Source organism: Deinococcus terrestris, from assembly GCF_009377345.1.
Lineage (GTDB): Bacteria > Deinococcota > Deinococci > Deinococcales > Deinococcaceae > Deinococcus > Deinococcus terrestris.
The window spans coordinates 1-56,064 of sequence record NZ_WBSL01000011.1 but is presented as its reverse complement, the minus strand read 5'-3'; the positions used below and the strand labels follow the sequence as shown (position 1 = coordinate 56,064).

57 protein-coding genes and 1 pseudogene (1 of these 58 only partly in view) are annotated in these 56,064 nt (G+C 64.6%); 29 read left to right on the top strand and 29 right to left on the bottom strand.

What is annotated here, in order from left to right:
- From F8S09_RS14825 to F8S09_RS14770, 13 genes are all read right to left on the bottom strand, one after another.
- On the bottom strand, positions 1-669 hold the 5' portion of the coding sequence (locus F8S09_RS14825) for an ABC transporter ATP-binding protein (protein WP_104992325.1). 51 nt of this gene lie to the left of the window's left edge; 669 of the gene's 720 nt are visible here — the first part of the coding sequence; the start codon lies at positions 667-669; the stop codon falls past the left edge of the window.
- A gap of 61 nt (positions 670-730) precedes the next feature.
- Positions 731-1,228, bottom strand: coding sequence for an FtsX-like permease family protein (locus tag F8S09_RS14820; protein ID WP_194165374.1), 498 nt, complete (start codon positions 1,226-1,228; stop codon positions 731-733).
- A complete protein-coding gene (locus F8S09_RS17740; protein ID WP_158680008.1) occupies positions 1,225-1,371 on the bottom strand; it encodes a hypothetical protein in 147 nt (48 codons plus the stop codon). Before F8S09_RS17740 ends, F8S09_RS14820 begins: the two co-directional genes overlap by 4 nt.
- 116 nt (positions 1,372-1,487) lie before the next feature.
- Positions 1,488-1,706: a hypothetical protein gene (locus tag F8S09_RS14815; protein ID WP_104992324.1), complete on the bottom strand. Its 219-nt coding sequence runs from the start codon at positions 1,704-1,706 to the stop codon at positions 1,488-1,490.
- 36 nt (positions 1,707-1,742) lie between these two features.
- Positions 1,743-1,940, bottom strand: a complete 198-nt coding sequence (locus F8S09_RS14810; RefSeq protein WP_104992323.1) for a hypothetical protein — start codon at positions 1,938-1,940, stop codon at positions 1,743-1,745.
- A 67-nt stretch (positions 1,941-2,007) separates the two neighbouring features.
- The gene (locus F8S09_RS14805; RefSeq protein ID WP_104992398.1) at positions 2,008-2,289 is read right to left on the bottom strand and encodes a thioredoxin domain-containing protein; all 282 of its coding nucleotides are present in this window, start codon (positions 2,287-2,289) and stop codon (positions 2,008-2,010) included.
- The gene (locus F8S09_RS14800; protein ID WP_104992322.1) at positions 2,282-3,301 is read right to left on the bottom strand and encodes a ribonucleotide-diphosphate reductase subunit beta; all 1,020 of its coding nucleotides are present in this window, start codon (positions 3,299-3,301) and stop codon (positions 2,282-2,284) included. The genes F8S09_RS14805 and F8S09_RS14800 overlap by 8 nt, the downstream gene beginning before the upstream one ends.
- 23 nt (positions 3,302-3,324) lie before the next feature.
- Entirely contained in the window at positions 3,325-5,412 is a 2,088-nt protein-coding gene (gene nrdE / locus F8S09_RS14795; protein ID WP_152872241.1) for a class 1b ribonucleoside-diphosphate reductase subunit alpha, read from the bottom strand.
- On the bottom strand, positions 5,391-5,810 hold the full coding sequence (locus tag F8S09_RS14790) for a ribonucleotide reductase stimulatory protein (protein WP_322618861.1): 420 nt from the start codon (positions 5,808-5,810) through the stop codon (positions 5,391-5,393). The genes nrdE and F8S09_RS14790 overlap by 22 nt, the downstream gene beginning before the upstream one ends.
- A gap of 4 nt (positions 5,811-5,814) precedes the next feature.
- Positions 5,815-6,039, bottom strand: a complete 225-nt coding sequence (locus F8S09_RS14785; protein ID WP_152872240.1) for a hypothetical protein — start codon at positions 6,037-6,039, stop codon at positions 5,815-5,817.
- Positions 6,029-6,481, bottom strand: coding sequence for an acyl-CoA thioesterase (locus F8S09_RS14780; protein WP_152872239.1), 453 nt, complete (start codon positions 6,479-6,481; stop codon positions 6,029-6,031). Before F8S09_RS14780 ends, F8S09_RS14785 begins: the two co-directional genes overlap by 11 nt.
- A 605-nt stretch (positions 6,482-7,086) precedes the next feature.
- A complete protein-coding gene (locus tag F8S09_RS14775; RefSeq protein ID WP_152872238.1) occupies positions 7,087-7,767 on the bottom strand; it encodes a response regulator in 681 nt (226 codons plus the stop codon).
- The gene (locus tag F8S09_RS14770; protein WP_194165373.1) at positions 7,734-8,966 is read right to left on the bottom strand and encodes a sensor histidine kinase; all 1,233 of its coding nucleotides are present in this window, start codon (positions 8,964-8,966) and stop codon (positions 7,734-7,736) included. Before F8S09_RS14770 ends, F8S09_RS14775 begins: the two co-directional genes overlap by 34 nt.
- 156 nt (positions 8,967-9,122) lie before the next feature.
- Between F8S09_RS14770 and F8S09_RS14765 the strand changes: the two genes are divergently transcribed.
- The 7 genes from F8S09_RS14765 to F8S09_RS14735 all read left to right on the top strand — a co-directional run bounded on the left by F8S09_RS14765 (position 9,123) and on the right by F8S09_RS14735 (position 16,864).
- Complete coding sequence (locus F8S09_RS14765; protein WP_152872236.1) at positions 9,123-9,581, top strand: hypothetical protein; 459 nt, start codon at positions 9,123-9,125, stop codon at positions 9,579-9,581.
- A gap of 271 nt (positions 9,582-9,852) precedes the next feature.
- Entirely contained in the window at positions 9,853-10,035 is a 183-nt protein-coding gene (locus F8S09_RS17735; protein WP_194165372.1) for a cysteine peptidase family C39 domain-containing protein, read from the top strand.
- Positions 10,036-10,246: 211 nt separating this feature from the next.
- Positions 10,247-10,879 (top strand): C39 family peptidase, encoded by a 633-nt coding sequence (locus F8S09_RS14755; protein ID WP_152872235.1) that lies wholly within the window; start codon positions 10,247-10,249, stop codon positions 10,877-10,879.
- A 2-nt stretch (positions 10,880-10,881) separates the two neighbouring features.
- A complete protein-coding gene (locus tag F8S09_RS14750; RefSeq protein ID WP_152872234.1) occupies positions 10,882-11,634 on the top strand; it encodes an outer membrane beta-barrel protein in 753 nt (250 codons plus the stop codon).
- Between the two features lie 98 nt (positions 11,635-11,732).
- Positions 11,733-12,551: a hypothetical protein gene (locus F8S09_RS14745; RefSeq protein WP_152872233.1), complete on the top strand. Its 819-nt coding sequence runs from the start codon at positions 11,733-11,735 to the stop codon at positions 12,549-12,551.
- Positions 12,548-13,786, top strand: a complete 1,239-nt coding sequence (locus F8S09_RS18275; protein WP_152872232.1) for a S41 family peptidase — start codon at positions 12,548-12,550, stop codon at positions 13,784-13,786. The genes F8S09_RS14745 and F8S09_RS18275 overlap by 4 nt, the downstream gene beginning before the upstream one ends.
- Positions 13,787-13,903: 117 nt before the next feature.
- The gene (locus F8S09_RS14735; RefSeq protein ID WP_152872231.1) at positions 13,904-16,864 is read left to right on the top strand and encodes a Tn3 family transposase; all 2,961 of its coding nucleotides are present in this window, start codon (positions 13,904-13,906) and stop codon (positions 16,862-16,864) included.
- 25 nt (positions 16,865-16,889) lie between these two features.
- Here F8S09_RS14735 and F8S09_RS14730 read toward each other — a convergent pair whose 3' ends face one another.
- Positions 16,890-17,414 (bottom strand): HD-GYP domain-containing protein, encoded by a 525-nt coding sequence (locus F8S09_RS14730; RefSeq protein WP_152872230.1) that lies wholly within the window; start codon positions 17,412-17,414, stop codon positions 16,890-16,892.
- A 164-nt stretch (positions 17,415-17,578) separates the two neighbouring features.
- On the opposite strand from F8S09_RS14730, the gene F8S09_RS14725 reads away from it, so the two are divergent.
- On the top strand, positions 17,579-18,208 hold the full coding sequence (locus F8S09_RS14725; RefSeq protein WP_152872229.1) for a hypothetical protein: 630 nt from the start codon (positions 17,579-17,581) through the stop codon (positions 18,206-18,208).
- Positions 18,209-18,345: 137 nt separating this feature from the next.
- Here F8S09_RS14725 and F8S09_RS14720 read toward each other — a convergent pair whose 3' ends face one another.
- On the bottom strand, positions 18,346-18,597 hold the full coding sequence (locus F8S09_RS14720) for a hypothetical protein (protein ID WP_152872228.1): 252 nt from the start codon (positions 18,595-18,597) through the stop codon (positions 18,346-18,348).
- A 213-nt stretch (positions 18,598-18,810) separates the two neighbouring features.
- Here F8S09_RS14720 and F8S09_RS14715 point away from each other — a divergent pair, with 213 nt between their 5' ends.
- Together F8S09_RS14715 and F8S09_RS14710 are read left to right on the top strand one after the other, a co-directional pair.
- A complete protein-coding gene (locus tag F8S09_RS14715) occupies positions 18,811-19,683 on the top strand; it encodes a hypothetical protein (protein ID WP_152872227.1) in 873 nt (290 codons plus the stop codon).
- Positions 19,684-19,789: 106 nt separating this feature from the next.
- On the top strand, positions 19,790-20,203 hold the full coding sequence (locus tag F8S09_RS14710) for a hypothetical protein (protein WP_152872226.1): 414 nt from the start codon (positions 19,790-19,792) through the stop codon (positions 20,201-20,203).
- Between the two features lie 90 nt (positions 20,204-20,293).
- On the opposite strand, the gene F8S09_RS14705 is transcribed toward F8S09_RS14710, so the two are convergent.
- Together F8S09_RS14705 and F8S09_RS17730 are read right to left on the bottom strand one after the other, a co-directional pair.
- Positions 20,294-21,601 (bottom strand): replication initiator protein A, encoded by a 1,308-nt coding sequence (locus F8S09_RS14705; RefSeq protein ID WP_152872225.1) that lies wholly within the window; start codon positions 21,599-21,601, stop codon positions 20,294-20,296.
- A gap of 320 nt (positions 21,602-21,921) precedes the next feature.
- A complete protein-coding gene (locus F8S09_RS17730) occupies positions 21,922-22,209 on the bottom strand; it encodes a hypothetical protein (protein WP_194165370.1) in 288 nt (95 codons plus the stop codon).
- Positions 22,210-22,456: 247 nt separating this feature from the next.
- Here F8S09_RS17730 and F8S09_RS14695 point away from each other — a divergent pair, with 247 nt between their 5' ends.
- Entirely contained in the window at positions 22,457-23,989 is a 1,533-nt protein-coding gene (locus tag F8S09_RS14695) for a HEAT repeat domain-containing protein (RefSeq protein ID WP_152872224.1), read from the top strand.
- 190 nt (positions 23,990-24,179) lie between these two features.
- Here F8S09_RS14695 and F8S09_RS14690 read toward each other — a convergent pair whose 3' ends face one another.
- Complete coding sequence (locus F8S09_RS14690; protein WP_152872223.1) at positions 24,180-25,070, bottom strand: DUF2268 domain-containing protein; 891 nt, start codon at positions 25,068-25,070, stop codon at positions 24,180-24,182.
- A gap of 55 nt (positions 25,071-25,125) precedes the next feature.
- Here F8S09_RS14690 and F8S09_RS14685 point away from each other — a divergent pair, with 55 nt between their 5' ends.
- Positions 25,126-26,049 (top strand): MerR family transcriptional regulator, encoded by a 924-nt coding sequence (locus F8S09_RS14685; protein ID WP_152872222.1) that lies wholly within the window; start codon positions 25,126-25,128, stop codon positions 26,047-26,049.
- Between the two features lie 26 nt (positions 26,050-26,075).
- On the opposite strand, the gene F8S09_RS14680 is transcribed toward F8S09_RS14685, so the two are convergent.
- Positions 26,076-26,600 (bottom strand): DUF5946 family protein, encoded by a 525-nt coding sequence (locus F8S09_RS14680; RefSeq protein ID WP_194165369.1) that lies wholly within the window; start codon positions 26,598-26,600, stop codon positions 26,076-26,078.
- On the opposite strand from F8S09_RS14680, the gene F8S09_RS18360 reads away from it, so the two are divergent.
- Both F8S09_RS18360 and F8S09_RS14670 read left to right on the top strand, forming a co-directional pair.
- Entirely contained in the window at positions 26,559-26,978 is a 420-nt protein-coding gene (locus F8S09_RS18360) for a transposase (protein ID WP_227978724.1), read from the top strand. The two genes, F8S09_RS14680 and F8S09_RS18360, sit on opposite strands and share 42 nt — an antisense overlap.
- A gap of 229 nt (positions 26,979-27,207) precedes the next feature.
- Entirely contained in the window at positions 27,208-27,948 is a 741-nt protein-coding gene (locus F8S09_RS14670; RefSeq protein WP_322618860.1) for an integrase core domain-containing protein, read from the top strand.
- Positions 27,949-27,997: 49 nt separating this feature from the next.
- Here F8S09_RS14670 and F8S09_RS14665 read toward each other — a convergent pair whose 3' ends face one another.
- The 4 genes from F8S09_RS14665 to F8S09_RS14650 form a co-directional block, all read right to left on the bottom strand.
- Positions 27,998-28,279 (bottom strand): transposase, encoded by a 282-nt coding sequence (locus F8S09_RS14665; protein WP_194165368.1) that lies wholly within the window; start codon positions 28,277-28,279, stop codon positions 27,998-28,000.
- Positions 28,280-28,402: 123 nt separating this feature from the next.
- A complete protein-coding gene (locus tag F8S09_RS14660; protein ID WP_152872220.1) occupies positions 28,403-29,614 on the bottom strand; it encodes a M24 family metallopeptidase in 1,212 nt (403 codons plus the stop codon).
- Positions 29,611-30,399 carry an IclR family transcriptional regulator gene (locus F8S09_RS14655; protein WP_152872219.1) on the bottom strand — a complete coding sequence of 263 codons (789 nt, stop codon included), beginning with the start codon at positions 30,397-30,399 and terminating at the stop codon, positions 29,611-29,613. The genes F8S09_RS14660 and F8S09_RS14655 overlap by 4 nt, the downstream gene beginning before the upstream one ends.
- 17 nt (positions 30,400-30,416) lie before the next feature.
- Positions 30,417-31,613: a hypothetical protein gene (locus F8S09_RS14650; protein ID WP_227978722.1), complete on the bottom strand. Its 1,197-nt coding sequence runs from the start codon at positions 31,611-31,613 to the stop codon at positions 30,417-30,419.
- 196 nt (positions 31,614-31,809) lie between these two features.
- Between F8S09_RS14650 and F8S09_RS14645 the strand changes: the two genes are divergently transcribed.
- The 12 genes from F8S09_RS14645 to F8S09_RS14590 all read left to right on the top strand — a co-directional run bounded on the left by F8S09_RS14645 (position 31,810) and on the right by F8S09_RS14590 (position 44,714).
- Positions 31,810-33,429: a peptide ABC transporter substrate-binding protein gene (locus F8S09_RS14645; protein ID WP_227978721.1), complete on the top strand. Its 1,620-nt coding sequence runs from the start codon at positions 31,810-31,812 to the stop codon at positions 33,427-33,429.
- Positions 33,430-33,484: 55 nt separating this feature from the next.
- A complete protein-coding gene (locus F8S09_RS14640; RefSeq protein ID WP_322618859.1) occupies positions 33,485-34,438 on the top strand; it encodes an ABC transporter permease in 954 nt (317 codons plus the stop codon).
- A complete protein-coding gene (locus F8S09_RS14635; protein ID WP_152872218.1) occupies positions 34,431-35,324 on the top strand; it encodes an ABC transporter permease in 894 nt (297 codons plus the stop codon). The genes F8S09_RS14640 and F8S09_RS14635 overlap by 8 nt, the downstream gene beginning before the upstream one ends.
- Before the next feature lie 61 nt (positions 35,325-35,385).
- Complete coding sequence (locus F8S09_RS14630) at positions 35,386-36,465, top strand: ketopantoate reductase family protein (RefSeq protein WP_152872217.1); 1,080 nt, start codon at positions 35,386-35,388, stop codon at positions 36,463-36,465.
- Positions 36,462-37,598 (top strand): Gfo/Idh/MocA family protein, encoded by a 1,137-nt coding sequence (locus F8S09_RS14625; RefSeq protein ID WP_152872216.1) that lies wholly within the window; start codon positions 36,462-36,464, stop codon positions 37,596-37,598. The genes F8S09_RS14630 and F8S09_RS14625 overlap by 4 nt, the downstream gene beginning before the upstream one ends.
- Complete coding sequence (locus F8S09_RS14620) at positions 37,595-39,220, top strand: DUF885 family protein (protein ID WP_322618858.1); 1,626 nt, start codon at positions 37,595-37,597, stop codon at positions 39,218-39,220. The genes F8S09_RS14625 and F8S09_RS14620 overlap by 4 nt, the downstream gene beginning before the upstream one ends.
- Positions 39,217-39,900, top strand: coding sequence for an RraA family protein (locus F8S09_RS14615; RefSeq protein WP_152872214.1), 684 nt, complete (start codon positions 39,217-39,219; stop codon positions 39,898-39,900). The genes F8S09_RS14620 and F8S09_RS14615 overlap by 4 nt, the downstream gene beginning before the upstream one ends.
- A 3-nt stretch (positions 39,901-39,903) precedes the next feature.
- Positions 39,904-40,692, top strand: a complete 789-nt coding sequence (locus F8S09_RS14610) for an SDR family oxidoreductase (RefSeq protein WP_152872213.1) — start codon at positions 39,904-39,906, stop codon at positions 40,690-40,692.
- An 11-nt stretch (positions 40,693-40,703) separates the two neighbouring features.
- Positions 40,704-41,792, top strand: a complete 1,089-nt coding sequence (locus F8S09_RS14605) for an aminopeptidase (RefSeq protein ID WP_152872212.1) — start codon at positions 40,704-40,706, stop codon at positions 41,790-41,792.
- 112 nt (positions 41,793-41,904) lie between these two features.
- Positions 41,905-42,963 (top strand): IS4 family transposase, encoded by a 1,059-nt coding sequence (locus F8S09_RS14600; RefSeq protein ID WP_152872206.1) that lies wholly within the window; start codon positions 41,905-41,907, stop codon positions 42,961-42,963.
- A gap of 95 nt (positions 42,964-43,058) precedes the next feature.
- On the top strand, positions 43,059-43,421 hold the full coding sequence (locus F8S09_RS14595; RefSeq protein ID WP_194165367.1) for a hypothetical protein: 363 nt from the start codon (positions 43,059-43,061) through the stop codon (positions 43,419-43,421).
- 138 nt (positions 43,422-43,559) lie between these two features.
- Entirely contained in the window at positions 43,560-44,714 is a 1,155-nt protein-coding gene (locus F8S09_RS14590) for an AI-2E family transporter (RefSeq protein WP_152872211.1), read from the top strand.
- 18 nt (positions 44,715-44,732) lie between these two features.
- Here the strand turns inward: F8S09_RS14590 and F8S09_RS14585 are convergent, their stop codons facing one another.
- Entirely contained in the window at positions 44,733-45,623 is an 891-nt protein-coding gene (locus F8S09_RS14585; RefSeq protein WP_152872210.1) for a 3-hydroxyacyl-CoA dehydrogenase, read from the bottom strand.
- Between the two features lie 456 nt (positions 45,624-46,079).
- On the opposite strand from F8S09_RS14585, the gene mgtE reads away from it, so the two are divergent.
- Positions 46,080-47,429, top strand: a complete 1,350-nt coding sequence (mgtE, locus tag F8S09_RS14580; RefSeq protein WP_322618857.1) for a magnesium transporter — start codon at positions 46,080-46,082, stop codon at positions 47,427-47,429.
- Between the two features lie 232 nt (positions 47,430-47,661).
- Here mgtE and F8S09_RS14575 read toward each other — a convergent pair whose 3' ends face one another.
- From F8S09_RS14575 to F8S09_RS14560, 4 genes are all read right to left on the bottom strand, one after another.
- Complete coding sequence (locus tag F8S09_RS14575; RefSeq protein ID WP_152872209.1) at positions 47,662-48,027, bottom strand: hypothetical protein; 366 nt, start codon at positions 48,025-48,027, stop codon at positions 47,662-47,664.
- A gap of 370 nt (positions 48,028-48,397) precedes the next feature.
- Positions 48,398-49,642: a DUF790 family protein gene (locus F8S09_RS14570; RefSeq protein ID WP_152872208.1), complete on the bottom strand. Its 1,245-nt coding sequence runs from the start codon at positions 49,640-49,642 to the stop codon at positions 48,398-48,400.
- On the bottom strand, positions 49,629-51,026 hold the full coding sequence (locus tag F8S09_RS14565) for a DEAD/DEAH box helicase family protein (RefSeq protein ID WP_152872207.1): 1,398 nt from the start codon (positions 51,024-51,026) through the stop codon (positions 49,629-49,631). Before F8S09_RS14565 ends, F8S09_RS14570 begins: the two co-directional genes overlap by 14 nt.
- Positions 51,027-51,530: 504 nt before the next feature.
- Positions 51,531-52,661 (bottom strand): peptidase C39 family protein, encoded by a 1,131-nt coding sequence (locus F8S09_RS14560; protein WP_227978720.1) that lies wholly within the window; start codon positions 52,659-52,661, stop codon positions 51,531-51,533.
- 231 nt (positions 52,662-52,892) lie between these two features.
- Between F8S09_RS14560 and F8S09_RS14555 the strand changes: the two genes are divergently transcribed.
- Both F8S09_RS14555 and F8S09_RS14550 read left to right on the top strand, forming a co-directional pair.
- Positions 52,893-53,951, top strand: a complete 1,059-nt coding sequence (locus tag F8S09_RS14555) for an IS4 family transposase (RefSeq protein WP_152872206.1) — start codon at positions 52,893-52,895, stop codon at positions 53,949-53,951.
- Positions 53,941-54,327 (top strand): transposase family protein, encoded by a 387-nt coding sequence (locus F8S09_RS14550; RefSeq protein WP_227978719.1) that lies wholly within the window; start codon positions 53,941-53,943, stop codon positions 54,325-54,327. The genes F8S09_RS14555 and F8S09_RS14550 overlap by 11 nt, the downstream gene beginning before the upstream one ends.
- Here the strand turns inward: F8S09_RS14550 and F8S09_RS14545 are convergent.
- Positions 54,297-55,879 (bottom strand): annotated as a pseudogene (locus F8S09_RS14545) (ISNCY family transposase). The gene F8S09_RS14550 and the pseudogene F8S09_RS14545 sit on opposite strands and share 31 nt — an antisense overlap.
- Positions 55,880-56,064 lie beyond the last annotated feature (185 nt).

Here is a 56,064-nt window from a genome sequence, read left to right as displayed (position 1 = left end):
CAGCACCCGCTCGTCGTGCGTGACCATCACGGCGGCCTTGCCCCGCTGACGCACCTGCCCGGCGAGCAACTCGACGACCTCCCGGCCACGGGCGCTGTCCAGGCTGGCGGTGGGTTCGTCCGCGAGGATCAGGTGCGGGTCGTTCATCAGGGCGCGAGCGATGGCGACCCGCTGCCGCTGCCCGCCGCTCAGCGCGTCCGGGAGGTGACGGGCACGCCCGGAGAGGCCCAGCAGCCCCAGCAGGTCGTCCGCCCGCGCCTGAACGTCGCGGCCACGGAGCCCCGCGAGGTGCGGCACCAGGGTGAGTTGCTCGCGGACGTTCAGGTAGGGAATCAGGTTGCTGCTTTGCAGCACGAAGCCGAGGTGTTCCAGGCGGAAGGCGGACAGCGCCCCCTGAGGCAGCGCCGTCACCTCCTGCCCGGCGATCTTGACCTGCCCGGTGGTGGGGCGCAGCAGCGCACCTGCGATGGACAGGAAGGTGCTCTTGCCACTGCCGCTGGGGCCATTCACGGCGACCAGCTCGCCGGGGCGCACGTCCAGCGTGACGGGGTGCAGGGCGGTGATGGTGCCCTCGCCGTCGCCGTAGGTCTTGCTGACCTCGGAAAGAGACAAGACGGGCGTGGTAAGGGGCGCGGAGGTGATGCGGGGGCGCTGGGACGTGGCAGTCATGTCAGGCTCCTGAAATGCGGCGAGAGGATCAGACCGGGAGGGGGTCTCCCGGCCGGGGGGGTCAGGCGACGGTGCCGATGGCGATCAGGGGATCGACCCGGGCGATGCTGCGGAGGCTCAAGAGGCTGCTGAGGGCGGCGACACCGATCAGGAGGGCCGAGGCGGCGAGCAGGACGGAGGGCGTAAGGGCGAAGGGAATCCCCGCCGGAAGCAGCGTCACGAGGCCCAGGGTGATCAGCGCGGCCAGGGCGACGGCCAGGGTCGTGAGCAGCAGCATCTGCGCGACCAGGCTGCCCGCGAGGGTGCGGGTGCTGGCCCCGATGGCCCTCAACAGGCCGAACTGCGGCGTCTTTTGCAGGGTCAGGACGTAGAAGAACACGGCCATTACAAAGGCGGCGACGACCACCAGGAAGACCTGGATCATCGTCAGGCTGCCCTGCTCTTCCTTGTAGCCGGGCAGGACCTGGAGGGTCTGGGCGCGGGTCAGGACACCCAGCCCGTTCACCTGCGCGAGCCGGTCGGCCGTGGGCGCGTCCGTTTTCAGGGCGACGGCATTCACGGTGCTCCCCGTATGGAGCAGACGCTGATCTTCTTGGCACCGGTGCAGGTGTGGGAGAAGGTGCGGTCACTGATAGAGGTCGGGGCAGCGGCGCTGGCACTCCCCACGAAGGCGGCGGTCAGAAGCAGGAGCTTGGAGTTCACACCTTGAGCAGAAAGACTCCAGTGTCCGCTTCCCGTGGAGTCATGCCGCCTGCTTCATCGACCTTGAGACCGACGGGGTAGACCATGACGAGGATGAAATCTCCTTTCATGGACCTTCAGGGGTGCTCCAGCCGGGCGATCAGCTCGCGGCTTCGTTCGTCGGTTCGCAACTGGTCTAGCAGCTCGCCAAGCTCCCCCGCGCCACTGCCCTCCACCTCCCGCAGGGCCGTGAGGTAGATCCGTTGCGAGAGACCCGACAGCCCCAGAAACTTCCCCACCGGGTCAGTGCCCAGACGGGGCAGGTTGACCGGCCAACTTGAAAGCAGTTCGCTCATTCCATGCCTTTCATCGCGCTGTCACGGGAATGACCGTCAGTTCCTGAACGCCAGGCTGGCGAGCTGGGCCGAGTACCGGCCGGGAGCGGTCTCCTGTAAGGTCAGCACGCCGGTCAGCTCGTTCTTGTCCTGGTCCGCGAAACGCCAGAGGCTCGTGACGGTCTTGCCCGTCGTACTCCTGTTCAGCAGGGTCCAGCCGGTGGCTTTGAGCTGGACGCTTACGGGGTCCAGCAATTACACGGCTTTCAGGGGAGCCACACCGTGTGCGCCGCGCTGCGGTCAAGCAGGACAGTGAGGTCGCTCACGGGATGGGCTTCGTCCCCGCGTCGAGAAAGCGGCGCACTTCGCCCAGCCCGGCCGGGGCGGTCATCACTTCACGGCTGGGCCGATGAATTAGCGCGGGCGTGGTGCGCAGGCCGTGTGCCCGAGCGAGCGCCTCGAACTCCGCTGGGTGCTGCTGGCGGTGCACGACCTCGATCTGCCCTATGAACTGCCCTTTCAGGGGGCCAGCCAGCATCCGCTCCAGGCGCTCACAGGTGGGGCAGTGGTCCTGGGTCAGCAGGACGAAGGGCGGGTCAGTCATGCGACACCCGCCCACTGGCCGACTGGCCGGGGAAGCCGCCTCCCCACAGTTCCGCGATATCCCCGTCCGTCAGGGGTTCCACGCCGATCTTGGCGTAACTGCTGCCCTTAGCGCTGAAGAAGTCGTGCGTGGTCCCCTGCGCCCGGATGCCGTTCTGGACCACCGGATGAATCTCCTCGTCAGGAAAGGTGTGCTCTAGGCCGAGGTTGTCGGCCAGCACGTTGAAATTGTAACGGAGAAAGCGTTTCACCTCGTCCGTGAGGTTCACACGGGCGTACAGCACCTCGGTGTAGGCCAGCTCGTTCTGGTACAGCGTGTCCAGGGCCTGGCGGTACCAGGCTTTCGCGTAAGTCTGCTCAGCCCCGTTCATGGCGTCGAACTGCTCCTGGGCCAGCAGGGCCACATACACCCCGTGCAGCGCCTCGTCCAGGATAATCAGGTTGAAGATCTCGCCCGCTGACACCATGCGGCCCTGCCCGGCCAGGTACAGGGGGTAGAAAAAGCCGCTGTAAAAGAGCGCCGTTTCCAGCATGCATGACACCACCAGCTTCTTCCAGAGGCCCAGCCGGGACACGTCAGGATCGGCGAACACGTCCCCGATGAAGCCGATCTTGAATTGCAGGTGCGGCTGGGTCCGCACCCACCCAAACACCTCGCGCTCCTGGCTGGTCGTCAGGAAGGTCTTGTTCATCAGGCTGTAGCTGCGGGCGTGAATGTCCTCCATCATCCCTTGGAATTGCAGGGTGGCCTTGCGGATGTGGCCGCCTACCAGCCCGCGCAGCGTGGGCATTCCGACCTCGCCCTGGAGGGTGTCCAGCGCGTTCAGCCCCGCCGAGGCGTGAATGTAGGTCCAGCGCTCGTCGTCGCTCAGGCTCTGCCAGACCAGCGCGTCGTTCGTCAGGGGAATCTCGTCGGGGAACCAGAGCTGAGAGGTGTACTTCTCGTAGAAGGTCGCGGAAAAGTGGTCTTCGGGGTCGGACCAGTTGGTCGCGGAAAAGGGCATTTGGGACATGGGTTTCCTTGAAGTCGGGGAGGCTACACCACGCAGCTCAGGCAGTCCTGCACGCCCGTCTTGCGCAGACGGGTGTAGTACAGGGTCTTGAGGCCCAGGCGGTAGGCGTACAGGTAATAGCTTTGCAGCATTCGGGTGGTGACCGTGCTCGGCACGAAGAGCGTGCAACTGATGCCCTGGTCCACGTGCCGCTGCGCGGCGGCCACCGTGTCCAGCACCCGGCGTTGATCCATGTCGTAGGCCTCCTCGTAGTACCACTCGGTGGTTTCACTGAGGTGCGGCATGGGGTAGATGGTGCGGGCCTTGTTGCTGGTGCGGGTCTCGACCTTCTCGGTGATCGGCATCAGGCTGGCGCTGGCGTGCGACACGTAGCTGATGCTCCCAGTGGGGGCCACCGCCATCACGAAGGAGTGGGCGAGGCCGTGCTGCCGGATGTCCTGAACGAGCTGTCGCCACTCCTCACGGGTGGGCAACGTGTGGCCCCCGAACAGTGCAGTCACCTCCGGCGTTTGCGGCAGGAAATCGCGCTCCAGGTACTGCGCGAAGTGCTCGCCGCTCTGATAGCGGCTGCCCCCGAATCCCTCGAACACGAAGCCGGTGTCGCGGGCAATCTCCATACTCGCCTTGCGGGCATGGTAGTGGACGGCAGCGAAGAACACGTCCACGAACTCCAGCGCCTCGGGGCTGCCGTACACGATCTCGCTTTTCGCCAGGAAGGAGTGCAGGCCCATCGCCCCCAGGCCGACCGAGCGCATCTCGTCGTTGGCTTTTTTCACAGCGGGAACTTCATGCACGCTGGTCGAGCGTGCCACGTTGTCCAGCAGCCGCACCGCCGCGCGCACCACCCGCCCGAGGTCACGGCTGTCCATGGCCTGCTCGATCACCAGCGAGGCCAGGTTGCACGACACGTCCAGTCCGATCCGGTCCTCGTGCTCCTGACCGTAGGCATGAAAGGTGCTGGGCAGGGTGGGCTGGAGGATTTCCGAGCAGAGGTTGCTCATCTTGATGCTGCCCACGTTCGGAATGGGATTGGCGCGGTTGGCGTTGCCCTCGAACAGCAGGTAGGGGTAGCCGCTCTCCCCCTGGGTGAGGGCGATGTCCTCCAGCACCCGCCGGGCCGAGACGCGCTTCTTGCGGACGCGCGGGTTGTCCGCGAGCGCCTGATAGTCGCGCGTCCAGTCGATGTCCGTGAAGTCCTGTCCGGTCTCCTGCGCCAGCGAGTGGGGGTAGAACTGGTAGATGTCTTCGCCCGCACGAACCTTTTCCATGAAGACGTCGGGAATGGTGGCTCCGACGGAGAGGGTCTTGAGGCGGGCGTCCTCGTCGGTGGCGATCTTCTTGGCGTTCAGGGTGTCCAGAAAGTCGGCGTGCATGACGCTGAGGTAGATCGCCCCGGCCCCCGGCCGCTGCCCCGCCTGATCGGCGTACCGAAGCATGTTGTCGAGCATCTTCGCCACGCCCATCACGCCCTTGGTGACGTTCTGAATCCCGCGCAGGCTCTCGCCGCGGGCTCGCAGGTTGCTGAGGTCCACCCCGATGCCGCCGCCCCCCTTGCTGAGTTCCGCCACAAAGGACAGCGTCTTGGTGATGGAATTCAGGTTGTCGGTGCAGTCCTGAAGGAGAAAACAGCTCACCAGGCGGCCCGTGTTCGCCTTGCCGCTGTTCATCAGGGTGGGGGTGGCGGGAGTGAAAGTCTGGGTCACCAGATGGTGCACGAGTTCCAGCGCGTCCTCGACAGTCTCCGAGCGGGCCAGGGCCGTGACAGCCATGCGGTCCTCGTAGCGCTCCAGCCACCTCGTGCGGTCGGGGGTCATGCCAGCGTACTCGCTGTAGAACTTGTAGGCACCCATGAAGGCCCGGAAGCGGAACTTGTAGCTGTAGGCGCGGTCAAAGACCGCCTGCACCTCTTGCGGCGCGTACCGCTCGAAGACGCTGGCGTCCCAGATGCCATGCTCGGTGAGGTAGCGGATTTTCTCGTTCAGGTCGTGGAAGAAGACGGTATTCGGGTTGACCTTCTCCTGAAAGAAGACCTGCAAGGCGCCGAGGTCGTGCCGGGTGTCTATCTGGGTGCCAGCCAGCACCTTGTTGTTCAGTTCGGTCCAGGGGTCCATACGTTCTCCGTAAGCGTGAGTGGGGAGGGGGCGTGCTGGTGGGTCAGCACCCACCGGGCAATCTGGATCACGTCGGCATCGGTGCCGCTCTTGTTCACCTTCGCCACGACGGGCACGTGGTACTGCGTGGCAATCAGTTCCGCCGCGCGGGCGAAGTGCTCGCCCCAGTGGTATGAGCCGCTGGCCACCACGCCCAGTAGGTGTGGGTGATGCCGGGCGAGAAAGGCGCGGGTGGAGTCAGGCACCGCGCCCCGATGAAAGGTGTACGTCAGCAGCAGGAAGTGGCCTCTGGGCGCGTCCCGGCGGAGATCGAGCACCTCGACGCCGCCGACCTGCCGGGCCACCCGGTCCGCCAAGCGGCGCACATTCCCGGTCAGGGAATCGAAGACCAGTTGCACGGAGTCAACCTTTCAGGGGTGCCGGGGGCAATGCCGAAGCGGGGTGGCCGAGTTCCGCGTCGAAGGCCCGCATGTCGGCGGCGAGCGCATTCACCACCCGCCGCACGTCCTCCTCAGTCAGGAGGTCCCGTTCGTGCAGCACGGCCAGCAGTTCGAGCATCATCGCTGTGCCGCCCCGGCCACGGGCCACACCGGTCAGCAGCAGGGGCCAAGGGTGGTCAGCGGCCATCGGTCGCGCCCTCCAAGGGTGGAACGTCTGTGGGCTGTCCGTCGTCCCCCAGAGCCACCAGAACGAAGGTGCCGGTGCAGCCCAGCTCACGTGCGGGGCTGTCCATCTGCTCGATCAACAGGTCCACCCGCACAGTCATGCTGGTGCGCCCGGTGGCGACGACTCGGGCAATCAGTTCGACCAGGGTGCCCTGCGGAATGGGGCGGCGGAACTCCATCGCGCCCAGGTGCCGGGTCACCACCTTGCGGCGGCAGTGGCGCGTGGCCGCGATAAAGGCGGCGCTGTCCATGTAGGCCAGTGCCTCTCCGCCAAAGAGGGTGCCGTGGTGGTTGGTGGTGCCCGGAAATACGACGTGCGTGATCCGGGTCTCGCTCGGGGCGAAGTGGGACGGGTCCAGCGGGTGAATAGCAGTGGCATTCACGCTGCCAGGCAATTCGGTCATCAGGTCGGCTCCAGTGAAAGCGGCAAAAGGTGACGGCAGCACCGGCGGGTGGCCGGTGCCAAGAGATGCCAATAAAGAAGACGTACCCCGCCCAGGGCACGTGAGGTTCAAGGTCAACTTTGCAGCATGGATCCGCCTGACGCCCCTGACGCGGGGGCACGCGAGAAGACGTTCTCCGCGAGGCGAGCGTTCGGACTGTGACCGTAGCGCGACTGTGCCGGACTGAACCCCCATTTCACGGCTTGGGGGCGTGACCGGACTTCCCTCGGTTCCTGCGGAGGCTTTCAAGGTGAAAGCACTAGTGGATACTAGATGTTGTACCGCTCTGGATCAAGAGGTCCAGACCTTGACTTGGAAGAGAAGCATGACACCCGGAGGCCCCAATCAATGGCAAGGACCACTCGCAGGGGAGGTGCCCCTTTGGCGGATGAGGCCCAGCAGGGGACAGGCCCGGCGATCCTGTCTAACCCTCTTGCGCGTGGGCGGTGCTTCCCTGACACAACCCCATACAGCAGTCGGCTGAGAACACGGCCCCTGAGCAGCCGAGATCCTCTCCTGGCGAACGATCCATCCGTAGCCACCCCACGCTGCGGGTCTCAGTGGGTTCAGCCTCCGGTCTCATCCCCTAGCAGCCCCAGTTCCATCGCCCGCCGCACCGCCTCGGTGCGGTTGCCCGCGCCCAGCTTCGCCAGGATGTTGCTTACATGGACCTTCACGGTCCCCTCGCTGATCCCCATCTGCTGCCCGATGCGTTTGTTGGGCTGTCCGGCGGCCAGGGCGCGGATCACCTGCACCTCGCGCTCGGTCAGGGCACCGCTGGGTTCCAGGCGGGCGGGCACCCGCAACTGCTGCGCGAGCGCCTGGGCGACGCGGGGATGGATGACCTTCTCGCCCCGGTGGACGCGCCACAGCGCGTCCAGAATCTCGTCGATCTCCGCGCTCTTGAACAGGTAGCCCGCCGCCCCGGCATTCAGACCGCCCGTCATGTCTTCCACCTCCTCGAAGGTGGTCAGCAGCACCACCGGGGGACCATTCCTCCGGCGAAACTCTGCCGTCGCCTGGATACCATCCATCACCGGCATCCGCACGTCCATCAACACCACGTCGGGATGCAACTCACCTGCCAGGTGCAGGGCCTGCTGTCCGTTCTCGGCCTGGGCCAGCACCTGAACGTCGTCTTCCAGGTCGAGCAGTGAGGCCAGACCCTGCCGCACGAGCGGTTGGTCATCCACGATCAGGACCCGCAGGGGCGTCACGACTGGGCGGGGATAGGCAGGGTCAGACATACCTCGAAGACCTCCTTGTCTTGAGTCACCTGAACTGAACCGCCCAGCGCCTCGAAACGCGAACGCAGTCCGGCCAGGCCCGCGCCCCCGCGTCGGTGTTCGCTCCAGCCGTGCCGGGCGAGGTTCAGGGGATTGCGGACGGAGAGGGAGAGTTGCCGGTCGTCCCCGGACAGCCGGGCCGCGATGGGCTGCCCGGGCGCGTGCTTCTGGGCGTTGGTCAGGGCCTCCTGCAAACCCCGGTACAGGGCGAGTTTATGCGAGGACGGCAACTCGGGTTCCTCGCGCGCCAGGCTCAGGTTTACCTGGGTAGGCCAGGTCTGGACCAGATCACGTAAGGCTTGGTGCAGCGTGCCGTCGAGTTGCGGCACCTTCAGGGTGGACACCACCTCCTGAAGCTGTTCCAAGGCCTCACCACTGCGGGCCATCACGTTGTTCAGGGAAGTCGTGACCTGGGGATCGGTGCCGCCCGCCCTCTGCTGGAGCTTGCGGACGCGCTGAGCCTCCAGCCGCAGGGCGGTCAGTTGATGCCCCAGCGTGTCGTGCAGCTCCCGCGAGAGGTGGGCGCGTTCCTCCAGAGCCGCGTGCCGCAATTCCAGCGACCGGTAGGCCTGCAACTCACGGTAGGCTCGGCGCAGGGACACCTGTTTCTCCTCGTTCTGGAGCATGAACTCGAACGCCGCGTAGGTGAAGCCGCCCTGGGTCAACGTGACGACCACCAGCCCCAGCAGACCGAACCATTCCTGCGGGCTGGCGAGGGTCGGCAGCGGGGGAATCAGGGTGTAGATCAGCAGGCTGCCGACGAACAGGGCCGTGAACAGGCCGAGGGACTGGCGCAGGGTCAACCAGTAACGCGCCACGATGGGCGTGGCCATCAACACCGCCGCCGGGCGGTCCACCCAGACCGCCAGGATGGAGAACGCCAGCGTGCCCAGGATCAGCAGGGCTTGCTCTGCCCGCCCACGTTCACCGGGCCGGATGGCCCATAGAACCGCCGCGAACCACAGCACCGCCACCACCAGGCGCAGCAACACACTCCCGGCGTCCAACAGAGGCAGTGTGGCCGTTTCCGCTGGATTGAGGACCAGGCTGCGCAGGAAGGTGACCAGTATGCCCAGGCCCGCGAACAGCACGATGGGGGTTACCCGGGGACGTTGGAGAAACGCCTGGACCTCCGGGCGGTTCAGATACGCGCGCACCATCATGGTGATTCTGAGAGGTGGAAGGACGGCATGACAGGACAGTTTAAAGTCCAGGATGATGCCGCGCGTCTGCCGGGGGCGTACGTCGAAAGATATAGGCGGCCTATGTCTTCTGGGAGATGGCAGATGGGAGGACGCTGAGTAGATTGCTGACGTATGAAAACGAAAGCACTGCTTCTGTCGGCCCTGATCCTCGTCCCCTCCGCTGGCGCTGCCGCTGTGCAGGCTGCTCCCACGCAGGACTTCCGTGTGCAGACTGGTAAAGCTCTGGCGGCTCCTGCCCAGGACTTCCGCGTGAGCTACACCAGTACTGCGCTGAACACCACGCCCACCATCTTCGCCAAGTCCAACCTGCCCCAGGCGCTCAACGATGAGGAACTGGATGAGGTGACGGGTGAAGGCGGACCTGTCTCTATCTCGACTCTGGGTGCCGCCGGTGGAATCATTGGGGGCGTTGGCGCGGCTGTGAATGAGGGAGCGAAGGCCCTGTCAAATTATGTCAAGACAGGTGAGACTAAAACGACCTGGAGTGAAGTTGGGACAAATGTCGGGGCAGGCATCCTGGGAGGGATTGCTACGGGTGTTGTTGGCGGCCTGATCGCCCCCTTCTTCTAAGAACTGCTGTAATCCTCCACTGCCTGCGGATTCCAGAGCAGCTTGATCCGCAGGTAATACTTTTCCTAATACTCTGATGGCAAAGGAGATAATGTCGTGAGCAAGATACTACAGTTTCTCATTTTGCTGGTAGCTGCGATCTTCTTCATGTCAGTAGCTCAGTGGGCTTTATCGGGTAAGTACAGTGTATCTTCTATGTTAGTGCCTGCTATAATGACCTCATTTTTACTAACTTTTTTCATCAACTTTAGAAGGTAAGACCTGGCATGGAATGAATACTCCTCACCAGACAAACCAGTCCGTCGTCGGCCAGACCACCGACTTCACTTGTGGTCCAGCCGCCCTCGCCACCCTGCTGACCCACTACTACGGGCGGCCCGCATCCGAGGAAGCCTTTACCGAGCGTTCCATCACCGAAAGCAGAAACGCACCTCTTCAAGGGCGCACTCTTTGAAGAAGTCAAGATGGTCTTCGGAAAGTTTTGACTAACCTATGTCGTTGTATCAGTCGCATATCTCTTGATTGGATACGTTATAGACGGCAGAAGGGTAGGGTTTGAAGGATTCCTTGCTAGTGACCTGATAATTAAATCAATTATCCTCGGCATAGTGATCTTGGTAATAGTCTTCGCGGATTGGAATAGCAGGGTTTTTCAGAGGTGAATCATGCGTCTGGACCATAGATTGAGAAGCTTGCGGATTGCGACAGGTGTGTCTGTTCTGCTGCTTGCCTTTGGTACGAGCGCAACTGCACAAGGACAGGATTACCGCACCCTCCGCTACCAGTCCGTCATCGGCCAGACCTCGGACTTCACCTGTGGCCCTGCCGCTCTAGCCACCCTACTCACCCACTACTACGGGCGGCCGGTGTCCGAAAAAACCTTGACCGAGCGTTCCGTCGCGGACATGCAGGCACGCGGCAAGGAAGTGGTAGAAGGCATCACCCTGCTCTCGCTCAGGAACGCCCTGACCACCGAGAACGTCCCCTCGGCAGGGTACAAGCTCACGCTGGAGCAACTGCGCGGCGTGATGGAAGCGGGGCTGCCCGTCGTGGCGAACGTCGTCTACCCGAAGGGGCACTACTACTTGGTGCTGGCAGTGGACGACCAGAACGTGCTGCTGGCCGATCCCAGTTGGGGCGTGCGGTCGCAACCCATCGCCAACTTCCTCAACGCCTGGAACGGTGTTGTCTTGATGCCGCAGCCCTCCGAAGCGGAAGCCGCTCAGGCCCGCGCACAGGTGAGGCAGCAACTCAGCAAGTACCGCGAACGAATCGAACGTCTGAAAACAGGAGCCTGACCATGTTCAAGAACAACCTCTGGCGGGCGGGGCTGCTGGCCTCGCTCGTTTTTCTCAGCGTTGCTGGAGCGCAGACCCTTCAGCCCATCGACCCCCTCCAGCGGCCCCGGACGGGCGCGGGCAGCGCCAGTTTCAGCATCAGTGCCGGATACGCCCCCGACCTCCGGCAGACACCGGAGGGCCTGACTTCCAGCGTCTCGGGCGGGCTGGGCCTCAGCGCCAGCTACAACGTGACAGAACGCTTCGCGGTGACGGCCTCCACCGGTATCGGGGGAGCCAGAACCCGGACCTTGAATGGGGAGATGGTGGCTGCGGCGTCCGACGTGAACTGGAACGGCCTGGATGTAGGGGCGCAGTACACCTTCGGCGGGCGGTATGCCCCAGCGGTGGGCCTGGACGTGTCCCTGCCTCTGGCGGGGGGCGGCTGGGCTGTCACGGGCAGCACGTCCGCCTCGCTGCTGCGTGACCCGGTGATTCTGGACGGCACGCTGGCCGCAACCTGGCGTAGCGAGGGGGCGCCGTCCCTCAGCGCTGGGCTGGGCGTCGGCTTCGTGGTGAACGAGGCCGTGACGCTGCGGGCGGATGCCATTCAGAGTCTGACCTTTGGCACCCTGACCGTTCCCTCAACCACGCTGGGACTGGGCGGGGCGTACAAGCTCGACGAGCAGAACAGCCTTCAAGCCCGCACGACCCTGAACGTCACCGGGGGCCGCACGACCACCGGCCTGAGCGTGACCTACCTGTACCGCCCTTGAGGTCGGCCCATTTCCACTGCACCTGCATACGGCCTATGTCTTTCGATATAGGCCGTTGGTGCATAGGCAGGGTGTGCGCTGCCCGGTAGCGTCAGGGCATGAAGATGATCGCCCGTCACCTGCTGTCTGCCGCTACCCTCTCCGCGCTGCTGCTTTCCGGTTCCGTGCAGGCCGGGGGAGCTGGTGCGCCGCCCGTCGCCCGTCCCGCTGTCCCCGCCGTGCAACCCGCCCAGAATCAGTCTCAGGATGGCCGCGCCCTACTGGACAAGGCACTGAAGGCCAACGGGGGCGAGGCGCTCCGGGGACTCCGCACCACGCAGCAGCGGTCCGAGATGACCTTCGTGGATGCCCAGGGCCAGCCGGTGCTGGTGCTGCCCATCAGCAGCAGCGTGGACTACGCGAACGGCTGGGTGCGGGCCACCACCTCCCAGGGCGGGCAAGTCGTCAACGAGCAGTTCCTCACGCCCCAGGGCGCGTTCGTGTTCACGCCCCAGTCGGGCACGGTCCCGCTGCCTCGCCAGGAGGCCAAGAGCCTGACCGACTCCTTCTTCTATGGCGCCCCCGGCCTGCGGCTGGGCAACCAGGGCCGTGATTCAGTGAAGAACCTGGGTGAACAGACCTGGCTCAAGGTGGAGGGTCGGGACATCCGGGGAACTGTGCTGGAGGTGGTGACCAGGAGCGTCAAGGCAACATACCTGCTGAACTCTCAGGGATTGATCGTGGCCGAGCGGTACCCAATTGAGGGCCTGGGCGAGGTCATCTCGGTCTACGGCAACTTCCAGGAGATCGGCGGCGTGCAGGTGCCGGGGATGACGCTGGGCTTCGCGCCGAACGGCACCCTGCTGTACGTCATCAAGGACCTGGATACCCAGATCAACGTGACGCTGCCTGCCGACACGTTCAAGGTGCCGGAGTGAAGAAGGCAGCCCTGGTCCTGGCCCTCGCGCTGATCCCCAGCGTGCAGGCCGCTCCCGCCCCTGCCGCCACCGCCCAGGACCTGTTCGACGAGGTGATCTACCAACTCGCTTCCTTTTACAGCGGGCCGTCTGATGTGCGGGCGGGCGACCTGCGCCGCAAGTACCTGCCCGAGGTGCAGAAGCTCTGCGACGGCAAGCCCGAGTGTGCGGCGGAGCAAGCTTATGGGCTGATTGAGCAGATGCTGGGCGACCTGAAGGACGCGCACACCAACTTCTACACGCCGTCCCAGTTGGAGGAGGTGGGCAAGCTGCTGCTGGGCGAACAGGGGCAGCGCCGGACCTTCGGGGCCGTCACGGAGGCCCTGGGTACGGGTGGGCGCGTGGTGCTGGAGGTGCTGCCCGGGTCCGCCGCCGAGCGGACCGGGTGGAAGGCCGGGGACGTGCTGCGGCGGGTGAACGGCGTGGCGCTGGACGGTCAGGCCGGACAGGCCGCCCTGGGCCGGGCGTCGGCCCGGGGCACACCCGCCCGCTTCGAGGGGACGCGGCAGGGGAAGACGATGAACACGGCGCTCACGGCGGCTCCCCTCCAGGTTACACCGGTCAGCCTGAGCCTGCGGGCTGATGGTCTGGCGGTGCTGCGTCTGAGGCATTTCAACACGCCGGGCGTGGGGCAGCAGGTCCACGATGCCCTGCGGAAAGTGCAGGCGGCGGGAACCAAGGGGGTCATCCTGGACCTGCGCTGGAACAGTGGTGGACGCGTCGAGGAGTTCCTGCTGAGCGCCGGGGCGTTCACCGACCCCGCGCCGCTGTTCCTGAAGACCCGCGTCGATACGGCGAAGATCGGATACGGCGCGGGCCGGTATCTGGTGAACGGCAAGGCGCAGGAACAGCCCAGGATCAAGACTCCGGCCCGGTACACGGGACCGCTGGTGGTGCTGGTGGACGAAGGCACGGCCAGTTCCGCCGAGTTCCTCACCCGGACCCTGCTGGGACGCCCCTCGACCCAGGTGATCGGGGAGACCACCGCCGGAGTGGGCGACACCGCGACCCGCTTCGTGCCTCTGACTGATGGCTCGGGGTTGCAACTGACCTTCGCCCGGATGCTGGACGCCCGCGAGCAGCCGCTGGGGACCCGCATCACGCCGCAGGTGGGGGCCAGCGTGGACCTGGCCGGACTCACCCGCACTGGCCGGGACAGCGTGGTGGAGCAGGCCGCCACGCTGCTGAGCAGATAGCACCTCACTGGGCGGGCCTGACCACCATCCCAGTGAGGGCCACATGGGGTTCCGCGTGTCCAGCGGCGGCGGTCTGCCACGGGTGGGCACTTCTCTGACGCCGGACCTGAAGGCGGGATGACGGCCCACCCTTCTCCTCTGTTCACGGCGGCTCAGCGCGGCCAGTTCACCCGTTTCCCGCAGACGGATGAACGTATTCTCTCCCGGTACTACCTGCTCGACGCCGCCGATCTGCGGCTCGTGCGAGAGCGGCGGCGAGATTTCAACGAGCTGGGCTTCGCTGTGCAGCTCACTGTGCTGCGGCACCTGGGGCGCGCCCTGCGCCCCGGTGAGACACCGCCCGGGGAAGTGCTTGCGTTCCTCGCTGAGCAACTGCGGGTAGACCCGGCCTGTTACACCCAGTACGCGGCCCGCGACCCCACCAGGCGCGAGCACTTCGCGGCCCTGTGCCAGCGGCTAGGATATCGCGAGCTCTCCAGGCACCAGGGTGCGGAGCTGCGCGACTGGCTGGTGACGGTCGCCGTCGTCACTGACCAGCCCTTCGCCCTGATGAGTGCCTTGATGGACGAGGTGCGGCGGCGGCACCTCTTGGTGCCGCGTTTCAGCGTCCTCGAACGCTTGGTTCGTTCCGCCCGTGTCCGCGCCGATCAGCACACCTACGGCGTGCTCAATCCGCCCTTGGGGGGCGACCTCGCCGACCAGGTGGACGCCCTGTTGTCGCCCCAGGGCGATGAACCAGTCTCGCGCTTCGCGTGGCTGGCGCGGCCTGTGGGCGCACCCAAGCCCAAACACATCCTGACCCTGCTGGACAAGCTGGTCTTCGTGCGGACCTTCCCCGTGCAGGACAACCTGCGCTCTTTCCTGCCGCAGAGCCGCCTGGAGCATCTGGCGGAGGAAGCCCGGCGGCTGAGTGCTTCGCATCTCGCGGACTTTGAACCCCGGCGGCGCCGGGCCACGCTGATGGCCCGGCTGTTCGATCTCTCCGAGACCTTGACCGATGCCGTCCTCGATATGCACGACCGCGTGATGGTGTCGCTGCTGCGGGAAGGCGAGCGGGCCGCGGCGGAGATCTTCGGGCAGCAGGGACCACCGCTCGTCAAGCAGTTCGGCACCTTCAAGTCGGTGTGCGCGGCGGTGATCGCCGCGCGGGAGCAGGGGGCCGACCCCTATCAGGCCATTGAGGCGGTCGTGAACTGGCAACAGCTCGTGGAGACGGTGCGGGAGAAGGAGGTGATAAGTACCGAACAACTCGACCCCTTGCACCATGCCATGAAGGGCTATGCGAAGGTGCGAAGCTATGCCCCCCGGCTGCTGGCAGCCTTCACCTTCCAAGCGGAGGGCAAGGCGGTGCCCGTGGTCGAGGCGCTGAACCTCCTCCAAGAGATGTACGCGGCGAACAAGCGCACCTTACCTGAACACGTCCCCATCGGCTTTGTCCGGCAGAAGTGGGCCGGGCAGGTGTTCCGGGACGGGGAAATAGACCGCCGGGCCTATGAGCTGTGCGTGCTGGACGAGTTGCGGCTCGCGCTGCGAGCCGGAGACGTGTGGGTCACCGGGAGCCGGAAGTACAAGGACCTCGACGCCTACCTCCTGCCACAGGGCACCTGGCAGAAACGCCTCTCCGAGCTGTCCCTGGACCTGCCGGAGACGTTTGACGCCTTCTGGGCGGCCACGGAACCCAGGCTCACAGAGCAATTGCGTGAGGTGGCAGACCTGCTCGCCAGGGGCGAGCTGTCTTCCGTGTCAGTCCAACGCGGCAGGCTCAGGATCGGGAAGGTCACGCGGGCTGTACCCGACGAGGTGGAGCCTCTGAGGCGCAGGCTGAGCGCGCGACTCCCACGCGTGAAGATCACCGACCTGCTGCTAGAGGTCAACGCCTGGACCCGCTTCACGGGGGCCTTCCTGAATCTGCACAGTGGGAAGGAGGTGGACCGTCATGACCACCTGCTGACTGCCATCCTGGCGGACGGCCTAAATCTGGGATTGACCAAGATGGCGGAGGCCTTCCCGGACCCCGGCATGACTGCACGCCGCTTGATGTACCTCGCGGACTGGTTCCTCCGCCCTGACTCCTACGCGGCGGGTTTCGCCGAGCTGGTGAACTTCCAGTCCAAGCTGCCCCTAGCCTCTCTATGGGGAGACGGCACGACGAGCAGTTCCGACGGGCAACGCTTCCCGACAGGTGGGCGCGGGAAGACCTTCGGACACCTGAATGCGAAGTATGGCCGGGAACCGGGCATCCTGTTCTACACCCATGTCAGCGACCAGTACGCGCCCTTCCACACCAAGGTCATTACCGCCAATGTGCGTGACGCGCTGCATGTGCTTGACGGGCTGCTTTACCACCTGTCAGAGCTGAAGATCGAAGAGCACTACACCGACACGGCGGGGTACACCGAGCAGGTCTTCGCTCTCTGCCACCTTCTGGGCTTCCGCTTTGCGCCCAGAATTCGGGACCTGGGGGAGACCCGGCTGTACACGCCCGAGGTCGGCTCGGCCTATGGTCTGCTGGAGCCTCTGGTGGCCCAGCGGCTCAACCTACGCCTGATCCGCGAGCACTGGGACGAGTTGCGGCGGCTCACCGCCTCAATCAAGGCAGGCACGGTGACGGCTTCGTTGATGCTCTCCAAGCTCGCCTCGTATCCGCGCCAGAATGGCCTGGCGCTGGCCCTGCGCGAGCTGGGCCGCGTCCAGCGTACGCTCTTCACGCTGGAGTGGCTGCGTGACCCGGAGTTGCGCCGCCGGGTGCTGGCAGGACTGAACAAAGGGGAGGCGCTGCACGCCCTCAAACGGGCGGTGGCCTTCCACCGCAGCGGGGAGATTCGGGATCAGTCATTCGAGGCGCAGAGCAACCGCGCCAGCGGCCTGAATCTCGTGACGACGGCTATCGCGGTCTGGAACACGGTGTATTTGGAGCGCGCGGTGGAGGCCCTGCGCGGCGAGGGCATGGACGTGCCCGACGAGCTGCTGGCGCACGTATCGCCTTTGGGGTGGGAGCACATTGGGCTGACCGGCGACTACGTATGGCACCCCGAAGGGGTGCCCGCTAAAGGAGCCTATCGAGCGTTACGCGAGTAAAGTGCGTTGCAGACGGGCTTTTTCCTTAGCGTACTAAAATTTCCGGATCTTGTCCTATCCCCTGGACGGTGGTGATGGGGAGGCGTTCTTGTTCGAGGAGCGCCTGAGCTTCGGTGGGGGGGATGGCGGGGCGGTAGGGGCGTTCGCTGGTGAGGGCGTCCCAGACGTCGCAGGCGGCGATCAGGGCGGTGAGGGGGGGAAGATCGGAGAGGCCGTGGGGGTAGCCGCCGCCGTGTTCGCGTTCGTGGTGGTAGGCGATGGCGTGGAGGACGCAGGGGGGGCAGTCGGGCCAGAGGCGGGCGGTCATCTGGGCACCGAGGCGGGGGTGGCGGCGGACGTGGGCGAGTTCGTGGGGGGTCAGGCGCCTGGGGGCCTCCAGCAGACCGGGGGGGAGGCCGAGTTTGCCGAGGTCGTGGAGGAGTCCGGCGACAAAGGCGTGGTGGGGGTTGAGGCGGAGGTGGGGGGCGGTGAGGCAGGCGAGGTGGGCGACGCGCTGGGCGTGGTGGGGGTCGGGTTGCTCGCGGAGGAGGGTGTCGAGGTCCGGCGGCATATCTGGATGGTGGGGGCAGAGCGGGTTGGTCGCGATGTATATGGGACTAGGTTTGAGGAAATGCTGCAACAACACTCCAGTCACCGGACCCGCACATTCCACTGACGCGGCGCAGTTCAGCGGTGATCCATTACGCTCCAAGCGTAATCCGGTAGACTGTCTTCATGACGGCGCCTCCCGCCCCAACGTCCATCCCTTCAGCCTCACTCACGGTAGAAGCTCTCGCCGTGGCAGACGCCTACCGTCAGCGCACGAGCCGTCAGAACCTGCCAGCCCGTGAGAAAGATTTTCACCAGTGTGTCGAGTACCTCAGCAGCGTTCCCGGCTTCACCCTGGCAAGAGCAGAGGCCGGAGCGGAATTCCTGAAAGCCGAACTGGCACAGCAGCAAACCTTGTGGGTGCGCTTTGGCACCAACGGAGGCAATTACATTGCTGTGGCGCTGCCTTTTCTGACGCTGGCGGCTCTCTCGAATGCTCAGGTGCTCACGACGATCACGGCAATCATCAGCACCATCCTGCTGGGCATGGTTTTCGTCCTGGGTGCCAGGTTTGACGTCGTTCAGGATACTTACCGGATTGCTGAATCCCTGCTAAAGAGTGCGGCGAAATACCCCAAGAAGCACGATCAGGAGAAGGGTCAGGATGACGATCCCAACGCCCGTATCGTCGTCGCAAAGACTCAGGATGTGCTGGCGACTCTCAAGCGGGCGCAAACCATGATGATCAGGACAGTAATTATCGGCCTTGCTTCAGCTGCTGTTGCCGTCCTGATCATCAGAGTGATGAGCGGATGAATTGATAACACGCATGTGTCATGCCGTGCTGCTTACGCTCATGCGTGGGCAGCACTGTCTTTTCGGGTGCATCAGGAGGTTCGTGCCCCCAAATGCTTCATCACATGCTTCCGCATCACGCACCGAGCGCTAGGGCTTTAAGGGCCAAGCAGATCCGCATGCAGGGCCATCAGGGCGCTCTCCAGCGCCGGGGGCCAGGGGACTTCGCTCAAGATCATGGCCGCTTCCTCGGGTTCCCCGTGGACGTCCAGCGCTTGATCGGCGGTGCGCAGCGTCCGGCGTAAGTCGTGTAGGCGCTGTGCGGGCCACTGCCCTTCCAGAGCGTCCACCTGAGCGAGCAGGGCGGTGATCAACGCCCATTGGCGGTCTTCTGTGCGTTCCGGGGTCATGCGGGCATTCTCGCTCGGGTGTAGAGCGTCCCAGGCAGCAGGTTCCATCGGAAGGTCCTGCACAGGCTCTGGCCGGTGCTGAAGCGTGCGGGGGAAGGTGGGTGGGAGAGAGCGGCCGGAGGAAAGGCGGGAGCCAGGGCCAGGGCTGGGAAAAGGGCAGGGAGGTGGGGGGAATGGTGGCGATACTCAAACCCAGTCCCATATACTCCAGGCATGACCGACTGGCACATCCCCACCCAGAACGTCGAAGTCCTCACCCGCGCCTTCTCCCAGTACGAGGTCGAACGCATCGTCCCCATGCTCTGGGGCTCCCTCACCAACCACCGCCGCCACCAGTACATCACCAACCTCAAACCCATCTTCGAGCAAGCGAACGCCGACGGCATAGGCCTCCTCTCCCCTCCCCCAGACTTCCACGCCTGGCTCGACGCGCCTCTACGAACCACCCTCCGAGGCCCGAACACCGCCAAAGCCAACACCATCAGCACCCGATACTACACGTTGCGGACCATGTACGAGCACCTCATCCGTGAGGACGTCATCACCCGCAACCCCGCCCTCGGGTACAACGTTCCTCCCGGCGAGCGCAGCAGCACCCCACTCCCGACAAGTCAGGAGATCGAGAAGCTCCTCGCGTACCTCCAAAAGCACGATCCCCTTCTCTTCGCCGCCGCCACCCTCATCCACGAGCACGCCCTGCAATACACCGAACTCGAACGCCTCACCTGGAGTGCCTTCGACTTCAGCCAGGGGTTGTTGCTCCGCAACCGCACCGCCACCCGCCTCAGTGACCGGGCGATTGCCGCCGTCCAACCCCTTCTCTCCCAGGCAGGCGGTCCCCTGCACACCGAGGACGACTCCCGGAAAATCTTCGGGTTCGAAAACCGCGATGCCTTCCGGCTTCCCCTCTGGAAGGCCTGCAAGAACGCGGGGGTCGGCAACATCAGTCACCGGGAACTGAGGCTATGCGGGCTACGCGATCACCCGCAGCACCCCCAGGACCTCGGCTTCGTCAATGGGCAGGCGTGGGAGCGGGCCAGGCGGCACGCGGCCGGACTCGCCCAGCGGCTCACGGGGGAGGAATGACCCAGTGGGGAGGGCACGCGCGTGGCCTTTACCGGGAGCAGGCCAGCCCGCATCATGGACGCCACAGGCCCGCACGCTCCCGCTTCTCCTTCCCTGGTGCCCTCCTATGACGATCTCCACGGTCCCCTCTCCGGCCCACGACCACAACCAGCAAACCTTCGAGACGTGCATTGCGCTCGCGCTCCAGCTCGTCGCGAGTATCGAACTCGCCCCCGCCGTCGGGGACCCGGTTCCGACCTCGGAACACCTGCTGGATTTCGCGCGGCAGCTTGACCGGCACGCGGACGACCTCGCGCGGCTCGCCGGGCAACCGCACGCGAACATCGCCGGGCAGGGCTGGGCGCAGTATCAGCAGGTGCGGGGAGGCGGGACGACGCCGTTGCAGACCGCGTACTACGGGCTGCACACGGCGGCGTACCTGGGGTTGGGTGGGGGGCTGGCGACGGCGGTCATGCTGTCCGTCGTCGCGTGCGGCGTGCGGGAACTGGCCTTGACGGGACCTGAGCGCACGTATCACTGAGAGGAGCGCGGGCCGGTTCGCGGGAGCCTGGTGCAGGGTACAGCGCCTGTGCCCCTTTGCCGGGTGGTCCGAACACACGCTGGCGCCTGTTCAGAGGGGTTCGTGGAGCACGGCCGTGGTAAACGCCAACGCTTGTGCGGTCGGCTGTGACGTCAGCGCCTGGCGCAGCGTGGCGAGGCCTTCAGGAGACAACTCCGCCAGGGCCTGCAACGCGGCGGCTGACGCTTCTCGCTTCAGCTTGACCCGGAGCAGCGACCGCACCAGTTCCCGGGGGTCTGATGGCACGTTGTGTCCAGGGACGGCAGCATCCGGCCGGGGCTTGGCCTGGCGCTTGCGCTTGACGACGGGCGAGGCATCCGGCAAGGCGTACCCGTACTTCTCCGGGTTTTTGACCGCATCCACCACCGCCGCTGCCAGGGACCGGGGTTTCCAGCCGCCCTGCATGCGGAATTCCACCGCGTGAATCGCCGGGCGTACACGTTCCGGGTAATCCGCCGAGAGCGTTGCGGCCACCCCCGGCACCACCCCACGGGTCTTGAGTTCCGCGACCAGTTCCGGGTGCGCCGCCGCACGGAAGCGGTACGTGAGGAATCTCCGCGTGCCCCGGCCCTCATCCTCGACGGCATCCAGATACCCCTCCGCGATCAGGCGTTCGTGCGAGGCCTCCAAAGACCGCAGGGCCGCGTCCGTTCGCCCCCGCATTCCGCAGGCTTCCAACCAGTCGCGCAGGTTCACCCGCAGTTCCTGCGTCAGGTGCTCCCCCCGGATGCGGTGAGCGGCCAGACAGCGGTACAGGGCGCGGCTGGGCGTACTCCCGAGCCGCGCCATCAAGTCCCCGTCGAGAATCTGGTACAGGCCGTCGCGAATCAACGCCGCGAAGGTGGCCGTGAACACGACATCGACGTGGGAGTCGGCACTCACGCGTACGCCGGGCAGGGGCGCCATCCCTTCATCATTGTCCAACCACAGGTCCGAGATCAGGCCGGTGGAGGCCGTGCGGTTGTCCTCTGGACGGTACTTGCCCAGGGAGCGCGTGGTGAGTTCCCAGCGTACGGACGCGATCCGCAGCAGCCCCTCGCGCAGCCGAACGTAATCCTTGGCAGAACGTGACAGGCCGGTCATCGTGAGCAGCACCGCTGGAGGCACCCGCACGCGGTTGTTCTCCGGACAGCCCGCCCGGAAGAACAGGGTTTGCAACGCCAGCAGGATGTCACCGTCCAACCCATAGGGTCTCCCCCGGTGCGCGTGTCCCTCCACCCGGTAATGCACCCCATTTGCCTCGAATTCGGACACCCACTCGTGTTCTTTGGGTGCGGCCTGGGACGCACTCACGATGCCCGCCCGCGCGAGGTCGAGTTCGTTGATCCGCGCGTTGTCCACGCCCTTGATTGTAGTCATGGTCAACCCCTTCTTTTTGATCCTGATGATCTCTCAAGGCGAGGAGTTTTTCTCGATTTCATCGGCATCTGATGCCTGGAGTACCACACTTCTCCCGCACCGGAACCACACTTCTCCCGCAGAAGATCCACACTTTTCCCGCCCGAAATCCAGGGTTTGCCCGCACAGGCAACGCAGTTGACCCGCAGCCACAGGAGGCTTCAACGCGCCCTACGCGGGAAAAACGTGGCAACAGGGCGGGAAGACAGTGGTGGAGTTGCGGGGAAAGTGTGGAACTCGCACGGGGGAAGGCTGTGAGTGGCACGGGGAAAGTGTGGGACTTACGCGCTGAGCTGACGACTCACCTGCCCGGTCACATGCCACGCCACATTGGACACGCTCAATCCCCCCGGCAGCATCACGAACGGCACGCCCCGGTTGCGGGCTTCCTGCCGGATCAGGTTGTGCGCGTGCGGAATCCACCGCACCGCGAGAATCACGAGCGCCGTGTCCGGGCGAATGCGGACGCCCGCCGCGAGCCCGTTGTGGTACGCGTCCGTCGCCACCCAGTCCAGGCCCGCGAGTTCAAGTGAGCGGGTCAGGCTCCTCTCCCGCACGACCTCGCGCAAGGAGTTCGCTTCTCCGATTTGACCGCGAAATTCAGCCGTTTCTCCCCCCAATTCTGCTCGTTCCATTCCCCTGCGTAAGTCGGGAAACTTCGGGGTATGGTCACTCTGCGTAATCCTGAGGGGTGACGCACCCTGACCCTACGAGGACAGCTCTCCGGACACCGTACGTACTCCCCAGCCACGAAGCGTCCGTCTGCTCTTGACCCTCTCGTAATGTCACGGTTTAGGGTGAGCGTCGGAGGTACCCGTGGACATCAAAATCGGGGAACTGGCCCGGCGAACGGGTCTGACCATCCGCACCCTGCGCCATTACGACGCCCTAGGCCTGCTCAAGCCCAGCGGACGTACCCGGGCGGCCTACCGCCTGTACTCGCCCACTGACCTGACCCGTCTGCTGCACATCCAGAGCCTGAAAACGCTGGGCTTGACCCTGCCAGAGATTGGGCGGGCGCTAGACGATCCGGCCTACGACGCGCAGGAGGCTCTGCGGCAGCACATTGAGGTGTTGGAGACGCGCATCACCCAGGAGCGCCAACTGGTCCGCCGTCTGCGAGCCTTGCAGGGGGCCGCCGAGGTCGGCTGGACCGAGGTGGCGCAGACCATCGCGCTGACCCAACGCATTGCCCGGCAGGTGGGGCACTTTATGCAGGCGGCACAGGACATCGCGGGCCAGCTTTCCCTAAGTGAGGAACAGCTCCAGAGCCTCCAGAACCAGCCCCGGGATGCTGGCAGCGACGACTGGGAGACACTCCTGATCGATGTGTTCACGGCGCTGGAGGTCAGTCTTCCCTCCACTTCACCCGAAGCGCAGACACTGGCGACGCGCTGGCAGCAGCTCGTCAGGCAGACCACGGCTGACCGCCCCGAGGTCGCCCAGGCCATCGGCCAGGCCTACGAACACCACCTTCCGGCGGACTTGCACGCCGCCTGGACCTTTATCTCGGAGGCCCTGTCCTCCCAGCCAGACGGAGCCACGATGACGAACTCAAGCGCGGTGACTGACCTCCTCCACCCTGACAAGAATGTCCGCATCCGGGCAGCCCTGGACCTGGGGGCCGCTCAGCACCGGGCAGCCTTGCCGGAATTAATCGGGCGGCTGGGCAGTGAGCCGGATTTCTTCGTGCGCGAGAACCTGACCTGGGCCACCGTGCGGATGGGTCCGGACGCCGTGCCGCTCCTCCTTAAGTTGCTGGAGAGCCCAGACGCCGCGACCCGTTTGCAGGCGGTCCATACCCTCAGCAAGATCGCCGATCCCGCGAGTGCGGGCGCCTTGAACCGGGTGGTTCACGACCCGGATGACGAGGTGGCCCGCAAAGCCATCTTCGCCCTGGGACAGATGGGCAACCCGGAGGCCCTGAGCACGCTGATGGCAGGTATAGGCCATCCAGACCCTGAGCGGCGCACCACGCTGAGCACGGCCCTGGTGGCATTCGGTGAAGCCGCGCTGCGTCCGTTGCTGGAGACGCTCCGGCACCCGGACGGACAGAAACGGACCCATGCCGCAGACGTTCTGGGGTTGCTGGGCGATCCGGTCGCGGCGCCAGCCTTGACCGAAGCCCTACTGGACGATACCTGGGAGGTGCGGTTCGCGGCCCTCAGTGCCCTGGGTCATCTTCCGGGTGAGGACGCTCGGCGGGGCATCGAGCAGGCTGCACAGGTGGCGGACCCCCGGCTGCGGGCAGTGGCTCAGCGCCTGCTCGCTGACCGTCCTGAACAGGCAGGTTCTCTTCGCGAGAGGCTCGAACGGCGCCGCGTGCAGGGCCAGCGCACCCAGGCATGAGTTCAAGCGAGGGACGCGACAATGAGGCTGGTAGTGCATCCATCCTGAGTCCCATTCAAAACACGGCATGAGAGTCGCCAGGGGGCTCAGGACGACCGAGAGGACTCCAGCAACAGATCTTGGGCATAATCAATGCCAGGCCGAACCATGGACGCCGTACGGCGTCCGTGTTCTTAAGCTGTACGCGCCTCTACCCTTCGAAGTACCCTGACTGTTCGACAATCTCACGCCACGGAACGTACGTCGCTTCCGCCGCGGACCGTCCCGTGTTGTTCAGGTAGGCCCGCACGACCTGATAGCCAAGCGAGTAGCCCGCGTAATCCGGCAGACCCTGCTTGGGGTAGCCGAACTGCTCCGCTGCCCAATCCCCGAAAATGTACCCCTGCAACACAGGGAAGCCGCTGAGGTCCAGCGCGTCCCGAAAGCGTGGTTTGACCGCCGCGAGCTGCTCGGGGCTGAGGGCCGCCGAGTACGGTCCCACCAGGCCCGGATCACCGAGCACCTCGACCCCGAAGGCCTCGGCCAGTCCCTCGGCGACCAAGTACTGACCGACGGTGGTCTCAGGTGTCCACGGCTCGTAGGCGAAGCGCACGACATGGTTGAGTTCGTGCGCCGCCGCCACCGGCAAGCGCGGCGTGCCCACGGGATCGGGCCAGCCCGTCACCATCGCAAAGCTCGGCGTGTGGGCTCCAGTGTACGCCCCATAGTCGCGTTTGAGCACGCGCAAATGGCCGAGCAGGAACGCGAACTGAAGGTCCACCTCGAAGCCGTGCCCGCCCGGATCGAGGGCGTCAAATCCCCGATGCACCGCGTCTGCGCACTGCTGGGCCGTCCCCGCTGCCTCGAACGCAGCGATGGCCTCCAGGCCCGCCTCCCGATCATCGAGCGGGCTGTAGAATCCCCAGGCACCCGCCACTTCCAGGGCAGGATCGGTAGTCCCTTCGCCCACGGGTCGGCGGCTGAGCATGGTTTGCCAGAACGGTGCGATGGGTTCCATCACGCGGCTTCGGAAAAGGTCGAGCGACCCCGTTTCCAGGGCGGCTCTTTGACCCGCCAGGGTGTCGATGATCTGAACGGTCATGGTTCCGTACCTCCACCAGACAGCCTGAGGTCTACAACGGTTGTAGAGTCAAGCGGTGGCTGACCTGCTGACGATTGGCGAGGTGGCGAAACGCGCCGGGGTGAGTGTGCAAACCCTGCGTCACTACGACCGCCTTGGCCTGCTGGTCCCCACCCGGGTCAGTCCCTCCGGTTACCGCCTGTACTCGGAGGAGGACTGCACCCGGTTGGAACTGCTGCGCGCACTGCGGGGAGCGCACTTCGATCTGGAGACCATCGCGGGTCTGCTGGAAGGTACCTGCTCCCCCGCCCAGGCCGTCTCTTTGCAGTTGGAAGTCTTGGAGATGCAGCAGCGGGGGCTGCAACGCCAGCAGGTGCTGCTGCGGGCCGTGTCGCGCGGCCAACCGGAGTTCATCCTGCCCCGGCTGGGCCGACTCCAGAACCTGGCCCGCCTGGGGGCGCTGGAGCGTGAAACCTTCCTGGCCACCCACCTGAAACGCGCCATGGACGGGCAGACCGGCCACCCCGAGGTCTGGCGGGCGGCGGTGGAAGACCTGCCCGAAGACCTCACCGAGGAGGGGCTGGAAGCCTGGCTGGAGTTGGCGGAGCTGGTGACCGACGCGGGCTTCCAGCGAACCCTGGGGAATCAGACGCGGCCGGTGCCGGGAGTGCCGGCAGAGCAGGTGGAGGCCTGGGGCAACGCGGTCCAGGCCCTGTTGATCCTGGGGCGGGGGGCGGTGGGGGAGCAGCGCGATCCGGCGGACGCCGTGGCCCAGGCCCAACTGAGGGCAGGCCTGGAAACGCTCGCCCAGATGATGGGGCGCCAGGCAGACCGCCAGTTCATTCGCTGGTTTCTGGAGTACATGCAGTCCGTCTCCGATCCCCGGATGGACCGTTACTGGAGGCTGGTGGCTCACCTCAAGGGCTGGACGTACACCCCGGTCTACGCCCAGGGGATACGCTGGTTACTCGACGCGTTGGCGTATGCGGCCTCACCTTGAACCTGCCCCTCAGATCGTTGGCCAGGTCAGGGGTGAGCTGACCCCCAGCGACTGGGGCGCTTCAGCCGCTGCGGGTCAGGGAGCCACCCCCCGACAATGGCGTGATGCTCGCTCCAGGCCAGCCACACCTGGCGAGCCCACTCACGGAGTCGGTCATCTCGCTCGTCCCCTTCCGGCGCGGCCATCACATCGGCCACGGTCATGCCCCCACGTGACGGCGGCGCCGCGAGTCGGGGCCAGTCGTGTCGGGATCCCGCGAGCACCGCGTGCGCGTGCTGAACTTCCCGCCCATTGAAGCCCTGCTCGAACGTCAGGTACAGGCCGATGAGACCGAACGCCGTGGCGATGGCTTTGGAGCTGGGACCGTCATGTTGTGCGGCGTAGGCGTCCACGGCCAATTGGTGGAGAAAGCCCGGATCGGCGCGCTGCATGTTGTAGGCCGTCAGCTCCCCATACGTCGCCCAGCACGCGGGAGAAGCGCTGTAGTTCTCCGGCGCCACGCCATCCACATGGTCGAGCTTCAATCCACAACCGGGGCAGGCAGGAGTCATCTCCCCAATCTACTCAGGCCCGCTGGAGCAGGAACGGCCCTTGATCCTGCCGTAGCGTCAGGTGGTAATGCTCCAGGAAATCCTTCCAAAATCACCTGCCCACTTGCGAGGGTCGGGCACTCTGGAGGGGCTGGCTTGGGAAAGCAACGGAAAAATTGGCCGACGGACACCAAGGAGCACATCGTCCTGGCAGTGCTAGGGGGCCAGCTCAGCGTGGCTGAAGCTGCGCGACAGCACGGCGTCAACGAGAGCCTGATTCACACGTGGAAGGCACAGTTCCTGGAGGCAGGCCGTGCCCGCGTCTTGGGCAGAACGGCACCCGTATGGGGCCTGCCCGCCTCGCCGGAGACCGCCAGGGGGACCGTCAAACCGAGCTAGAACGCGAGAACGAACGCCTGAAAGTCCTGGTTGGCGAGAAGGAGCTCGCGCTCCAGATTGCAAAAAAAGTTCGGGGTCTCTGAGTCCGGCTCAGCTTCTCGCCGTCTACGAGGAGTTCCACAGAGACCATCCGCACCTGAGCCTGGCCAGCTTCGCTCGCGAAGCCGATGTTCCCGCCTGGAAGTTGCGGGACACCCGACAGCAGGCCGCTGGGCAAGCCCAGCGGGAAGTGCAGCAGCAGGCCCACCTGGAACGAATTCGTGAGGCTGCCCTGGAACATCCCACTTATGGCTATCGGCGCCTTCATCAGGTGCTGGCTCGGTCGGCAGCCCAGGAGCTGTCTGCTCCTGGGCACCTGGGGCTGCACACCATCCGCCTGGCCTTGGGGGAACTGAATCTTCAGCCCCCACTGGCCCGGAAAACCCGGAAGAAGGCCGTCCCAGCCGTCAGCGAAGCCTTGTGGCCCGCGGGACGTCGAGTTCAGGTGGACGCGACTCGGTTCAGCCTGGGAGATGGAATCTGCTGGGCTTACCTGGTGCTGGACGTAGAGACGCGGTGCCTGCTGCACCTCCACGTCGTCCGCAGTCTTTCAGCCAGCAGCGCGGTGACCGCGCTGCACACGGGTCTCCGGGTCCTGCGGGACCTGGGCATCACAGAGGAGGTGCTGGTCATGACCGATGGCGGCTCGGATTTCACCTCGACGGCCTTTCAGGACGCCTGCCAGGAGGTGGGGAGTTGGGTGCGGGCGAAGGTATCCCAGAAGGGGGGAATGGGCATTCTGGAGCGCACCAACCGAACGCTGAAATACGAGTTCGTCTTCCGCGAGGACTTCGCGAGCATGCAGGAATTGCGCGATGGGACCGTCCGATTCCGTGACTGGTACAACCAGGTCAGGCTCCACTCCGCTTTGGGGTACACCTGTCCCTGGGCTAAGCTGCTGGAAGTGGCGAAGTCTCGCAACGCTGCTTGAAGGATTTCCTGGAGCACTACCCGTCACCGCTTTTTCTGAATCACGTCCTTCATGGCGTCAATCTCCAAGCGCTGCTGACCGACGATCCGCAGGAGACGAGCGTTCTCCTTCTCCAAGCGACGAAGCGGCCAAGCCCCATACGGGTGCTGTTCTGGCCAAGACGCCGTTTGGCTTCGTCGGGGGTAGTGTCGCCGTACTTCTTCTTCCAGGTGTAGTAGGACGCGGTGCTGCATCCCAGGTCGCGGCACAGCTCCTCGACCGGTTTGTCGCCCTTTTTGGCGTCCTGGAGTAGCTTGATGATCTGGTCTTCGGAGAACTGACGGGTTTTCACAGAGGTCGCCTCGCTTTCCAGCCTAGGGCTGGGGGCGAGCCTGAGTCTCTAGTCCTGACCGTCCAGTTTTCGGGGGGCACTCCAGCCGGAAGGGGGGTAAGGACTCATCCCTCCTCGCAGGCTCTACGCGGGGTGGATGATCAGGCTGTCCAGGTCGCGGGGGTAGAGACTGAGCCGCTCTGCCCCGTCCTCTGTGACCACGATGGTATCCGAGTGCCGGAAGCCGGCCAAGTCAGGTACATACAAACCAGGCTCAACCGAAAAAATCATGCCGGGGAGGATGGGGGTCGGATCATCCAGGTCCAGAAAGGGGTGCTCGTGCCCTTCTAGGCCGAAGGCATGCCCGGTGTGATGACGCACCAAATGGTCAAGGCCGAGCTCGTCACGAATAAACTGCCGAACCTCCGTTTCAACGGAAGCGCACGTACGGCCCGGCCGGATTGCCTGCAATGCGACATCTTGGGCAGCCACCATAGCCTCGAAATACTCCACAAATTGGAGCGTTGGCTCACCCACGTGCATGGTGCGTTCAAGTTCACTCTCGTACCCACCAACAGTCCCGTAGGCACCAGTGACAAGAACATCGCTGACACGCACGCCCGTGTTGCGGTGCAGGCCGTGGGGGTAAGCGGTGTTGGCACCGGTGATGAACATGGTATTGGCAGGCAGACCCTCTCGGGCTTTCGGCACATAGGCGTCGCCGAGCGATTCCAGCATCTCGCGGGTGGCCTGCAGACTGGCTCCATGGGACACCAGCAGTTCATTGCTGCCCACAGTGATGGCGTCTTGCATCAACCGGTGTGCATGGTCGCCCCAGCGGCAAGCCTCACGGATGAGGGCAACCTCGGCGGGACTTTTCACGGCCCGTTGATCGTCGATCAACTCAAGCTTGACTCGAACCGGCGTCTCCAACACAGCGGATAACACGGGACCACGGTAACCCCACCGGTTCTCATAGCCGTCATGGTCCGCCGCAATACGTCGTGCCTGTGGAAACTGCTGGCGCAGGTGCGCACCCAGCACCTGAAGAGGATGTCGGCCGCTCCCGCCCCCAGGATATTCCGGGTAGGTAACCGGAGCAGGCAGATCCGGGCATTGAGAGGCGAAATGGCTGGCTTCGATGTCCGGAAGAAGCACGCTCACTGCCCCGTCGCTGCTGAGAAGCAGCGCGACAGGGCGCTCGGTGGCCGCAAAGAAAAAGCCTGTCAGGTAAGCCACACGGGTGGGGCCAAACACGACCATCAGGTCGAGTTCCTGTTGCTGCAAAGTGAGGGCGAGCTGCGTACGCCTGGCTGCATACTCGACTGCACCGATCTCAAGTCGGGTCGCGATCATGATGGCCTCAGTTCTGGGTCCTGCTGCGGTTGCAAGATCAGGTCGCTGGCCGCACGGTGGGCCACACCTTTCACATACCCACTAAGCTCAGGCACACGGATTTTGGTGATTCGCGCAGTGGGACCGGCGATGCCGATGGTGGCAATCACTTTGCCGGCGCCGTTGAGGATAGGCGCGCTCAGGCACCGTACGCCGATTTCACGCTCTTCATTGTCTTCCGCGTGGCCCTGATCCCGGACCTGTTGTAGCTCGGCCTCAAGCTGCACCGGGTCCACGATTGTGTTGGGAGTACGGGGCCGAAGACCGGTTTTGCGAATGATGTCGTCCACACGTGCCGGGGGAAGATCGGCCAGGAACAGCTTGCCGACATCACTGCAGTAGAGGGGAGCGACAGAACCTGGGGTCGTGAACATCCGCACCATGCTGAGGGGTTCAAGCTGGCTGAGGTACATGGCGGTCGTACCGTAGAGCTCTGCCAGATGGGCCGCTTCGCCGGTGAGATCAACCAGTTCCTGCAGATAGGGGCGAACGCGCCGCACCAAGTCGTAGCGGAGGTACAACGAGCGACTGATCTGCACGATTTCTGGACCAATATCGTAGCGTTTGGTGCTGGGGTCCTGATGGATATACCCTTTGCTAGAAAGCGTCTGCATCATCCGGTGGATGGTGCTGGGGGCCAGCTCCATCGCGTGAGAGAGTTCAGCGATGCCAAGTGGACGTTGGGCTTCAACGATGGTGTTGATCAGATCGAGAGCCCGTTCCACACTTTGAATATTTTCACTCATGTCTGGAGCCCGTCTGTTCAGCCCTGAAACATCTGAAGGCTGCGTGGAGAGTGCATCTCGCCGTAGAGGGACGCGATAAAGGCGGGGCGCTGTTCAGGGGTGATGCGTTCGCGGACCGTGCGCACAGCCTCATCGCCGAACCAGTACGACGCGATAAATGGCCCACGGAAACTGTAGCTGGCAAAGCGAATCCGGCCCTCGATCCATACCTTCTGTCCAAAACAGGTGCGTTCGAGGAAGTCATAGACCCGGTCTTCCGGCCAGCCCTCGCCCATCTGGTACCAGGCGCCACTCGTCGCGGCCGAACTTCTCAGACGGCGCAGGGTCATGTAGATGGCGTCGTCCGTGCTGTCCACCCAGTCAATCAAATGGATGCCTTGATCCCCGATACCCTCCTGGATGCAGCCGGTCACCGCATTAGCGGTGCACAACAGCACGTCAGGCGTACTTTCCCCACGCTCCGCGTAATCCCGCGTGTAGAGCAGCTGGGTCGAGTGACCAGGGAAGACCTCATGGGCCACCAAGTGCTTGAGGGCCGAGCGGGTAAAATTGAGATCAACATTGAGATCCATCTGACCTACACTGAAGTTGCAGCGGGCGGTAAAAGGAACGCCACGAACCATATTCAGGTTCATGTGGTAATCGCCCGTGGGATAGATCATCGTGTCAGTGCGCTGCTGCGCCGTCGCCATCAGGGCCGTGAAGGTCTGTTCGAGTTGGTCTTGTGGAAGGTACCGTTCTGCTTCCCAGCGGGCGGTCCGCTCCGCCAACGTTCCGTGAGCGTAGCCAGCGTCGGTGAGCAGGCGGTCCAGGTCACCTTGGATCGCCTGCAGCTGGTCGTTGCTGATCGGGGCAGCGGGGACGCCCACCAGTTGCTCGAGTTTTTCTTTGAAGCTCAGCTCCTCACCCTCGAACAGACGAGCGGCAGTCTTGAGCGACCGGAGCATGTCCTCGAGAAACGCGCGCCGGGCACCATTGGGATACGGCAGCACTTCACGCTCCAGGTCGGCAAGCTCCGTGTGCACAGTATCCCAGTCGTCAAATTGTGGTGCCGGAACAACGTGTTCGCCGAGGTAGATCGGCACCAGCCCTTCGCTGTCGAGCACACCATGGCCGCGCGAGAGCCGGCGTTCCAGGTGGTCCATCCCGATGGTGAGTGCAGTAAGACGGCGGCCGACCTGATGGTCGCGGGCGGTGTGATCCTGAGTTTGCATGGGAGCCTCCACCGCCATCATACCCGAAATTCCGCTAGATGGAATACGAAAGGCGACTCACTATTCCGCTAGGTGGAATCCAGATGCGGAAAACGTCTTGACTTTGGCGCATTCAGGCCCGTACACTTGCCCTCAACACCACATGCAAGTGTGTTACCCCAGCCCTTCCAGGGGGCAGGGCAAGGAGGCTTTGGATATGGCGAAGCAACAGCGGCACCAGTATTCCACGTTCCGAAATTCAGTCCGCACCGCATTGCTGTCTACCATTCTGCTGGGCGGAATGGCTGCGGCGCAGCAACGGGGAGGGACACTGACGGTCGGCCTCAGCTACGACATCGATACCCTGAACGTGTACAGCACCGGCTTCCTACATGATGCTGTCGCTCCTGTGATCGAAGGCCTCCTTGCCCCAGATAAGAACGCCAAATACGTGCCGGTATTGGCCCGCGAAGTCCCTACGGTCCGCAACGGCGGGATCAAGGTCGCGGCAGACGGTAAAACCATGGTCATCACCTACAAGCTCAGGCCCAACGTCAAATGGCATGATGGCAAGCCCTTTACGTCCGCCGACGTCAAATTCACGTGGGAAGCCGTCAAGAACCCGAAGTTTATTGCAGAGAGCAAGTCTGGTACCGAGGACATTTCGCGGATCGAGACGCCTGACCCTCTGACCGCCGTCGTGTACTACAAGCGCGTCGCCCCCGACTTCGCCAGCACACTGTTTACCTTTGGGATTCTGCCTAGGCACGCGCTGATCGGCAAAGACCTCAACACGGACGTCTACAACACGAAGCCGCTCGGCACCGGACCTTTTATCGTCAAAGAGTTCCGGCGTGGGCAATACGTCGCGCTGGTTCGCAACCCCAACTACTGGCGCAAGGATGCCAAGGGCCAGTCTCTGCCCTATCTCGACGCCATGAACTTCAAGATCATCCCGGACAGCAACACGCTGGTTGCCCAGTTGCGCTCCGGTGAAGTTCAGATGGCATACAACGTGCCGTACGCACAGGTCAAACAGTTGGACGCCCTCGCAGGGATGAAAGTCGTGCAGAACAAGGTGCTGTCGTGGCAACACCTCGACTTCAACTTCAAGGGTCCAGCCGCGTTGCGTGACATCGCGGTCCGTCAGGCCTTTGCGCACGCCATCAACCGCGGCGCCATTTCCAAGGCGCTCGGAGGCTACCCGCAGGTGATCGACAGCGTGGTCGTGCCGGTCTTCGACACGTACAACCGGAACGTCCCACGGTATCCCTACAGCGTGACCCGGGCCAACGCCATCCTGGATGCGGCGGGCTACCGGCGCGGCGCCGACGGCATTCGTGCCAAGAACGGGCAGCGCCTCAGCTTCAGGATCATGGTGCAGGCTGGCCGCGCCAATGACGAGGTGGCGCAGCAAGTCATCATTGCCAATCTCAAGGCCGTCGGCATCGAGCTCAAACCCGATAACAAGTCGGGGGTCGCCTTCCGTGAAGCACGCTACAACGGCAGCTACGACATCTGGTACGGCGGCTGGATCACCTCCGCCGATCCGGTCTACAGCGTGTTCTTCGGCAGCAAGGGCGTCAACAATGGCCAGGCCTACAGCAACCCCAGGATCGATCAACTGCTGACCCGGGCAGAGTCCACCCTGGATGCGACCGCCCAGCGCACAGCACTGTTGGCCTTCCAGACCGAGCTGATGAAGGACCTGCCCTCACTGCCGCTTACCACGAACATCTCCATGATTGCGGTGACCGACAAACTCGTCAATTTTGTACCGAACCCGACCAACATGACGAACTTTGTCGATGTAGCCGAGTGGTATCTGCGCAGGTAAGTCGAGCGAGCGGAAGGGGGATGATCCTCCTTCCGCTCACTTCTGAGGTGCGAGCGTGAATGTCAATTTCCTTCTCAAGCGGCTTGCCGGTATGTTGCCGCTTCTCCTGGGCGTGTCCCTGATTCTGTTCGGCATCCTGCATCTGGCACCGGGGACTCCCCTCGACGTCTATGCAGACAACCCGAGTGTCAGTCCGGAAGCCCTGGAGCAGATGCGACTCGCGCTGGGGCTGGACCAGCCGGCCCACATTCAGTACTTCCACTGGGTCCGTGGGTTCCTCACGGGCGAGTGGGGGTATTCCATCCGGACCGGTCAGCCGGTGACCCGTGAGGTCGTGGAGCATCTCGGGCCCACCCTGCTCCTTGGTGGAACCAGCTTCCTGCTCGCGCTTCTTCTGGCTGTGCCCCTGGGCGTGGTCAGTGCACTGCGGCGCTCCAGTGCCGTGGATTACGGCATCACCTTCGCCTCGTTTCTCGGCATCAGCATGCCGGTGTTCTGGCTCGCGCTGATGCTGCAGCTGCTCTTCTCGGTGCAGTGGCGACTGCTGCCCTCGGCCGGGATGACCACCATCGGCGACGGTTCTCCACTCGACCTGGCGCGGCACCTGATCCTGCCGGCCTGTATCCTGGCCTTTGCCAACGTGGCGGGCTGGAGCCGGTATATGCGCTCCAGCATGGTCGACGTGCTTAGCCAGGACTACGTGCGCACCGCGAAGGCCAAAGGACTTCCCGGGCGTCAGGTGGTGTACCGTCACGCCCTACGCAACGCGCTGCTCCCCATGATCACCGTGATTGCCCTCGACTTTGCCGGCATTGTCTCCGGTGCCGTCATTACCGAGACCATCTTCGCGTGGCCAGGGATCGGCCGGTTGTTTATCGAAAGCATGAATGGCCGCGATTACCCCGTGTTGTTGGCGCTGATGATGATCGGATCGTTGGTCTTGCTGATCTCCAACCTGTTGTCAGACATCGCCTACGCCATCGCGGATCCGAGGATCTCGTATGAGTAAGCTGACGGCGCCCCAACTGGCCCCCATCCAGATACCGCGCCCCGCGGACAGTCCCGGGCGCCGGTTCCTCCGGAGCTTTCTGAAGCATCGCCTCGCCGTGATTGGCCTGCTGACCCTGATTGTCCTGGGCCTTCTCGCGGCGTGCGCGCCTTTCCTGACGTCCTACACCTACGATGGACAGGACTTCGACATCATCGGTCAGCCGCAGGCACCCAGCCGCACGTACCCGATGGGTACCGATGAGCTGGGACGCGATGCGTTTACCCGGGTCCTGTATGGCGCCCGAATCTCGCTGATGGTCGGCGTCCTGAGCGCACTGATCTCTACAGGACTGGGTGTCCTGATAGGCGCGCTTTCCGGCTTCTACCGCGGGTCTGTGGATACCACGCTGATGCGCTTTACCGACGTCATGCTGAGCATCCCGCTGTTGCCCCTGGTGATCTTGCTGTCCGGAATGATGCGTCCCAGCGTGGCCCTGCTGATCTGCATCATCGGCGGACTGGGATGGATGGGGACGGCGCGGCTGGTCAGAGGCCTGTTTCTCAGCCTCCGCGAACGCGAGTACATCGAAGCCTCCCGTGCACTGGGGGGCAGCAACAACCGCATCATGTTCCGTCACATCCTGCCCAACGCCATTGGTCCGATCGTGGTATCCACGACCCTCGCGGTCGGGTCGGGCATCATGCTCGAATCCGCCCTGTCGTTTCTGGGCATGGGTGTGCAGCCCCCTACGCCCACCTGGGGCAATCTGCTGAACAACGCCAGCCAGTGGCTGAGCGGCGCGCCCTGGCTCGCGATCTTTCCGGGTCTGATGATCCTGATCACGGTGCTGGCCGTGAACTTCCTGGGTGACGGCCTCCGAGACGCCCTCGATCCACGCAGCTGATCCTGAGACGGGGTGGCAGACCCCGTCTCTCTCGCCTCTCTCTCCGCAGTCAGGAGCACCCATGCGAATCACCATTATCGGTTCCGGCGCCATCGGCGGTCTTGCCGGCGCCTGGCTGACCCAGGCTGGACACGACGTCACCCTCACGGACCGGTGGACGGAACATGTGGACGCCATGCAGCAGGGCGGCCTGCGGATCAACGGTGTGCGCGGTGAACACACCATTCCCGTCAAGGCCGTGCACCCGCATGAGCTGCAAGGCCCCCTGGAGGCGGTGCTGATCGCCACCAAGTCGCAACATACCCTGGACGCCCTCGAAAGCGTGCTGCCGCTGTTTGGGCCGGATACCTTCGTGGTTTCCTTTCAAAACGGCTTCAACGAACCGGACATCATCGAGCGCCTCCAGGCAGAAGGGCTCGGCGGCGCCGAACGTGTCATGGGATCGATCCCCAACTACGGCGGGGCTCTGGTCGACCCGGGCTGCCTGGAGTTCGTGCACGAGGGCCCCATCCAACTGGGTGAGATGACCGGCGAACGCACGCCACGGCTCGAACAGCTGGCCACCGCACTGGGCGCCCTTACAGAGGTCCAGGTGAGTGACAACATCTGGGGTCAGATCTGGGCCAAGGAGGTGTACAGCGCGCAGGTGGTCTTCAGCGCGCTCGTCGACGCGCCAGTGAGCGAGACCCTGGGTGTGGAGCGGTACGCGCGGGTCGCGGGCGCGATCGTTCGTGAGGCGCTGGACATCGCCGAGGCCAACGGCATCACCGTCGAAGCCTTCGACTTCTTCGACCCGGCCAACTACCGGCCGCGCACACCCGAGGACACCCAGAAGCTGCTGTCGAACATTCAACACGCCATCTGGCTGCTGAAAAAAGACCAGAAACCCAACCTGCACCAGTTCAAGAAAAAAGGCTCGGGGATCTGGTGGGACATCGTGTACCGGCACCGGCCCTCCGAGGTGCGGTCGTCCAACGGCAAGCTGGTGACGTTCGGCGCTCAAGCTGGGGTAGATGCCCGGCTCAACGCCAAGCTGTGCGACATGATCTACGAGATCGAGGACGGGACCCGCCAGCTCGGCTACCACAACTACGACGAGCTCGAGGCGTATGTCCACGGTCTCGGAAAGGCGCTGCCATGACCGCCATGGGTGCTCGCCTCGGGGTCGGCGTGATCGGGGCACACGCCTGGGCCGAATCGGCCCACCTTCCCGGCTACCAGGCCTATGACCGCGCGCGGTTGGTCGCGATCTGCGACACCGTGCCGGAACGTGCCCAGCGCCTGGCCGAGAAGTTCGGTGCCGAGCGGGTGTACACCGACTACCGTGACCTGCTGAACGATCCGGACGTGCAGATGGTGGACGTGTGCACCCCCACCGACACGCACCTGCCCCTGAGCCTCGCCGCGATCCGGGCAGGGAAGCATGTCCTGTCCGAAAAGCCCCTCGCGCACGACGCCCGTGACGCCTTCATGGCGGCCCGTGAGGCGGACCTCGCCGGCGTCCGGACCAAGCTCGGATTCACCTTCCGGTATTCGCCCGCCATCCGTCAGGTGCAGCGCTGGATCGCGGACGGCACCCTCGGTGAGATTTTTCATGTGCATGGCCTGGAGCAGAACTCCCAGTTCCTGGACCCGGAGTACCCACTGCGGCAGGTGCCCGAAGGCGCGGACTTCACCCAGCTGATTCCGTCGTCGGTGGTGGGCTACGGCTCACATCTCCTCGATCTGGTGCGCTGGTGCGCTGGGGACTACCGGAGCGTCATCGGAAGCATGCGCAACTTCGTACCTGAGCGCGTTGTGCGAGGCTATGAGGGATTGCAGCGCATCAATGTCGAGGACGGCACCGTCGCCCTGGCTGAATTCGTGAGTGGCGCACACGGAATGCTGCAGACGTCGTACATCGCTGTGGGCAACTACCCGGGCGTGGAACTGCGGGTGTACGGCTCGAAAGGTGCGGCCGTCGCCCGCCTCGTGGAGGAAAACGGGGTGGCCGAAACCCTGCGCTTCGCCACGCCGGATGCGGTGGAGTTCCGGGAAGTGGCGTTGCCGGACAGCGCCTACCCACCCGGAACCACCCTCCATACGCCTTGGCCGGAACTGTACTACCGCAACCTCGTGAGGCATTTCGTGGACGAGATCCTGGACGGGACGCCTGCGGAATGCACCTTCTACGATGGGGCGAAAAGCCAGGAGGCGGTCAACGCCATTGTGCAGTCTCACCGTGAACGCCGTTGGGTGGACCTTCCCCTGGCCGAGACCGGGGTGCTGACGTGACGGACGCTTCTAGCCTGGCGGAGGACTACCTCCGCCTGCATGCGCAGTTTCGCCCTGTGGACGCGACCTTCATGGGCCTGCCTGGCCATGACCACCAGCTTCCGCCGGCAGGTCCCGACAGCGTGGACGCGGAGCTCGATGCCCTGAGGGCCCTGCGCGCCCGGGTTGAGACCGCCCCCGAGCCCACCTCCAGCGGCACCCGGCTCGATGCGCGGCTCCTGAACGCGCAGCTCGCTCTGGGAGAGGCGGAACTCCAGCGGGCGCCGAGGCTGCACAACCCGGCCTGGGCTACCGGGGAAGCTGCCTTTTCGGTGATTTCCCTGCTGTTGCCCGGAGCACCTGGAAACCCTACCGAACGCGGAGACGCCCTGCGGGTGCGCCTGGAAGCCCTGCCCGGCTTTCTGGGTCAGGCCCGCGCGCACCTGCAGGGCCGCGCTGCGCCGCAGGACTGGACCGAGCGGGGCCGGCGTGAGGCCTGTGCCGCCGCGACCCTGCTGGAAGACGGATTGCCGCGTCATCCGTTGTGGCACACCGACCTGCAAGCGCCTGCATTCCGCGCAGCACGGGCCTTGAGGGCGCACGCGGACGAGCTCGCCGAGCTGGCCCCTGTGGACGACGTCGCCTGCGGAGAAGCGCATCTGGACTTCCTGATGCGGGTGGGGCATGGGCTATCGTTCGGGCCACGGGAGGCGCTCGAACAGGCCACGCTCGCGTTTGAGCGCCTCACGCAGGAGTTGGAGCACGACGCCGCCAGGCTCGATCCCAGTCGATCGTGGCAGGAACAGCTCGCCGCACTGGAGCACGACACGGCTGAGGAAGGCGGCGTGCTCGACACCTACCGCGTCTGGCACGAACGTGCCCTCGAGGCCGCGTCGGGACTCGTGACGCCCGAGCGCACCTATACTCTCGACTACCGGACCACACCCGACTGGGCGGTCGGTACGGCGGATCTGTACTTCCTGTTCTACCGTTCGCCCGCCCCCCGCCGTCCAGGGTCCGGCAGCGTGTACTGGGTGTTCCCTCCGGGCGAGGACATGGGCGCCTACCTGCGGGCGCACAACACCAGCGCCATCAAACTGATTCACGCCGTCCACCACGGCAGCATCGGCCACCACACCCACAACGCCCGGGCCCGCGAGGCCGCCAGTGTGCTGGCCCGGGTGGCGGGGACGGACTGCGCGAGCGGCATTGCCATGCTGGGGGCGGGCACCAGCGTCGAGGGCTGGGCCTGCTACGCCGAGGACCTGCTGCTGGAAGCGGAAGGCTTCTATACCCCGGCGGAGGCGCTGCTGCTCAAAAGCTATGAACGGCGCAACGCCGCTTCGTGCATGGCGGACATCAAACTGCATCTTGGAGAGTGGAGCCTGGAGGAGATGCGCGTGTTCTACCGCGACCGCGCGAACTTTGCCCCGGCCCGGATCTGGAGCGAAACCACCCGCAACTCCATGTTTCCGGCCACCCGCTTGATGTACTGGCTCGGCACCGAGGCCATCAAGAACCTGCGCACCGAACTCAACCTCCCCGCCCGCGTTTTCCACGATGCGCTGCTGGCCCACGGCCACGCGCCTATGTCCTGGATCGCGGAGGAAATGCGTCACACGCGCGCCCAGGAGACCGTATGACCCTTACCCAGGACCGCAAGACGGAACTGCAACAGCGCTTTTTGCGCGTCGACACGGCCAACGTCGCCGACATCCTTGACGAGATGGGCCACACGGACTGTGGCCTGTCGAGCGACCTGTGGCCCATCAGGGAGCGGCTGGAGAAGATGGCCGGTTGGGCCTACACCATTCGCGGCCAGATGACCCCCTATCCGGGAACAGGTGATCCAAAGAAGATGGAGGCGGTCAGTGGTCTGACCCCTGGGCACCTGAGTGTCTGGAGCGGTGGCGGCGCCGAGGGGGTGTGTTTCTTCGGAGAACTCATCGCGCGGGGCATGCAACTGCGCGGCTGTACCGGCGCGCTGGTCGACGGCGGTATTCGCGACATCGAATGGCTTGCCCGCATGGACTTCCCGGTCTACGCCCGCTACCGTACGCCAGTGCAGTCGATCGGCCGGTGGGAAGTCAATGCATGGCAGGTGGACGTCTACCTTCCCGGGGCCACCAGTGCCCGTGTCCGCGTTCGCCCCGATGACTTCATCCTTGCGGATGTCGACGGTGCCCTCATGATCCCGCAGGAGATCGTGCCTGAGGTGCTGGAGCGGGCGGAAGCGCTCACGGAAAAAGAAGCGCGCATTCGTGAGGACCTCGAAGCGGGCATGAGCCTGCCCGACGTTCTGAGCAAGTACGGGCACGTGTAAGCCATGGACCTTGTTCTTCAGGATCAGCCCGCCATTGTGACGGCGGCCAGCGCAGGCCTCGGCTACGCGACCGCCCTCGCCCTCGCCCACGAAGGCGCGCACGTTGCCCTGTGCTCGCGCGATGGTAAACGGGCGCAGGACGCGGCGGATCGGATCGAGCGGGCGACGGGCCGGCCGGTCCGTGCGTATGCGGCGGACGTAGCCGACGGTGATGCCCTCCGCGGGTTCATCGATCGAGCTGCCCAGGATCTGGGTGGCCTGCGCATCCTAGTCTGTAATGCCGGTGGGCCGCCGGCCGGCAGCTTCACGACCCTTACCGAAGCGGACTGGATGACTGCATTCCAGCTGACGCTGATGAGCGTGGTGCGCAGCGTGGACGCAGCCCTCCCTTACTTCCGTCAGGGAGGTGGCGGGCGTGTGCTCAGCATCGTCAGCAGCAGCGTGAAGCGGCCACTGGAGAACCTGACCCTTTCCAACGCTTATCGCCCCGCTGTGCAAGGGCTGTGCAAATCGCTCAGTATCGAACTTGCGCCCGACAACGTCCAGGTCAACTGCTTGGCCCCCGGTCGCATCCTGACTGAACGCATCCAGGTGCTCGATGAGGCGGCTGCGAGCCGACGCGGCACCACGTGGCAGGAGGTGCGCGCCCGCTCCGAGCAGGACATCCCGATGCAGCGCCTGGGCACGCCCGAGGAGTTTGGACGCGTCGCGGCCTTCCTGTGTTCCGGAGCAGCCACCTATGTGAACGGCAGCACCCTACTGGTCGACGGCGGCGCTGTCACTTCTCTGTAAACGGAGCTCCCATGACCTACGACGCTGAACGTCACGCTATTCTTCTCGCCGAATATTGTATCGCTGTCCAACCTGGAGACCGCGTGTTGGTAGCCGCCAGCACCCTCGCCCTGCCCCTGGTGGAGGCACTTCACCGGACTCTCCTGCAACGGGGGGCACGGCCTGTCGTGCGCCTGAGTTATCCGAACCAGATGGAGGACGCGCAGCGGTATGCCAGCGACGATGTCCTCGACACACTGCATCCAAGTGACCTCGAGGACGCGCGTGCCTTTGATGCGTCGATTCGGATTCTTACCCCCACGGCTCCTGACCTTGATCTCGATCCCCAGCGCGCTGCACGCCACCGCGCAAGCCTGGCCCCGATCAGCCCAAGCCGCCTGCACTCCCGCTGGAATCTCACCCTCTATCCGACGGAATACGGCGCGCAGGCCGCAGGCATGACCCTTCCCGACTATGAGGCGTTTGTCGCGAAGGCCATGTTCCTAGACGCCCCAGATCCGGTAGCAAAGTGGGGGGAGGTGCGTGCCTTCCAGGCCCAGCTGATCGAACGGCTCAGCCGGGCGGACGAGGTGCGGCTCGCGGCAGCTGGTACTGATCTGTGCCTGAGCGTGCGGGGACGGTCCTGGAGTAATAGTGACGCAAAACGCAACATGCCCTCGGGGGAGGTATTCACTGCCCCACTGGAAACGAGCGCAAACGGCACTATCACCTTTGATCTACCGACACTCTATGGGGGTTCGGTCGTGCGCGGCATCACCCTGACTTTCCAGGATGGGGAGGTCGTGGACGCGACCGCAGAAGAAGGACAAGACATTTTGAACGCAGCCCTACAAACGGATCAAGGCGCGCGCTTCCTTGGCGAGCTTGGCATAGGAACGAATGTGGGGATCCAACATCCCAGCATGAACATTCTTTTCGATGAGAAGATCGGAGGAACGGTCCACCTCGCCGTGGGTCAGGCCTATGTGGAGAATGGTGGAACAAACACCAGTGCGGTGCACTGGGACATGATTCTTGACCTACGGCGAGGTGGGAGGATGCAACTCGACGGTGAAGATTTTCAGGTCGATGGTCGCTTTGTAGAAACGACAGCTCGGTAGTTGGGGGATGCGGAAGAAGCGCCAACCTTCCCTCGCAGGCGATCTCCCCTCTCTAGGGGTCAAAAGTCAGATGGAGGCTTGAGAAGTCGGCTCCTGTACGGTGTTTTCTGCAATGAAAGACACCCGGAGCCGACCCGCTCAGTCTAGCCTCACTGCCCTGCTTGCTGAGCACTTCCCGCTTGATCCTCGTCGCCTGACCGTCCTGAGCGCCCTGATCCTGGCCGTGATTCAGGCACGAAGCGTCGTTCTCTACCAGCTCGTCCAGATCGTTGACCTCCCCGGCTCAAACGACACTGTGTACCAACGCCTGAAGCGCTTCGTGGAATTCGCACTTCCCGATCTCCTGGTTGCCCGCTTTGTCCTGGCCCATCTGCGAGACGAGCAGCAGATGCTGCTCGTCCTGGACCGAACCAATTGGAAGCTCGGTCAACAGGACATCAACATTCTCCTGCTCAGCGTGCGGTGGCAGACCTTCAGCTTCCCGCTCGTCTGGACCTTGTTGCCGCATAGCGGCAACAGCAACATGGCGACCCGCATCGCGCTGGTCGAACGCCTGCTCCCCTTGCTCCAGGGCAAGACACTCTTCCTGGCCGCCGACCGGGAGTTCATCGGTGGGGAGTGGTTCGTGGCCTTGCGCCGCATGGGCATTTCTCCCGTGATCCGTTTGCGGGCTGACAGCATGGTCGAGGGGTCCCCAGTCTGGGTCAGATTCAAGAAACTCAAGCCGGGTGAAGTGCGGGTCTGGCACAAGCCCACTCACGTCTACGGCGTGACGCTGCGCGTTCTGGCGTGCCAGAACGCCTTCGGTCAGACCCTGTTCCTGGCTTACCAGGGCCATGCTGAGAAAGCCCTGAAACGTTACGCGCTGCGCTGGACCGCAGAAAACATGCATCAGGCGCTGAAATCCAGGGGCTTTTTTCTCGAAAGCACGCACCTGACTGATCCCAGTCGGGTCGCCACGCTCCTGGCCGTGGTCGCACTGGCCTTCGTATGGTGCTGTTTGGTGGGAGAGTTTGAGCAGCAGCGTGACCCGTCACGCTGCCTTCGACACGGCTACCCGCCCAAAAGCCTCTTCAGACGTGGCCTGGATGCCCTTCGCGCCGTGCTGACCAAGCCCAACCGTGGGCCTGCACACGCGTTTCCCGACTTCCTCGCCACTTTTGACCCCTAGAGAGCCCAGAACAGTGGCAGGTCGTCAGTGACGAGGCGACGAGCATCGAGACATTCGCCGAGTATGGCGAACGCTTCCAGATTGAAGAAGGCTTTTTGGACGAGAAAAGCGGCTTGTTTCGTCTGGAGGATTCCAGGCTACGAGATGCGGCCAGCCTGGAACGGCTGATTCTGGTGGTGGCGGTGGCGACCTTGCTGCTCGTGTCTGAAGGAATAGAGGTCGTGCAGCGTGGGGATCGACGTGTCGTCGATCCCCACTGGCAGCGAGGACTGAGCTATCTCAAGATCGGTCTCCGGGCTGTTCAGTACGCGCTGAGCCGAGGGCGGGCGGTCTTCACCCGCCTGACCCTCTACGGCGGGTCTGACCCTGAGCCGCTCAGCGGCCGGAAACGTCCTCCCCCTGCCCCACAAAGGACGCTTGAAGTCGGCTGGAAGCTCGTTTTTCGTCCACCCTCATAAAATCTGTCAGGCGGTCAGCCGGGCGGACTCAACCTCCAGGGCCACCCACCAGGACTTAAGCTCTGCATATGGTGAACACCTCAGGGTCAGTCCTGGCCAGGCCGCTTCCCATGCCCACTTCTCCGGGGAGCGGTCATCTTGCCTGCGCCTGATGAAAACAGTCCCCGGAAGGCCGGTGGGGGGTCACGTCTGGTCATCGTCAACCTGCTGCCGACCGCGCTGATCGTCCTGGCGGTGCTGCTGGCACTGAATTTCTTCGGCCTGGTGGCCACGCCCCTGCTCGTCATCACCCTGGCCGTGCTGCTGGCCGCCGCCCTCAACCCGCTGGTGCTGTGGGGCCACGCGGCCTTGCACCTGCCACGCCCCGTCGCGGCGATTCTCACGGTGGCGCTGCTGCTGGGCGTCCTGACCCTGCTGGGCACGCTGCTGGTCCCGGTCCTGATCGCGCAGGTGTCCAGTTTCGCGGTGGGGCTGCCCGCCGACGCCTATCTCCTGGGCCAGCGCCTCGACGCGTGGCTGAACGAACATCCCACCCTGAACGCCCTGCTGGGGGAGAGCGTGCTGGACGACGTGAGTTCGCGTGCCACGGCCCTGGTCGCCGGGCTGATTCCCCAGGCCGTCAACCTCGTCGTCAGCACCGCCAGCAACCTCGCGCTGGGGGTCTTTGGGATCGTCATTCTGACCTTCACGCTGGCCCAGCCCGGACCACTGGTGCAGGGCCTGCTGAGCGCCGTGCCCGAAGCCCGCCGTGAGTGGGTAGGGGCGCTTGCGGCGCGGGTGATCGGCAGCCTCAGCCGCTGGGGACGCGGGATGCTGCTGCTGATGCTGGCAGTCGGCGGGGCCAACGCGCTGGGGCTCTGGGCGCTGGGGGTCGAGAATTGGCTGCTGTACGGGGTTGTGGCGGCCTTTGGCGAGATCGTGCCGACGGTCGGCCCGATCTTTGCGGCGCTGCCGCCCATTCTCGCCACCCTGGCCGACGATCCGGGCAAGGCCGTCGGGGTCGCCCTGCTCGCCCTGGCGATTCAGCAGGTGGAAAACTATGTGCTGGTCCCGTTCGTGCTGGGCGGCAGCGCGAACCTGCACCCGGTGTCGGTGACGGCCGGCGTGCTGCTGTTCGGGAGCGTCTTCGGGCTGGTCGGCGCCTTCCTGACGGTGCCGTTCCTGATCCTGATCAAGGCCCTCTACGAGGAGGTGCTGCTTGCCCGCCGCTCTCTCGCATCCGAGGCGGATGCCCAGGCCGTCGTCGAGGGGGCCTCTCCAGAAACCCCCCCGGAGGGACAGCAGGCGGGCTAAGGTTCGCCCGACCCGACGCTATTTCAGAAAGTCCTCGCGCAGATAGGCGGGATTGGGGTAACTGTAGAAGCCCTCTCCTGTGGCGATGCCCAGCTTGCCCTGATCGATGTAGCTCTTGAGGTACTGCGCCACCGCTCCGCGCCCCGCGTCGCCCTGAGCGGCGGCGGCCATGTTGATGTTGTACGGCGTGGTCAGGCCAATCACGTCCAGGATGGCGAAGGGTCCACGTGGCGCACCGGTCGCCACCATCCAGGTCTTGTCCACCGTGTGCGGGTCCGCGACGCCCTTCACGACCAGTTCCAGGGCTGCGCCCAGCAGCGGGACCAGCAGGGTATTCAGGATGTACCCCGGCTGCTCCTTGTGCAGCGGCAACGCGACCATGCCGATGTCCTGGGCAAACGCCACCACCTGATCGAACACGGCGTCGTCGGTGCGCGGCGTGCGCATGATCTCGGCGGTGTTGTTCAGCCAGATCTGGTTGGCGAAATGCAGTGCCAGGAACCGCCCAGGCCGCCCGGTGGCCTCCATCAGGTCGCTGGGCAGCAGGGTCGAGGTGTTGGTGGCGAAGATGGTGTCCGGGTCGGCGACCTCGCCCAGCTTGTGGTAGAAGTCCCGCTTGATGTCGAAAACTTCCGGAATGGCCTCGATCACGAGGTCCACGCCCCGCACGGCCTCCGCCAGTTCGGTGAAGAACGTCAGGCGCTCCATGGCCGCCCGGGTCTGCTCCGGAGTGGCCTGGAGGTCCTGCTGGTAGCGTTCCTGCAACCCCTCCAGGGTGGCCCTAGCGCGGGTGACGGCCTCGTCGCCTACGTCATATACGCGCACGTCAAAGCCGTGAAAGGCCGTCTGAAAGGCGATTTGCGAACCCAACACTCCACTGCCGCACACCGCGACGGTCTTGATGGTCATGGTCCCTCCTCCTGGCAGCCTCGCAGTGAATGCACAGATGCAGCCTGTTTGGTTGCCTCTGGAGCCTACTCCAGGCCCCCGATTGCGGGCGGTTGCCCAGATTGCCCCCTCAGGGAGGGTAAAGGGCAGCCCGCCTCACCTGGGGGTCAATCTGGTGGTTGGGTTCGGGCAGCCCTATCGAGGGGGAAACTCTGATCTGGTTGGGGCGAGAGCCCATCATAACCGCAGACCGGCCGAGCCCGTGCCCCGCAGGGGCCGCCCAGCGTGACCGCCGTGTAGATGCTGAACCCGCAAGCCGACTCTCCGGTCCTCGGCTCCCTCCAGAGCGAGCTTCCTGCCCACTCCAGGACAGGACTGCCGGCCCACCGATCACCCGCGAGGCAGCGCGACGATGGAAGCGCCCTTGCGGAATGTGCGGGCACCTGTGCGACAGTGAAGCAGCAGTCGGAGGCAACCGTGACCCTGAGCGACAGGCAGCTGGAGGAGCTACGTCAGGCCCTGCGCAGCGGAGCCGCGGCCCCGCTGGTGATGGCGGCCGGGCGGCTGAGTCCGGCTGAATGGGCGCAACTGCTCTCACAGCTCCCCCCGCACGAGCTGCCCATAGTCACGCGCCGCCTGCCTCCCGAACGCCGAGCGGCGATCGTGGCCGAGTTGCCGCCGACCGTCGGCGCGGACCTCGTGGCCAGGCTGCCACGGCCGGAGGGGGCCGCGCTGCTGGGGGCGCTGGATCCGGACGACGCTGCCGACCTCCTCGCGCGTCTCCCCGGCGGCGTTCTGACTGAGCTGCTCGGTGCCCTGCCGGAAGGACGGGCGGCCCGGCTGCGTCAGTTGCTGGCCTACCCGGCCGACAGCGCTGGCGGCCGGATGACGCCCCAGTTCGTCGCGGTGCTGCCCGATCTGACTGCGGATCAGGCGATAGCGGCCATCCGCCAGGTGGCCCATGAGGCGGAGACGATCTATTCCGTGTATGTGGTGGACGGGGCGCAGGCCTTCCTGGGGGTCCTCTCGCTGCACGCGCTGGTCACGGCGCCGCCGGGGACCCCCGTGCGCGAACTGATGGTGCCAGACGCGGTGTCGGTCCGCGTCGACACCGACCAGGAAGTCGCCGCGCGGCTGCTGATGCGCCGCAATCTGCTCGCCCTGCCGGTCACCGATGAGGGGGGTCGGCTGGTCGGCATCATCACCGAGGATGACGTCGCCGACGTGCTGGAAGAGGAAGCGACCGAGGACTTCCAGCGGCTGGGCGGCTCGCAACCGCTGGAGACGCCTTACCGCCGGGCGAGCGTCTGGCTGCTCTTTCGCAAGCGGCTGCCCTGGTTGCTCGCGCTGTTCGTCGCCGAGGCCTACACCGGGAACGTGATGCGCTATTTCGAGGACACACTGGGGCAGGTGGTGGCCCTGTCCTTTTTCATTCCCCTGCTGCTGGGGACCGGCGGGAACATCGGCAGTCAGATCACCACCACGCTCGTCCGCGCGATGGCGGTGGACGACCTGAGCCTGCGGGACCTGCGCTGGATTCTCGGCAAGGAGTTCGTGGTCGGACTGGTGATTGGGGCCGTGATGGCCCTGATCGCTTTCCTTCGAGCGAAGCTGTTGCACGTCGGGGCGGATGTGGGGACGGTCGTCGCCCTGGCCATCGCCGCCATCAGCATCTGGTCATCGGTGGTGGCCGCCGTCTTGCCCCTTCTGTTACGCAAGCTCCGGCTCGACCCCACCGTCGTGTCCGCGCCCTTCATCACGACGCTGGTGGACGGCACCGGGCTGGTGATCTACTTCTTAATCGCCCGGGCCGTCCTCCAGCTCTAGCCTGACCAGCGCCACTCGTCCCGGGGACGAGCGTCCTCGACATGGGCGACCGGTGCCTCCCCGATCCGCAGTCCAGTCTCAAACACCAGGCGGTGCTGGGGCGCTCTCACCTCGAGCTGTCGCCGACGCTGGTGCAGGGGGCCCTCCGGCCCTTCGCGGACCCGGTTCGGCCCGGTGAGGGGGAGCTGCTAGACGCTTAGCGTTTGTTTCCGCGTGGCTACTGGCGTCACCCCTACCACAGACCCGTGGCCGCGTCACGCGTCAGCGGCAGTTGGGCCCGGACCTGGCCGGCCGCGTCGTACAGGTCGACCTGCATCCGGGTGGCCGCCGCCGAGTAGACCTTGAACAGCAGGTAGCGCCCATCCGCGCTGAAGGCCTGACCCTGCCAGTCCGCACTGGGGTTGACCGGGTGAACGCCGGGAGCAAAGGCCAAGGCACGCTGACGGTCGGACATGGAAGCCTGAGCGGAGAGCGTGCTGTTGGCATTCAGGGCACTTGGCTGAGCCGAAGTGTTCGGCAGCGAAGTCTGGGGTGCGCTGCTACAGGCGGCCAGCAGCAGCGACAGCGAGAGGAGTGGAGCCAGGGTACGGATGGGCATAGGGATCTCCTGCCGGGCACCACGCTCTGGGAGAGGGATCTCGTCGTAGTTTCGCGTGAGCGCCCTGGTCTCGTCCTGCCCTTTCTGAACGAATTGTGAGGCACCCTAGCAAGGGGCCATAGCCAGCTTTGCTTACAGGCCCACATTTAGCCCGAAGCTCTGCACACCGTCCCTGGGGCCGTGCCGTTGCTTTGGCACAACCCATTGTGGTTTTTGGCGATTTGTGTCCCGCTTGCCTGCAGGGAATGCCGCCCGCGTGAATGGACCCCCAGCAGGCTGGCCACGGGCACTGGGCATGCATTGGCTTCCGAAGCCCCCATTACCTCACCGCAGCAGGGCCACTTCACACCAGTCCAGTGTGTCGATCAGGTCAGGGCGGCGGACCTTCTGCCGTCAGCCGCTCCGCGACCGCCAGCACCTCTTTCGGGTTCAGCACGCCCTTGAACCACACCAGCCGCTCGTCGAAGTCCGAGGGGTCCACGCCCGCCCGCTCCAGGTTCAGCCGCTCCGAGACACACACGATCACGTCTTGCCTGCCTGATTTCCGCAGCAGGTCGAACTTCTTCCGCAGGTACTCCGGCCGCCAGTAGCCCACGATCTCCACCAGCACGCTGCGGCCGTCCTCGTGGGCGAGGCGGAAATCCGGCAAGATCACGCCCCCCGGCACCGGCACCAGGTCCACCTCGCGCTCCAGCTTCCATGCAGTCTCCAGCTTGGCGAAGCGCTCGGAAAAGCCCGACTCCAGGGCGCTGTCATGCTCTTTGGGCTCGGGGTAGTGGCTGACGTACCCGTCCTCGCTGGTCAGGCCGAACTGCCATTCCTCGTCCTTCGGGTCCACCCAGGCGAGATCCCGGCGGGGCTTGAGGGTCGCGGTCAGGTCCCATTTCGTGACGTGCAGCAGCGCGGGCAGGAACTTCGACAGGGCCAGCCCGTAGCGGGTGGTCCCGCCGAACAGGGAGGTCGGGCCGTCCAGGGTCAGGGTGAACCCGTGGACCGGATCACCCTCCACCGTCAGCATCAGGCCGAAAAAGCGCGTGTATTTCAACAGTTGCTTGTACCGGGCAGGCTCATTGGGCCGGGCGGTCAGGATCAGGCTGTAGGCGCGGTACAGCACCCCCTGGGCCTGGGCCAGGTCCCACCGCTCGATCAGGGCCTGCGGCTCAGGCGGGTCGAAGGCCGTCAACGTCTGCTGGTCCGGCAGATCGGCGTACAGGGCAGCGGCCACATCCTCAGCGGAGAGGGGCCGCTCGCTGGAGAGGGACCGTGCAGCCTGCTCCAGCACGAGGTCACGCCGCAGACGACTGGGTGGATGCGCCTGGGCCAGCTCGAAGACCTTCTCCCGCACCAGGGACGGCTCGGCGTGCCCGCCCGTCTCAAAGGTGCTCGACCCGTTGGTCAACAGATGCGCCATCCCCCGCAGCACCTTGAAGTCCGGCCGCCCGGCCCCCAGCACTTTCAGGTCCTCGTCGAGGTCCGCCCGTCTCTTGCCCAGATTGGCCTCGAAGGTGCGGATCAGGGTCTCGGCGAGCTGGAGGTTGCCTGGTGTGGGCTTGAGTCGTCGGGGCTCCACCACGCCGCCCTTGACCCGGAACATCAGGAGTTCAGTGGGGAGCATTCAGGTCCTCCCACACGGGCGTTTCCGCCCGTTGCCCTGGCTGCCACTGCCCCCGGCGCTGCTGGCTGACCCGTTCCTCGGAGGTGCCCTCGGTGATGACCTCGTACAGCACCGCCTGTTTCCCCTCCGACTTCCGCAGGATGCGCCCGAGCCGCTGCACGTACTCGCGCTCGGTGGCGGTGCCGGACAGCACCACGGCCACACTCGCCTCCGGCACGTCGATGCCCTCGTTCAGGACCCGGCTGGTGGCGAGGATGCGGTAGGTGCCGTCCCGGAATCTCTTCAGCAGCTTGTGCCGCTCCTTGACGGGCGTCTGGTGCGTGATGGTGGGGACCAGAAACTCGTGACTGATGCGGTAGACCGCCGCGTTGTCGTTGGTGAAGATCAGGGTCCGCTCCTGCGGGTGGTTGGCGAAGATCTCCTCCAGCACGCGCAGTTTGCCCTCGGTCCCGTAGGCCAGGGACTTCGCCTCCAGATGCGCGAGCATGGCCGCCCGGCCCTGGACGGTCCCGCTCGACATGACGAATTTCTGCCAGCCCTCGATGCTGCCCAGCCGAATACCCGAGCGCCGCAGAAAGTCGTTGCGGAGGCGAATGCACCCGTCGTAGCGTTCCTGCTCCAGGGGGCTGAGCCGCACCCGGATGATGACCTCGCGGTACTCGGACAGCGAGCCGCCCGCCAGCTCCTCTGGGACGACCGAGTACACGACCGGGCCGACCAGCCCGTCCAGATCCGCCTCTCGTCCGTCACTGCGCTTCGGAGTGGCGGTCAGGCCCAGGCGGTAGGGGGCTATCCCCATCTCCGCGGTGACGCGGGTGAAGGGGGCGGGGAGGTGGTGGCACTCGTCGAAGACTTGGAAGGCATATCTCCCAGCGAGGTCCTCGGCGTGGATGGCCGCTGAGTCATAGGTGCTCACCAGGATGGGCGCGTCGTCCTTGCTGCCCCCACCCAGCAGACCCACCTGGGCGTCCGGAAAGGCGGCCAGCAGCCCGGCGTACCACTGGTGCATCAGGTCGAGGGTAGGCACGCAGACCAGGGCGCTGCGGGGGGTATCGCGCAGGGCGAGCTGCGCGACCAGGGTCTTCCCCGCCCCAGTGGGCAGGACCACCACGCCCCGGCGCCCGGCCCGTTTCCAGGCATTCAGGGCGCCCTGCTGGTGCTGGTAGGGCTCGATGTCGCGGGCGTAGCCCAGGTCGAGCTTGAGGAAGCTTGCGGCCTCGTCTTTGACACCTGCCTGCCCGAGCGCCTCCATCACCTCGCGGTAAGTCTGCCCCGGAGCGCGGTACGACTGGCTGCGGGAGTCCCAGGTGAAGAGGTGCGAGACCACCTCGGGCACCTCCCACATCACGAGGGTGCCCCGGTCGAGGCGCAGCACGGGCGGCATAGGGGGCATCCTAGCGGCCCAGTGCGCCGGAGATTCCAACAGAACAACGCTTGGGGGGGCCGTCGCTATGCTCGGCACATACGTTCCCTTTTGCTGCTGGTCCTGCTGCTGGCAAGTTGCGCTCCGGGAGCAGGGAGATTTTGGGGAGTGCCGAATACATGGGTGGCGTTGGCACTTCGAGTCCTGGAGGTAGAAATCTACCTGTACGCCCTCCAGATAAGGGCGCTGTAAGCCTCAGAAACTGCCGCCACTGCTCGAAAGCGGTACTTTTCTACGGCCTGCTCGTGAAATTGCTTCACTTCGCGCTCGGTGGCAGCGTCCTTAAACCACGCCATTCCGGCAGGAGTGACGACCATTCCGTTCATGAAGGTTCTGGCTCGCCCTTCCGTGACGGGTCTCCCTTTGGTGACGGCCCGCCTTAGCGACGTCCCCCTGCGCCCAGCCGGGAAGTAGGTCCGGAGAGCCTGGCGGGTGCGGCGCTCAGGCCCCCGGGACTGCCCTGTCCTACTGGGGTACCGCTGCGCCGCTCTTGTGGATGACGTACACCATTCCACCCGAGGCGTTCAGCCACAGCTTCTCGAAAATGTCGCGCCCATAAGTGCGCTGCACGCTCTCGTTGTCTGCCGCGGCCGGGTCGTTCACCACCGGGTTGCCCTGAGCGTCAAAGCCGACGACCACCACCAGGTGGCCAGTGCTCGAAGGAATGGCGGCTCCAGGCAGCTCTCCCACCTTCCAGCGAATGCTGGCCACCAGGGGAATGCCCGCCGCGATGTACTTTTCGGCAGCGGCCAGACTCGGCAGCCGGGTCACAAAGCCCCGGAAGCCATACTCGGCCGCGTAGGCGACATTAAAGGGCCAGTTGCCCATCCCGTCATACACAGCGTCGTAGGTGCCTTTGGCGGCTTCGGGGACGGTGACGTTGGTGCCGTAGAACGCCATCACCATGCTGGTCGAGGTGGGGGAGCACCAGACCTCGCCGCCGTCCGGGTAGATCATCTGGGAACGCTCAGGCACGTTCAGCACCTTGCCCCAGGCACTCTTGTCGCTGGGCGCACCGGCACCGGCCGTCTGCCGGTCGGTATCCACAGTGTTCATGGCCACCTGCTTGAGCTTGGCCCCGTCTCTCAGCGTCACGCGGTACTGGTAACGGGTGGTGGTCGCACGGCCATAGAGGTTGTTGGTGTCCGTCCACACGATGCCGTCGACATCCTTTTGGCTCTCGGCGCTGGCGCGGCCCTCGGCGCGGGACCAAGTGCCAAAGGAATACCACTTGGTCCAGGTGTCTCCCACCTTCTGGTGGCGCACCTCGACGCTCAGACTGCCTTTTTCGCCGGTTTCAGCATTCCAGGAAGGAATGAGCTGGTCATAGGCGTTCACTGTGATGACGCTGCTGGTCAGGGTGCCCGACGTCTTTCCTTCAGCGAGAATTAGCGTGTCGCCACTGAGCTTGAGGTTGTCGAGGGTGCCGCTTACCCAGTGGTTGTCGCTCTGCCAAACAAGGGTCGTGCTGTAGGCACTGTCCGTGGCCTTTGATGGGGCCTCCGCTTTTGGTGGTTCCGGGACCTGGGGAGTGGTATTGCAGGCGGAAATCATCAAGGCCGCCGACAACAAAGCCGGAATATTGAGTTGTTTCATGTAAATTAACTGTAACACATCTTGAGTTTGGCTGGATTAGAACGCAGGACACACGATAAATTAGACCTCTTGCGAAAGTCGCGGAGTAAGCTAGTGGGATGGAGCAAGACCGTCTAGCACGCACAATGCGGATGAATCGCACGCAGTTCCGGCGACGTACCGGGGTCCTCTCTAGGGGTCAAAAGTCAGATGGAGGCTTGAGAAGTCGGCTCCTGTACGGTGTTTTCTGCAATGAAAGACACCCGGAGCCGACCCGCTCAGTCTAGCCTCACTGCCCTGCTTGCTGAGCACTTCCCGCTTGATCCTCGTCGCCTGACCGTCCTGAGCGCCCTGATCCTGGCCGTGATTCAGGCACGAAGCGTCGTTCTCTACCAGCTCGTCCAGATCGTTGACCTCCCCGGCTCAAACGACACTGTGTACCAACGCCTGAAGCGCTTCGTGGAATTCGCACTTCCCGATCTCCTGGTTGCCCGCTTTGTCCTGGCCCATCTGCGAGACGAGCAGCAGATGCTGCTCGTCCTGGACCGAACCAATTGGAAGCTCGGTCAACAGGACATCAACATTCTCCTGCTCAGCGTGCGGTGGCAGACCTTCAGCTTCCCGCTCGTCTGGACCTTGTTGCCGCATAGCGGCAACAGCAACATGGCGACCCGCATCGCGCTGGTCGAACGCCTGCTCCCCTTGCTCCAGGGCAAGACACTCTTCCTGGCCGCCGACCGGGAGTTCATCGGTGGGGAGTGGTTCGTGGCCTTGCGCCGCATGGGCATTTCTCCCGTGATCCGTTTGCGGGCTGACAGCATGGTCGAGGGGTCCCCAGTCTGGGTCAGATTCAAGAAACTCAAGCCGGGTGAAGTGCGGGTCTGGCACAAGCCCACTCACGTCTACGGCGTGACGCTGCGCGTTCTGGCGTGCCAGAACGCCTTCGGTCAGACCCTGTTCCTGGCTTACCAGGGCCATGCTGAGAAAGCCCTGAAACGTTACGCGCTGCGCTGGACCGCAGAAAACATGCATCAGGCGCTGAAATCCAGGGGCTTTTTTCTCGAAAGCACGCACCTGACTGATCCCAGTCGGGTCGCCACGCTCCTGGCCGTGGTCGCACTGGCCTTCGTATGGTGCTGTTTGGTGGGAGAGTTTGAGCAGCAGCGTGACCCGTCACGCTGCCTTCGACACGGCTACCCGCCCAAAAGCCTCTTCAGACGTGGCCTGGATGCCCTTCGCGCCGTGCTGACCAAGCCCAACCGTGGGCCTGCACACGCGTTTCCCGACTTCCTCGCCACTTTTGACCCCTAGAGAGACCGGGGTCTATCCCGAAACCTTCGCCGAGATGGAGGCGGTCCTCGCAGAGCGGGAAGCACAGAAGAAGAAATCTGGCCGTCCAGCCGCACTCAGCGTCGCGGAACAACTGCTGCTGACCTTGGAATTCTGGCGCGAATACCGCACCTTCGCGCACCTGGGCGATGACTGGGGCGTTCATGAGACCACCGTGCATCGCACGGTGGAACGGGTCGAAGCCGCCCTGATCGCCAACCCACAGTTCCAGATGCCCAAGCAGCGTGTGTTTCGGGAGGCACAGATCGTGTACAGCATTGTCGCGGTCGATGCCTCCGAGGTCCCCTGCGAGCGACCCAAAAAAACCTATGACGGCAAAGGGGGCTTGAGGAGTTGATCTTCCAAGGCGGCCAGGTACTGATCCGGGGAGCGGCGGAAGCGGAGTTGCTGACGTCGTGCCTCATGCCGGACTTCCAGTCCGGCCCGCAGACGATGCCAGGCCATCAAGCAGCGGGGCTGGAGGTCAGGTCCCGTGGGTGGATAAAGACGAGTGCCGAAGGCGGCGACCAGGCGAACCTGCCCCCGGATGACGGTGCTGGGCGAGGCGACCTTCCGCCCAGAAATCCGCCGCTCGTGGTAGCGAGCAGCACCGAAGAACTGTTCCAGATCATTGTTGGTGCGGGGGAGGCCAGGGAGGCGATAGCTGTGGAACAGGTGCGGACGGTAGCTCGCTGTGACCTTGAGGAAGTGCCTGAGGGCGTCCGGAAGCGAACCGGAGCGGTTCGCTTCCTGTTCGATCCGCTGCAACACGGTGTTGAAACGCTGCTCCACCTGCTCGACGGTGCCTTCCTCGGCATTGTCCAGCACTTGGGCAGCTTGCGAAACCAATCGGTAGGCCGTGTTAATGTCCGGCCACACCGTGCGGCTGCTCTCCAAGGCGTCTTGGAGATGCGCGTGCAGCCGTTCCAGATCACGGCCTACCGGTTCTTGCCCCCCTTTTTCACGGTGATGACCCGGTCCAGGGATTCTTCAACATCCTGAATCCGCCGCCGGAGTCTCAGGCCGCTCGCCGCCAGCGGCGGGCGGCCATCATCGGTCAGGGCACTCCGCACGGCGAGACAGTAGCTCAGCAGCACCCTGGCCTGCAGGTCATGACGTCCCTCTAGGCTGCGTTCCAGCTTCCGGATCCCCCGCAACTCGCGTTTGAGCTGCACCTTGGCGTGCCGATCGGCTTCAAAGACGGGACGGGCCGCTTCGCGCAGGTAATGGAATTGGCAGAGTTGATGCGGGACGCCGGGCAGAACCCGGGCGATGGTATTGCGGATGGCATGCTGACCATCGCTGATCACGCCGATGATCGGGAGGCCCTCCCCGAGGGCCTCCTTCACTTCTTGAACCAGGGGCGCGAGTTGCGCTTCGCCACTCCCCAGCAGGGCACGAGCGAGCAACACCTCGCCCGACAGCACGTCCCGCAATACCCACAGCACTTCATGCCCAATATCGGGCTGCAACCCGTCCAGGGCCAAGATCACGCGCCCCTGGGCACGCAGCTTCTCCTGAAGCCGCGTCGCGTCCGTCAAGCGCAACGCCAGCAATTCTTCGTAGCGGTGCAGCAGGTTGGTGACGTTCCGTTCGCTGATCTCCACGCCGCGCTCCAAGAGGAGCGCGTGAATCTCGGGCACGGAACGGTGTTCGCTGTACCGCTTTCTGCCGATCAGCGCCAGGACATCCAGCCCGTATTCAGAACGGGGCAGCGCCAGGGCCCCTTCGGCTTCGGGCCGAAGGGGCTGTCGATATCTCGAGCACGCGGCATCACGGCACTGCCGAATCTTGAGGATGTACTGCACGGCGCCCCCCAACATCATCAGGCGTCGCCTGTTGTGGTACGCCAGGGTCGTGGACTGCCCGCAGACTGGGCAGGAGGTCACGGCACACCTCAGGACTTCCATTCGTGGGGCAGGCTCACGAGCATCTCGACGCGCCACTTGACACCTCCGCACCTCCCAGCCTACTCCTCAAGCCCCCTTTGCCGTCATAGGAAAAAAACAGCGTCGCTGGTACAGCGGCAAGAAAAAGCGGCACACCCTGAAGTTTCAGGTGCTGATCTGTACCGTCACCCAGCGCATCCTGAGCA

Excerpts from the sequence above, each read along its gene's own strand:
- F8S09_RS14745 (WP_152872233.1), top strand. The coding sequence starts at position 11,733 with ATGAAGATGATCGCCCGTCACCTGCTGTCTGCCGCTACCCTCTCCGCG.
- F8S09_RS14610 (WP_152872213.1), top strand. The coding sequence starts at position 39,904 with ATGGACCTTGTTCTTCAGGATCAGCCCGCCATTGTGACGGCGGCCAGC.
- F8S09_RS14800 (WP_104992322.1), bottom strand. The coding sequence starts at position 3,301 with ATGTCCCAAATGCCCTTTTCCGCGACCAACTGGTCCGACCCCGAAGAC.
- F8S09_RS14555 (WP_152872206.1), top strand. The coding sequence starts at position 52,893 with ATGAAAGACACCCGGAGCCGACCCGCTCAGTCTAGCCTCACTGCCCTG.
- nrdE (WP_152872241.1), bottom strand. The coding sequence starts at position 5,412 with ATGGACCCCTGGACCGAACTGAACAACAAGGTGCTGGCTGGCACCCAG.
- F8S09_RS18360 (WP_227978724.1), top strand. The coding sequence starts at position 26,559 with ATGGTCGAGCTTCAATCCACAACCGGGGCAGGCAGGAGTCATCTCCCC.
- F8S09_RS14690 (WP_152872223.1), bottom strand. The coding sequence starts at position 25,070 with ATGACCGTTCAGATCATCGACACCCTGGCGGGTCAAAGAGCCGCCCTG.
- F8S09_RS14660 (WP_152872220.1), bottom strand. The coding sequence starts at position 29,614 with ATGATCGCGACCCGACTTGAGATCGGTGCAGTCGAGTATGCAGCCAGG.
- F8S09_RS14615 (WP_152872214.1), top strand. The coding sequence starts at position 39,217 with ATGACCCTTACCCAGGACCGCAAGACGGAACTGCAACAGCGCTTTTTG.
- F8S09_RS14600 (WP_152872206.1), top strand. The coding sequence starts at position 41,905 with ATGAAAGACACCCGGAGCCGACCCGCTCAGTCTAGCCTCACTGCCCTG.
- F8S09_RS14650 (WP_227978722.1), bottom strand. The coding sequence starts at position 31,613 with ATGCAAACTCAGGATCACACCGCCCGCGACCATCAGGTCGGCCGCCGT.
- F8S09_RS14770 (WP_194165373.1), bottom strand. The coding sequence starts at position 8,966 with ATGGTGCGCGCGTATCTGAACCGCCCGGAGGTCCAGGCGTTTCTCCAA.
- F8S09_RS14715 (WP_152872227.1), top strand. The coding sequence starts at position 18,811 with ATGACCGACTGGCACATCCCCACCCAGAACGTCGAAGTCCTCACCCGC.
- F8S09_RS14805 (WP_104992398.1), bottom strand. The coding sequence starts at position 2,289 with ATGACTGACCCGCCCTTCGTCCTGCTGACCCAGGACCACTGCCCCACC.
- F8S09_RS14575 (WP_152872209.1), bottom strand. The coding sequence starts at position 48,027 with ATGCCCATCCGTACCCTGGCTCCACTCCTCTCGCTGTCGCTGCTGCTG.
- F8S09_RS14775 (WP_152872238.1), bottom strand. The coding sequence starts at position 7,767 with ATGTCTGACCCTGCCTATCCCCGCCCAGTCGTGACGCCCCTGCGGGTC.
- F8S09_RS14730 (WP_152872230.1), bottom strand. The coding sequence starts at position 17,414 with ATGCCGCCGGACCTCGACACCCTCCTCCGCGAGCAACCCGACCCCCAC.
- F8S09_RS14815 (WP_104992324.1), bottom strand. The coding sequence starts at position 1,706 with ATGAGCGAACTGCTTTCAAGTTGGCCGGTCAACCTGCCCCGTCTGGGC.
- F8S09_RS14645 (WP_227978721.1), top strand. The coding sequence starts at position 31,810 with ATGGCGAAGCAACAGCGGCACCAGTATTCCACGTTCCGAAATTCAGTC.
- F8S09_RS14635 (WP_152872218.1), top strand. The coding sequence starts at position 34,431 with ATGAGTAAGCTGACGGCGCCCCAACTGGCCCCCATCCAGATACCGCGC.
- F8S09_RS14785 (WP_152872240.1), bottom strand. The coding sequence starts at position 6,039 with ATGGCCGCTGACCACCCTTGGCCCCTGCTGCTGACCGGTGTGGCCCGT.
- F8S09_RS14735 (WP_152872231.1), top strand. The coding sequence starts at position 13,904 with ATGACGGCCCACCCTTCTCCTCTGTTCACGGCGGCTCAGCGCGGCCAG.
- F8S09_RS14625 (WP_152872216.1), top strand. The coding sequence starts at position 36,462 with ATGACCGCCATGGGTGCTCGCCTCGGGGTCGGCGTGATCGGGGCACAC.
- F8S09_RS14725 (WP_152872229.1), top strand. The coding sequence starts at position 17,579 with ATGACGGCGCCTCCCGCCCCAACGTCCATCCCTTCAGCCTCACTCACG.
- F8S09_RS14765 (WP_152872236.1), top strand. The coding sequence starts at position 9,123 with ATGAAAACGAAAGCACTGCTTCTGTCGGCCCTGATCCTCGTCCCCTCC.
- F8S09_RS14605 (WP_152872212.1), top strand. The coding sequence starts at position 40,704 with ATGACCTACGACGCTGAACGTCACGCTATTCTTCTCGCCGAATATTGT.
- F8S09_RS14750 (WP_152872234.1), top strand. The coding sequence starts at position 10,882 with ATGTTCAAGAACAACCTCTGGCGGGCGGGGCTGCTGGCCTCGCTCGTT.
- F8S09_RS14720 (WP_152872228.1), bottom strand. The coding sequence starts at position 18,597 with ATGACCCCGGAACGCACAGAAGACCGCCAATGGGCGTTGATCACCGCC.
- F8S09_RS14780 (WP_152872239.1), bottom strand. The coding sequence starts at position 6,481 with ATGACCGAATTGCCTGGCAGCGTGAATGCCACTGCTATTCACCCGCTG.
- F8S09_RS14655 (WP_152872219.1), bottom strand. The coding sequence starts at position 30,399 with ATGAGTGAAAATATTCAAAGTGTGGAACGGGCTCTCGATCTGATCAAC.
- F8S09_RS14565 (WP_152872207.1), bottom strand. The coding sequence starts at position 51,026 with ATGCCGCCCGTGCTGCGCCTCGACCGGGGCACCCTCGTGATGTGGGAG.
- F8S09_RS14630 (WP_152872217.1), top strand. The coding sequence starts at position 35,386 with ATGCGAATCACCATTATCGGTTCCGGCGCCATCGGCGGTCTTGCCGGC.
- F8S09_RS14560 (WP_227978720.1), bottom strand. The coding sequence starts at position 52,661 with ATGAAACAACTCAATATTCCGGCTTTGTTGTCGGCGGCCTTGATGATT.
- F8S09_RS14755 (WP_152872235.1), top strand. The coding sequence starts at position 10,247 with ATGCGTCTGGACCATAGATTGAGAAGCTTGCGGATTGCGACAGGTGTG.
- F8S09_RS14710 (WP_152872226.1), top strand. The coding sequence starts at position 19,790 with ATGACGATCTCCACGGTCCCCTCTCCGGCCCACGACCACAACCAGCAA.
- F8S09_RS14705 (WP_152872225.1), bottom strand. The coding sequence starts at position 21,601 with ATGACTACAATCAAGGGCGTGGACAACGCGCGGATCAACGAACTCGAC.
- F8S09_RS14585 (WP_152872210.1), bottom strand. The coding sequence starts at position 45,623 with ATGACCATCAAGACCGTCGCGGTGTGCGGCAGTGGAGTGTTGGGTTCG.
- F8S09_RS14680 (WP_194165369.1), bottom strand. The coding sequence starts at position 26,600 with ATGACTCCTGCCTGCCCCGGTTGTGGATTGAAGCTCGACCATGTGGAT.
- F8S09_RS14570 (WP_152872208.1), bottom strand. The coding sequence starts at position 49,642 with ATGCTCCCCACTGAACTCCTGATGTTCCGGGTCAAGGGCGGCGTGGTG.
- F8S09_RS17735 (WP_194165372.1), top strand. The coding sequence starts at position 9,853 with ATGAATACTCCTCACCAGACAAACCAGTCCGTCGTCGGCCAGACCACC.